The following is a 57,338-nucleotide window of genomic DNA, read 5'->3' on the forward strand; positions in this document are numbered from 1 at the left end:
GCAGCAGCCGCGACGGCACAATTGTCTAATTATTGAGAAAACCGTGGGCATTCCTGCCGCGGCGCGGGCATTTGATAAAATCCGCTTCCATGAAAAAACGAGCAACAGCACGCGGCGACGCCCCGGTAAAGCAGGGCCAGTCCCAAGGTGGAACCACCAAGCCGGAAGGGCAATGGCACCATGGCGACCTGCGCGCTTCGCTGATCGCGTGGGGCACCCATCTGCTCGATACCGAGGGGATCGCGGGCATGAGCATGCGCACGGCAGCCAAGCTGGCTGGCGTCTCGCCGGGCGCGCCGGCCTATCACTTCAAGGACAGGAACGGGCTGCTCGCTGCCATTGCGGCGCAGGCGTTTCGCGACCTGGTGGCGTATCGCCGCCAGAGCGTGGAGAACATCGACCCTGCCGATGCGGAAGGCCGGCTGCGGGCGATCATGCTCGCCTACGTGGAGTTCGCCCAGGCGCATCCCGCGCGGTTTCACCTGATGTTCGGGCCGGAGATCGCGGACCGGGAGCAGTATCCGGATCTGGAGGAGGCGGGCGCTGCCTCGTTCCAGGTGCTGCGCAGCGCCATTGGGCCAGTACTGCAAGCGCCAGGCGTCGGCGAACTCAGCGAAGAACAACTGGCGTTCTCCGTGTGGGCCGCCACCCACGGCCTGGCCACACTGACCATCGACCGCCGCCGCCTGCCGGTCGCCTCCACGCACAGGCCCACGTCCGAGCAGATGGCCGATGTTGTCGTGCAGTTCTGCCTGGCGGCGTTGCGGGGATCGGCAACGCCGCGCTAGGCCAGGGGCCTGGCCCGGTCAGCCCACCAGCACCTTGAGCTGCGTGAATTCCGCCAGGCCTTGCTCGCCCAGTTCTGCGCCGATGCCGGACTGGCGCGCGCCGCCAAAGGGGATGTCGGGCGATACCACGAAATGCGTGTTTACCCAGACGCTGCCCGCATCGATGCGGCCGGCGATGGCAAGCGCCGCCTCCCGGTCGCCGGACCAGACCGATGCGCCGAGTCCGTACTCGGACGCATTGACGCGCTCGACCACGGCGTCGACATCCGTGTAGCGGATCACCGGCAGCACCGGCCCAAACTGCTCTTCATCGACGATGCGGTCGCCGTCCTTCACCTCGCACACGATCGCCGGCCGGATGAAATATCCCGGGCCCTCCGGACTCTCGCCGCCCGTAACGATGCGGCCATGCGCGCGCGTGTCGGCCAGCAGCCCGCGCACGTAGTCGAACTGGCGCCGGTTTTGCAGCGGGCCCAGCTTTACGCCCGGCTGCAGTCCTTCGCCTACCTGCGTGTCTTGCGCCAGCGCGGCGAGCGCGCCGACCAGGCGGTCGTGCAGGCTCTCGTGCACGTAGATGCGCTTGATCGCCGCGCACGTCTGCCCGTTGTTCATGAAGGCACTGCGAAACAGCTGCGGCGCGATCTGGTCAATGTCGGCGTCGGGCAGCACGATGGCGGGATCGTTGCCGCCCAGTTCCAGCGTCAGCCGCTTGAGCGTGTCGGCGGCGCTGCGCATCACCGCGCGGCCCGTGACGGTGGACCCGGTGAAGGAGATCTTGCGGATGTCGGGATGGCTGGTGAGCATGGGGCCAAGCTCGCCCGCGTCACCCAGCACGTTGATCACGCCGGGCGGGAATGCGTCTTTCACCAGCGCGGCCCAGCGCAGCGTGGCCAGCGGCGTGGTGGGGGCCGGCTTGAGTACCACGGTATTGCCGGTCAGCAACGCCGCCGGCAGCTTGAAACCCATCAGCACGATGGGATAGTTCCACGGCACGATGGTGCCGACAACGCCAAGCGGCTCGCGCCGGAGTTGCGCCCGGCCCGATGCCGGCGCGGTGGGCGTCAGCACGGTCGGCGGCAGTGCTGCGTGGTAGTCGAAGAGCCCCGCGCACAGTGCGATTTCACCTTGCGCGTCGGAGAGTGGCTTGCCTTGTTCCTGCGATAGCAGACGCGCGAGTTCCTGCGCATGGGCGCGGGTCAGCTCGGCGACGCGGGCGAGCGTCGCCTGGCGCTGTGCCAGCGGCATGGCGCGCCATGCCGGAAACGCGCGCCTGGCGGCCGCCACGGCCTGGTCGAGCTGCGCGCGCGAGGCGGCGCTCGCCGTGGCGATGACCTGCTCGGTGGCGGGGTTGATCACGTCCAGGGCGAGTTCGCCGGCCACAAGCTGGCCATCGATAAGAAGGGAGAAATCCATGAGGCGTGTGTCCTTGCGGGAAGGGTTTGATCAGCGGGTCAGCCAATGCGCCGGCGCAGGCAGCCACGCCGGCGGCATGCATCCGCCTCAGTCGGCGGGACGCCAGTTGCCATGGAAGCCGGCGGGCACGCGATGCGACAGGTGCACCAGCGCCACCGGCCCCTGCGCCAGCGCCTGCGCGTTGAAGATGGCCATATCGCTGCGGTTCTCCGCGGCGCGCCAGATCACGGACAGCAGCCAGCCGTCGCCCTCGTCGGCATCGGCATGGCGCGGGACAAATACGGGTTCGCCGCATTTGTCGGCGGCTGGCGGCTGGTACTGCGCGACCTGCCCGGTGGCCAGGTCGATATGCGCCAGGCCGCTGCGCAGGCTGTCGCCCTTGGTGGAGGCGGAGATATCGCCGCTGCAGTAGTAGCCGTGCCGATAGGGCAGCATGGCAAAGCGCTCGTCCAGGCGCGGAAACTCGCCCGGCGTATCGCATAGCGGCTGCTCGCGGTACGAGCCGGATTTCCCCGCCAGGTCGAACGTCCAGCGCACCAGGCTGGCCACGGGCGCGCCGTTGGAGAGCGGGCGTCCGTCCGGCCCGGGGAACAGCGGCGGCACGTCGTACTTCATCATGTCGCAGACGATGCCGCCGTGCGGCGCGTCGAAGGCGTTCATCGGATGGAAGACGTAGCACGAATCGCCGGTAAACCAGCGCACGTCCGCCGCGGTGCCGTCGCGCGGCAGGATGCCGATGTGCGTGCCTTTGTCCGGTTCCCACGCATAGGCCGGCTGGCCGTTGGCGGCGCGCTCCATCGATCCCGTCAGCGGAAAGATGGGAAACAGGATGTGGGTGCGTGTCACTACGAAGTCATGGACCATGCTCGGGAACGGCGCGACGATATGCACGGAGCGCAGCAGCTTGCCCTGGCTGTCTGCCACATGCAGCATCAGGTCCGGCGTGAACGGGCCGCGGGCCCCATAGCCGAAGAAGACCATTTCACCGTTGACCGGGTCGATCTTGGGGTGCGCGGTCATGGGCCCGGAGAGCTTTTCATCGAAGGTCTGGTAGCCGCGCGGCGCCAGCGATACCGGGTCGACTTCAAACGGCGCGTGCGCTTCTTCCAGCGCCAGCAGGCGCCCGCCATGCCAGACCACGTTGGTATTGGCCACGGTGGAGTTCAGCTCAAGCAGCCTGGGGTCCGTCAGGTGCCGGCTTGCCAGCGAGCCCGACAAGCCTTCGCCGTTCTCGTTTTCCATGACCCATTTCGGCGTGCGGATCCAGCGGTTGCGGTAGGACACGCGGCCCTTCTCGAAATGAAACGCGTGCAGCATGCCATCGCCCGAGAACCAATGATATTTGCCGCGCGGCGCGAACTGCGGATTTGGCCCGTTGCGGTAATAGGTGCCGCGCAGCCCGGCCGGCACTTCGCCCGTGACCGGCAGGTTGGGCGCGTCGCACTCGGCATGCAGCGGCGCGAAGTAGCCGGACAAATAGGGCTCGTTGGTGGGGAAGGCGATGGCCATGGTTGCTGTCTCCGATCGGTTGGTTTTGCTTGTTGTTTTTACTGGCTTGTTATCGTCACGATGCTGGTGGGAACGGATTAAGTCAGGCGTCAGGCGTCAGGCGTCAGGGATCAGGTGGCCTAAGTCAGATGGCGCGCGCCTGGTCCTGCCAGTGCGGCTCGCGCAGCTTGCGCTTGAAGATCTTGCCGGTGTCTTCCCGTGGCAGCATCGCGTGGATCTCGACGATGCGCGGCACCTTGTAGTTGGCAATGCGTTCGCGCAGGAACGCTTGCACCTGCGCGCCTTCCAGGCTGTGCCCCGGGCTTGGCTGGACCGCGGCGGCCAGGCCTTCGCCGAACTCCGCATCGGGAATGCCGAAGACCGCGCAGTCCGCAACGCCCGGCATGGTCTGCAACACCGACTCGATCTCCGCCGGATAGATGTTCACGCCGCCCGAGATGACCATATCGGCCTTGCGGTCGCAGATGTGCAGGAACCCGTCCTCATCCAGGTAGCCCATGTCGCCCAGCGTGATCAGCCCGTCGCGCTCCACGGCCGCGCGGGCTTCGGGCCGGTTGATGTAGGTGAAGTCGGGCAGGGCGCGCTGGCGCACATAAATCAGGCCGATTTCCCGCGCCGGCAACGCGTTACCGTCCTCGTCCAGGATGCGGATTTCGGCATCGGGAAGCGGGCTGCCCGCCGAGCCCGGATGGCGCAACCAGTTCGCCGAGTCGGCGAACGTGGTGTAGCCCGCCTCGCTCGATCCGTAGGCCTCCGTGATGATGGGCCCGAACCACGCGATCATGGCTTGCTTGATGGGAACGGGGCAGGGCGAGCCGGTCGACGCCACCTGGCGCAGCGCGGACAAGTCATGCCCCGTGCGCGCTTCAGGCGGCAAGGCCAGCAGGCGCTGGTACATGGTCGGCACCAGGTAGGCATGCGTGACCTTGTGGCGCGCGAGCAGCGCAAGCGTGCGCTGCGCATCGAAGCGCGGCTCCAGCACCAGCGTGGCGCCCAGGTTGCAGAAGTGCGAGAGGTAGGCCATGGCCGCGCTGTGGTAGATCGGCGCGGACAGGTAGGCGGTCACGTCCGCACCGGTGCCGTAGACGATGTCGGTGACCCGCTGCAGCCGCTGCTCCATGGCAGCGCGGGCTTCGGGCGCGCCGGGAATGCGGCGCACGCCTTTGGGCTTGCCGGTGGTGCCGGAGGTATAGGCGATGGCCCCGTGCGAGGTGCCGGTGCGCGGCGGCATGGCCGGCAGGCCCGCCCCGAAATCCGCCCAGTGATGCGCCTGCGGGCTGGACGGCGGCGCTGCGCCGCGCGAGACCAGGATGACGCCCACGCCCGTGGGGATGCCTTCGCGCACCTGGTCGAGCAGGTCCGCATCGGCAACCAGCACGCGGGCGCCGCTGTCGGTCAGGATATGGTTGGCTTCGAGCGCCTTGAAGTGCCAGTTGATCGATGCCAGGTACAGCCCCGCCTGGCGGCAGGCCAGCACAAGCGCCACGTACTCCGGGCTGTTGCGCAGCATGGCGGCGATGGTGTCGCCCTCCTTGCATTGCAGATCGTGCAGGCCAGCGAGAATGCGCTGGATCTCCCCCTTCATCCAGTCGGCCGAGTACGCTCGCCCGTCAAACCATAGTGCCGGAACCATCGTGTCTCCTGTCGTTGGTCGTCGCGCCTGCCAGGCGGCGCGATCGATTCTTCTTTAACTATGCAGTGATCAGTTGTGGACTCTAGCAGGCGAATCATGACGTTGCAAGGAGGTTTTACGCGGGTGGCGGGGGACGGCAGATGGCGGCACGCGGGGCTGGGAGCAGAGGGGGGGAAGGGGGGCGGCCCAGCTTTTTCGCCACGGCGGAGATGCGGCCCGACGGTGTCCTGGGCACGTTGTTGAACAGGGCGGGCGAGACTTCGCGCAGGTTCCAGCAACGCAGCGGCAACGGACTGCACCTAGCGCCAAAGTTCGGCCCAGGTCATGGTGCGCCTTGCCCGTCGCGTTCGCGAAAGGCGGCGTTGGCGTTTGGGCCCGAACACCATGCGACATCCCCTGCCGGGGCTGGTCACAGTTCTTTGCGGCGCCGGCAAAGATGGTTACTGAACGCGCGGTGGGACTCCCGACCTCGTATGCTGTGCCGATTCCCGCACGTGTCATCGCGGGGAAGGCGCAGCGAAGCGTCAGAGTGCCGCTCATGCGGTGGGCGGTGAGCCGCCTGGGCTGGCATGGTCTGAATCTGCCTCAGAATTTAACGTCTGACGTTTAATCCTTGACGTTAAACGTACTGCGTTATAGCATGGAAAAACATGATTCGAACCTTCGCGAACAAAGCGACCGCAGCCGTGTTTGCCAGCAAGTTCGTCAACGGCCTCCCGCACGAGATCCAGCGGGCTGCGTTGCGCAGGCTCCGGGCGCTCGATGCCGCGGTGGCGGTTGAAGATCTGCGCGCTCCGCCGTCCAATCGTCTGGACGCTCTCAAGGGCGATCGAAAAGGCCAATGGAGCATCCGGATCAATGACCAGTGGAGAGTCTGTTTCCACTTCGACAACGGCGATGCCTATGACGTGGAAATTGCCGACTATCACTGACCATCGAGGCCACCATGACGATCAAACGTGAAGACCTGAACAAGGTCGATTTCTCGGATGTGGCGACCGGGGAGGCGATCGAGCCGATCCACCCGGGAGAAATCCTGCGCGAGGACTTTCTCGATCCCTTGAATATGTCTGCGCATGCGCTCGCGATGGCCCTGCACGTGCCGGCACCGCGCATCAACGACATCGTGCGCTGCCGCCGTGCCATTTCGGCAGATACCGCGCTGCGCCTGGCGCGGTTTTTCGGAACGACGCCGGAGTTCTGGGCGAACCTGCAAGCGGCTTACGATTTGCGCGTAGCCTGGGCTGCCGCAGGCGACGTTATCGCTCGCGAGATTGAACCGCTGGCGGCGTGACAGCAGGCTAGCCTAGGCATCCAGCTCCAGCGCTAGCTCCAGATCCCGAACCCTGGCCACCGCCTCATCCCGGCTAGTCACTTCCAGCTTCCGGAGGATGTTCGAGAGCCGGCTGGGTTACCGCCAGCGCCAGGAAACCTGGCGAGGCATACGCAAGGTACAGCGCTCTATACGCCCCAACGAGGTCATCGAGGCTGAACGAGCGGTTCAATCCGCTCGGATTCGGAAGGATCCACGCTGTCGACCCGCCGAACATAGCGTTCTGGCGTCCCCATAAGACGTGCCGCTGACCTGAAATGGCCGCGTACGCGGTCTTCCCCAGGAAGGCGATACAGGTGGGGCGATGAAGTTCAATTTTCTTCAGTAACGCCGAAGCCGATGCGTGGAATTCATGCGGTGAAAGCTGATCGGCCCGTGCGGTAGGCCGGCCAACGGCCGTAGTCAATCCGCACCGATGGGTGAGCAGGTCCCGGTCGTTTTCGGGGCGCATCAGCGCCGGCGTGAAACCGGCCAGATGTAAGACTCGCCAGAAGCGGTTGCCATTGCCTTCGAAGTGGTGGCCAGTTGCCGCCGCTCTCATGCCGGGGTTGATTCCACAAAAGACGACTGCCAAACCTTCCGATATCACGTCCGGTAGCGGCGGCGATGGTGCGCCGCCTGCCGGGTCGGAGAATACGCGCAGCTTCTGAACTTCGGTCATGTCGTTCGCCGTTTCAACCGCCGAGCAGCTTACCGTTAAGGAGAATGTGCAGCGTTTTGACAAAGAGCACCGCAATCGCGATGGTCAGCATGGCGAGCAGGATGATGGCAATCGCCTTCACGGGCCAAGCCTGGACGAACGTCGCGTATTTCAGCGAGGCAATCGCCAGCGCTGCCATCGGAAAGCTGATCGCCCACCAACCGGAAGCGAACGGAATTCCCCTGCGAAACACCTTGGGTGCCAGTGTGATGAATATGAAAAGACCGAAGTAGAACAGCAACCCGGAGAAGGTGTCGACCTGCTGCGTAAAGTTGGTGTAGGCAAGAAAGCCCACTTCGAACGGCGCCATCAGGATCAGCAGCGAAGGGACCATGCCGGCGGGCAGCGGCTCGTGGTGAATCATTCGCGACATGATCATCGTAAAGAACAAGAGGGCAATCATCGTTCCCACGGCCAGCGCGAACAGGTTGACTTCATGCGCCCACGGCATTGGCATGGTCCCGCCGGCAACGGCGATATCCAACGTGGCCACACCCGGGATAAACCAGGCGGGAACGGCGTGCGCAGCGTCAATCTTTCCCCGCAGCAGCCGGCCCGCAATCGCGAAACAGAGCGCAAGCGTGAAAATGGTACCCACCGTCCACATGACTTCGGCGAGCGTCTGGCTCCGTTGCGCAACGACCGAGGAAAGCAGCAGGATGGCGATCGTGATCGTGCCGAAGAAATTGCCGGCGACGGGATGTCGGTACTCGGCGACGACCGCCTCAGGATGTTTGACCGCCTTGACGAGATAGCCTGCGCCCAGCACGACGAAGACCACCAGGGCAAGGATACCGGCGGCTTCGGAGATCAGCGGGCTTGCCCCAAATTCGTGGCTGGCCTGGCGCCACGCAATGGACAGTCCGGCAAGGCCCATTACCGACGCAAACAGGTTGACGGGCAGATTTCTGATGGAAGCGGTTGTTCGCAAGGACTGCGGATGGGGGCTCGAAAGCGTTGACACAGCACATTCTCCAGATTTTTGGGGACCTGAGACGTGGCGGCCCAGGGCAGCCCATCGAGAAGCCTCAAATCGCTCGCCGCCGCGTTTGTCGGGGAGGTGCCGGCGATAGTATTCTCTTCCACGCATAAAGAGAATCTGCCATTATTGGAAATCATCCTCCCAAAAACTGAGAACATGGCTGATCGCTTCGAATCCATGTCGATCCTGGTGGCTGTGGTCGAAGCAGGCAGTTTTTCTGCCGCGGCGCGCCAGCTCAAGATTCCGCTCGCAACGGTGAGCCGCAAGGTCGCAGACCTGGAGTCGCACCTGAAAACCCGACTCCTGCACCGCTCCACCCGACAGCTTGCCCTCACCGAAGCCGGGCAAGCGTATGTCGCCGCATGCCGGCGCATTCTCGAGGAAGTGGGAGAAGCGGAGCGCGCGGCGTCGGGGGAATATGCGGCGCCCAAAGGCGAGATCGTCATCACCGCACCCCTGGTCTTCGGGCGCCTGCATGTTTTGCCCGTGGTCGCGGACTTCCTCAAGACCTATCCGGACATCGATGTGCGGATGGTGCTGACCGACCGCGTGGTGCCACTTCTTGAAGAGCACGTCGATGTCGCATTGCGGGTTGCCGAACTGCCCGACAGCAGCTTCGTCGCGGCGCGGATCGGCACAGTGCGCCGGGTGGTGTGCGCAAGCCCAGCCTACTTCGCTGAACACGGCATGCCGACGAGCCCCCTCGAGCTCACCGCGCATGCATGCATTACGTTCGAACGGATGACATCCAGGCAGGTTTGGACCTTCATGTCGGGCAAGTCGGAGATCGCGGTGCCCGTCCGTTCGCGGCTTGCCGTCAGCACGGCCGAAGCCGCGGTCGATGCGGCGGTGGCCGGCGTCGGGATCACGCGCGTGGTGTCCTATCAGATGGCGAGCGCGTTGCGCGCCGGCGCGCTCAAGATCGTGCTAGCACCATTCGAGCCGGCGCCGTGGCCCATCAGCCTTGTTCACACCGGACAGGGCATCCTGCCGCTGAAGTTGCGCGCTTTCCTTGATTTCGCCGCGCCGCGCTTGAAGGCTCGGGTGGTGGAGGTGGAAGTCTGACGTTTGCATGTCGAGGGTGCGAACGTCGCTAGTGGGTGGTGGATTCAACCGATGGATCGGACGGATGAAACCGCAGCCAACACCGGCCACTAGAGGTCGCGGCAGAAATCCACGACAATCAGCCGAGATTCGAATACAGGGAGCGTCGAACATGTTGATTGCCTTCGGAGGACTACCGGGCACCGGAAAGACAACGGTAGCGCAAACACTTGCGCGCAAGCTCGCCGCCGTATATCTGCGTATTGATACGTTGGAATGGGCATTTATTGCAGGCGGGAGCGACGGGGCCGATATCGGACCTGCTGGCTATCTGGCCGGATATGCCGTTGCAAAAGACAATTTGCGCCTTGGGATGACCGTCGTCGCGGACTCGGTCAATTCGTTGCATGTGACGCGTAGCTCCTGGAGAAACGTGGCGCTCGAAGCAGGTGTGCGCATCTTCGAGATTGAGCTGATTTGTTCTGATACAGCGGTGCACCGTCTGAGGGTCGAAGGGCGACATGCAGATATCCCAGGCCACAAGCTGCCGACATGGCAGAGCGTGCTTGAACGTCAATACGACGCATGGGAATCAGATCATCTGGTAGTCGACACAGCTAACGTTTCAGTTGAACAGGCCGTTGAAACTATCACTCATCGTCTTTCGATGTTGCTTCCAAAGAGTCGATTGCTCTAGCGTTCGGGAAAATTCGTTTCTTTGGGTGGCATTGCAAAGTCTGCCATCTTGCCGTCCCAAGTCAGAATCGGTTACCCGTAGAATCGATAGTATGTGTTCGCAAAAAATTCGTTTGAAAAATGGAGGATATGGATGGCTAGTTTTCTGAAGAAGCTGTTTGGCGGTGGTGATAAAGGCCCTGGGAGGGACAGTAACGGTGACCACGGCGACGCCGCGACGCTTCCCGAACCGGACCTCACCATTGCGCGCGCGAGTAACGAAATGCGGATGCGCACGCAAGCCGCGATCGACATGTGGGGCCTCGACACCGCCTCGTGGAATGCCGATCTCGACGCTGGGACGATCATCTTCACCAATGCCGAAAAAGGGCTGGTGGTGACCTCGCCGGTGCAGGTGGTTGGCACCTACGATACCGAAGACGGCACCTGGCTATGGGGCTGGGACCACCCCTCGGTACCCGAGGCGCTCGGCGAGCACGCCCGACGCGTGCGGGACTTCGGTCAGCAATACGGGCTGGAGAGGCTAACCACCCGCAAGATCGCCGCGTCGATGGACGATGCCTGGGAATTCACCGCGCTCGCCTGCCACCTCGGCGGTGGGCAGGGCGGCTATAGCGGCCCGGATGGCTCGGCGCGGGTGTTCATGACTTATGGCACCGTGACGATCAGCAAGTGAGGCTAAGTGTTCACGAAAATTGCTCAGGAACCTGGCGCCATCACTGGCAGAGAACTTGTCACGCTTGCAGCAATGACCGCAATCAAGTCCGTACACGTTACGCAAACGCGATCACATCAACTCCAGCTATTCGCAGATGACTTCCAGTTCTATCTGCAAGATGAGACCGCGGCGGGCGATCTATCAGTAGCTTGGGACGCAACAGCCGTGCAACGCATGTTTGCCGTCGCCAACGGCGTGATTGGGCTTGGCACTGTTCGAAACATGGACGTACCAGTGACGCTGGGTCGGGAAGAACTGCTGCGTGCGCACGTTGGATCACCTCATCGTCGCTGGCGGCGTGTTGAACAGGTTGGAAAGTCTGAAGGCTCGGTTCTGCGCGCTCTCGCCGGTTCGGGGTCAACTACAGAAGTTTCGGGGCCGAGTCGGGGCGATCGAGCGTTGGCCGGCGACGAGCTTGCGGGTTCGGCCAAGTACAGCCGGTCGACATCGATGCCTGGATCGTTGACAATCGTTTCCCTCGCGTAAGCAAACAGGAGCCCGCTTTGCCTTCAACGAATCTGCGTCTCTACGTCGACGCTCAATTCGCAAGTCCATATGCGATGTCGGCCTTCGTGGCCCTTCACGAAAAGGGATTGTCGTTTGAGCTTGTAACCATCGACCTGGCCAACAATGCGAACCTCGAACCTGGGTATGCAGAGCGCTCACTCACGCAGCGTGTACCTGCGCTGATACACGGCAGTTTCGCTTTGTCCGAGTCGTCAGCAATAACTGAATATCTCGACGAGGTTTTTCCGGGCATCTCTTTATACCCAAAAGATGCGATCAGTCGCGCTCGGGCACGCCAGGTCCAAGCGTGGCTGCGAAGCGATCTCATGCCCATCCGGCAGGAGCGCCCCACTGAGGTGGTATTTTACGGCGCTCCCGCGGCGCCCCTATCTGCTGCAGCACGTACGGCCGCAGGAAAACTGTTTTCTGCTTGCGAGGTGTTGCTTACCGACCATTCACCGAACCTCTTTGGCGAGTGGTGCATCGCGGACGTCGACCTTGCTCTAATGCTGAACCGGCTCGTCCTCAACGGTGATACGGTGCCGGGAAGGTTGGCTGACTACGCTGCGCATCAGTGGCAAAGGCCGTCTGTTCAGCGTTGGGTCGCCCTGAATCGCCCCCCGCTGTGAAACCCTCGAACTTTCCGCAGGGGCTTCCTTGTTTCTGTTCATGCTGGCGTTTCCCGACGCCTCACATCAATCGCCAGGACGATCGGCCATAACCGGACAGATGGAGGTCACACGGGAAAAGAGGCGTTTGTCATGAAGTATTCATGAAATTCGACGACATTGCTGGCGAAGCATCCACCCCGCTTTTCCCAAAAACTCCGGCGACTCATGCGTTTGAAATGACAGGCAACTCGGCATCGGTCAGCGTGCTTGCGCTGACAGGATTCTTGAGTGGCTTGGGGCTCCTGATTGCGACTGGGGTGGCGTGCGCGCAGTCGACGGGTACGCCGGGCGGGCCATCACGGTCGGACATGCCTCTGCATGGACCGGGCACCGCTGCCACATTGCCGTTGACGGATGCGCCGGCCATCAGCCTCACGGCCGGGAGAAATGAAAGGTTTTTCGACTTCGATATCCCCGCGCTACCCTTGGATTCCGCACTTGACCGCTATGCGGCGCAGTCCAGACGGCCGGTGCTTTTTCGAAGCGAACTCGTGACCGGGCGCATGTCGTCAGCTGTGCAGGGGCGTTTCTTGCCTGAAGCCGCGCTGAACCAGCTGCTCAAGGGGACCGGCCTCGTCGCAGAACGAGACAATGCAGGGGGAGGCGGCAGTGCCTTTGTCTTGATGGAAGCCGATGAGCACGCCGCACCGGCACCCTATGCCGGGATCGACAATCTGGTCAGTGACCGACGGTATCCTGGCCAGGTGCAATCCCGCATTTGGCAGGCACTCTGTAGCGCCCCACGGACCGCCCCCGGGAATTACCGCGCGCTCATGCGCTTTCAATTGAGCGCCGATGGCCGCATCCAAGGGGTGCGCTTGCTTGGTTCGACGGGGGAGCCCCAACGTGACGTGGCGCTGATGGATACCTTGAGAACGATTCAGGTCCCTCCGCCACCGCTGGATATGGTGCAACAACCGCTAACCATGTTGATTGTCCCCGGGGATCACAATGGCAGGCTTCGCTGCGACAGGGAGGCGTCCTAGCTATGTCCGACGACGCGCAGCCGGCCTTGCTGGAACATTTGGCCAATCGCTACGCCAACCTCAAGCGAAGCCTCGTGCGGGTGCTGGGCAGCGATGACCTGGCTGGCGATGCTTTGCACGATACCTATCTGAGGTTGCAGCGCCAGGAGAACCGCGGGCCGATCCTGAGCCCGAGTGCCTATCTGCTGCGCATGGCGGTCAATATCGCCGTCGATATTCAGCGCAGGCAGAGCCGCAATTTGTCGACAGACGACGTTGAGGCGCTCATGGACCTGTCCGATCCCGCACCCGGTCCGGCGCAGGTGGTCGAAGACCGTGCCGAGCTCGAGGCCTTGAGCAGAATCATGGCGCGCCTGCCGGCACGCCGGCGGCAAATCTTGCTGCTGGTCCGCTGGGAAGGATTGTCGCAGAAGGAAGTGGCCGAGCGACTGGGGGTTTCGATACGCACGGTCGAGAACGAATTGAAGCGCGCGCACGATTTCTGTGCCCAAATGTCGAGCAGACAAAAATAGTTGAGGGATTTGAGCATTGTCATTCGTCTTTACTCGTGAAACGCAATCCGCGCCGAAGTTGCGTGCGGCCCGACGACGCCATCCAGAGCGTGTCTTCATGGTGGCTTGATTCGATATCGTGAAGAAACCCATCGACCAACATGCCGTCTCCAACGACGTGCTCCAGGAGGAAGCGCGGGCTTGGGTGCGCTTGCTCACCTCGCGCGAAGTCAATGCATGGGATGCGCAAGGATTTCAACGCTGGCTGCAGAGCAGCCCGGCCAACAGGGAAGCGTTCAACGAAGCCAAGCGGCTCTGGACTGCGATGAAGCCGGCGGCGGGGGAATTGCTGCGTGCCAATCCGGGGATCGCCGCCGCACACAGCCATGCATCACGCCCCGTGCAGTTGGGGCGTCGTGCATTCATGGGCGCAGCGGTGAGTGCTGCGGCCGTAGCGGCCGTAGCCGTGGTGTACCCACCTCTTGGGGTCTGGCCAGCGATCACGGAGTGGGGGGCGGACTACCGTACCGCCGCCGGCGAGCGGCAGGAAATCGGGCGAGCCGGCAGTGTTCTGGTTACGCTCAACACGCGGACCAGCGTTCGACGACAGATGGACGATGGCGAAATGGTCGGCCTGGAACTCATCAATGGGCAGGCCGCCGTCGACCTGTCCCGGGACGGCCGGCGCTTCGTCGTGACGGCGGGAGTCGGCCGAAGCGTAGCCGAATCGGGGCGCCTCGACGTGAAGTTTCTCAACGGCAAGGTCTGTGTAACCTGTCTTGAAGGTGCCGCGCGCGTGGAGCATCCCTCGGGGATTCGCGCACTCCTGGCTCGGCAGCAAGCCATCTACGACGATCGTATCGTCAGCTCCGTCGCCGGCGCTGATCCGCAGGAAGTGTCGGCTTGGCGTACCGGAGAAATGGTGTTCCGCAATACGCCGCTTGCCGAGGTGGTCGAAGAAATCAATCGTTATCGACCCGGCCGTGTCGTGCTGGTGAACACCGCCGTTCGCGCCCATCTGGTGAGTGGTCGATTCCTGATTACATCTCTCGATGCGGTGTTATGGCAAATCGAGCATACCTACAAGCTGGAAGCCACGTCCTTGCCAGGGGGATTGCTGGTCCTGAGTTGAGCTGTCCGGCACGAGGGCTGGCCTTTGCACTGCGCAACATGCATCGGGTGTGGAATGCCCACCGCCGCACGAGGTTCGCCGCTGTAGCCCGGCGAGAAAGTGCAAAGTCAAAAAAATAGTTGAGGGATCTGGCGGTAGCCATTCGTCTTGTCTCAGCGAGTTCCTGTTGCCGCTTACTGCGAAGCGGAACCAAACAAAACTCGAAGGACGTGGCAGCCCGGCACCGGGCGGGCTGCCGTAGCGGAATCGACTCAACTATTGGGCAGGACTTCAGATGAGCACACGCGGGCGCAAGTGCGCAATAGCGAAACCACGACACCTGGCACCGGCGGCATGGCCATTGCGCATGGCGCCGCTGACCCGGGCCGTTGCCATGCTGCTTGCCACTGGCGGGGTCTGGGGTACGGCGCAGGCGCAGCAGGCATTCAGCAGTGCGTGGTTTGCGGCCAAGGGCGCGGCGCAGAGCGCGGCGCAGCAGACTGGGCGCCTGCCCAACGGCATGCCGGTGTCGGCGCTGACGAGCCCCTCGGCCCAGCAGCAACAGGCCAATGCCGAGTTGCAGCGCTCGCTGGCCAACCTGGGTGCGGCCGCGCAGGGCATCGCGGCGATGCAGGCCGCGCAGGCCAGCGCGCGTGCGGCCGCCGCGGCGGCGAACGCCACGGTGCCGGACGGGCTGGCCGAGGGCGGCCTGAAGATCGACACCAACAGCCTTACGCAGGGCTGGGTCAACGCCAACGCGCCGGCGCAGACGGTGGCCGACGGCAAGACGACGGTGGCGATCAAACAGACCGCGGACCGCGCGGTGCTGAACTGGGAGACCTTCAACGTCGGGCGCAACACCACGGTGGATTTCAAGCAGCAGGCGGACTGGGCGGTGTTGAACCGCGTCAACGACCCGCAGGCGCGGCCGAGCCAGATCCAGGGGCAGATCCGGGGCGACGGCACGGTGATGATCGTCAACCGCAACGGGGTGATCTTCAGCGGCACCAGCCAGGTGGATACGCGCAACCTGGTCGCGGCGGCAGCCAGGATCAGCGACGGCCAGTTCAGCAGCAACGGCATCTACGGGTTCAACGGCACGGCGCCGAGCTTTACCGATGCGCTGGGCAAGGTGGAGGTGCAGGCCGGCGCGCGGATCGCCACGCGCACGCCGGCCACGGTGACGCAGGGCGGGGGCTATGTGCTGCTGCTGGGCGGGGAGGTCAGCAATGCGGGCACGATCGCCACGCCGCGCGGACAGGCGGCGCTGGCCGCGGGCGACAGCTTCGTGATCCGGCGCGGGGTGGGCACCGACGGCAACACCACGTCGACCACGCGCGGCAACGAGATCTCGCCGCAGTTCGTGGCCGGCGGCAGCGCGGGCAAGGTGGCCAACAGCGGGCTGATCCTGGCCACGGAGGGCGACGTGACGATGGCCGGGCGCGACGTGCAGCAGCTCGGGGTGGCGGTGGCGACGACCACGGTCAACACGCGCGGCACGGTGCACCTGCTGAACTCGGCGGCGGACACGCAGGGGCGGGTGACGCTGGGACCGGGCGCGGTGACGGCGGTGCTGATCAACGACGACGGCAAGACCACGGCGCTGGACAGCCAGCGCGATGCGCTGATCCAGGACTCGGCGGCGCAGGACCTGCTGCGCGCGGGGGCGGCGATGGGGGTGTTCGACAACCTGTCGAGGCTCTCGGACCGGCGCGACCAGTCGCGCGTGGAGATCGTCAGCGGGGGCGACGTGCTGTTCCATGGCGGCTCGCTGACGCTGGCCACGGGCGGGCAGCTCGCCGTGAGCGCGACGGGTCGCAGCTTCGTGGCCAACCGGGCGCAGCTGGATGTGTCGGGGGCGGTGGGCGTGGCGCTGGCGATGGACACGAACAACGTCAAGGTCAATGTGCAGGGCAACGAGCAGCGCGACGCGCCGGGCAACCGCGACAGCGGGAACCTGCTCAATGCGAATGTGTGGATCGACCGGCGCCGGCTGGTGTATGTGCCGGCGGGCGTGGGCGGCTACGCGACCGAGCGCTGGTACACGGGGGGCGGGCTGCTGGAGGTGGGCGGCTACCTGGGCAACCAGGGACACCGGATCGGCGAGTGGGCGGCGCAGGGCGGCACGGTGACGCTGGGCGGCAAGGAGGTGGTGACGCAGGCGGGCTCGTCGATCAACCTGTCGGGCGGCAGCCTGGACGTGCAGACGGGGTACCTGAGGCAGACGTGGTTCAAGGGGGCGGACGGGACGCTCCACAACGCCGATAACGCGCCGGCGGGGGTGTTGTACACGGGGCTCTACACGGGCTTCAACGACGAACACCCGCGCTGGGGCAAGACGGCGACGCAGTTGTATGCGAGCCCGCTGATCGCGCCGCAGCAGGTGCTGCAGAACGGCTACACGGTGGGCCGCGACGCGGGCCGCCTGCAGGTGAGCGCGCCGACGGCGGTGCTCGAAGGCGAGGTGGTGGCCAAGGTGTTCAACGGCGCGCAGCAGACGCAGGCGCGCGCGGCCGGCCTGGCCGACGGCTACAAGCAGGGGCAGTACGCAGTGGCGCAGGCGGGCGGGCTGGCGCTGGGGCAGTACACGGGGCCGGGGCGCACGGGGGTGTTCACCAGCGAGGTGAGGATCGGCACGGAGGCGGGCGTGACGCCGGGCATGGGGGCAGCGGACGCGCTCGACCCGCAGCGGCAGAACACGGTGTGGCTGAACGCGGGCATGTTGAACGGCTTCCAGCTCGGCGCGCTGGACCTGGCCAGCGGAGGCCGCATCGTGGTGAGCCAGCCGCTGGTGCTGGCCGACGGCGGCCAGCTGAGCCTGGTGGCGCCCAACGTCGACGTCAATGCCAACATCACGGCGCGCGGCGGCACGGTGAACGTATCGAACCTGTTCACGCGCGCAGGTGACCGCTATCCCGGCGCGCTGATGACGGCCGATGGCGCATCGCAACTGACGCTCGAGGCCGGCAGGACGATCGACGTGCGCGGCGTGTGGACCAATGCGCGCATCGATCCGGCCAGGCTTGCCGGGCTTGCCTATGTCAATGGCGGCAACGTCACCATCGACGGCTCGCAAGACGTGACCATCGCCGGCGGCAGCGTGATCGACGTCTCGTCCGGCGCGGCCATCCTGGCCAGCGGCAAGACCATGGGCGGCAAGGGCGGCAATGTCACGCTGATTGCCGGCGACGTGTCCGGCGGCGTCAGCGCTGTCACCGGCAATATGGTGCTGGACGGTGTGATCCGCGCAGCCGGCGTCAACGGCTGCGGCACGCTGACCTTGTCCTCGCCCAACAATGTGCTGGTCGGCGACAACGCCTCGCTGGCCGGCGGCGTGCTGGCCGCCGGCACGGCGGCGCCGTTGCGGATGCAGCTCACGCGGCCGCTGACCATTGCCGCCGGGCAGCCCTTGCCCTTCACGCTGACGGAGGCGCACAACACGCTGCCGCTCGATGTTCCCGTTCCCATCGACATCTCGCTCTCGGGCGGGTCGGGCATACCGACCGCGGCGGACTGGGTCGTCGCGAACGGGATGAGCGCTTTGTATGCCAGAGGCGCCGATGGCAACCTCATCTACTATGGCCCCGGTCAGGTGGTGCCGGCCGGGACATTGATCATCGGCGCGTCCGGGTCCGGCACGATCCCGGCCGGGACCGTCATCCCCTCGCGCGTTTTCCCGCAGGGCCTGCAGATCAACCCTTACCGTCTCGTCTATGCCGCCGGCTCGGTGCAGGCGCAGGATATGACCTACCAGGCCGGCACGGTGATTCCACCGGGCACGGCCCTGCCACAGACGGTGTCGGTGGCGCCGGCCCCGGCGCTCAGCCCCGCGTTCTTCCGCGCGGGCTTCTCCAACTACGACATCAATGCCGGGCTGGGCATGCTGGTGGCCGGTTCCGCCATCGCGCCGGCCATGCCCGTGTACCGGATCACCGCCGGCAGTCTGGTGGCGCCCTCGGGCAGCGATCCCTCCGCGGCGATGTCCTTGTGGTTGCCACCGCTGTATGCCGAGCACCCGCAGAGCGCGACGCTCACGCAGCGCGGCGGCGCCAGCCTGACGCTGCGCTCGCAGACCCGCAGCCAGAACGGCCTCCTGATGGGCGGCGGGTCGATCATCATGCAGAAGGACGCCTCCATCACCGTCGATCCTGGGCAGAGCATCAAGATCGACGCCACCGGCCAGATCGATATCGAGGGCACGCTGACGGCACACGGCGGCAGCATCAGCCTGATCAACGAAGCGGACGGCTCCATCGACACCCCGCGCAATTTCGATGCGGCCGGCGTCGGCCGCGGCGTGTCGGTGTGGGTCGGCCCGAGCGCCAGGCTCGATGTCTCGGGCCAGGGCTACGCGGCGGTGGATGCCCAGGGGCGCAGCTATGGCACGGTCATGGATGGCGGCACCATCAAGCTCAGCGGCGGCACCGCGTTCGTGGTGGTGCGCCCGGGCGCCGAGCTGGACGCCAACGGCGCCCGCGTCGTGGTCGATGCGGGCACGGTGGACGCGCGGGCCGCGGCGGGCGGCGCCCTCACGCTGGCGAGCAATGGTGGCGCCATCTCGCTCGATTCGCTGAGCGGGCTCTACCTGGACGGCACTCTGCACGCCGCCAGCGGCGGTGCCGGGGCCAGCGGCGGCAGCCTGTCGATTGCGCTGCTCACGCCCTATTTCTCCAACCTGGGCGGAGCGCTGCCGGCCAACGTCCTGGTGCCGAGCATCATGACCGTGGCGCAGGCGCAGCCGTCGCCGTCGCTGCCCGCGGATCTCGCTGCGGGCACGAACGCCGCCGCGCTGGCCTTCGGCCGGGCCGCCGTCAGCGCGGACGCGGTCAAGGCCGGCGGCTTCGACGCGCTCGCGCTGCGGTCCGGCGACTACATGCAGTTCTCGGGTGACGTCGCGCTGGCGCTCGGCAAGAGCGTGTCGCTGACGGCGGGGGCGTTCACGTCGGGGCCCGTGCTGGCGGGGTCTCCCGATGCCTCCACGCCGCCGGCCAGGGGCAGCGTGCGGATTGCCGCGCCGTACGTCCTGCTCAGCGGGGTGCCGGTCATCGTGCCGGACGGCAACAGCAGCGGCACGATCTACAACCCGCGCAGCACGGGGGCACCGACCGTCGCGACCTTCGAGGTCGATGCGAAGCAGATCGATATCCAAGGGCTGCTCGCTTTCTCGGCGGAGACCCGGCGCTACGATTCGTCCATCTACGACTGGGTCTATACACCGGCTCCGGGTTTCCGCACGACCCGGCTGGTCAGCCAGGGCGGCATCCGCTTCCTGCCCACCACCGTCGACCAGGGGACGACGCTAGCCAGCGCCTGGGACATCGACCTGCAGGCCGCCCAGGTGTACCCAGCCACCAATGCGAGGGCCACCGTCATCGCGGGGCAGAACAATCCGGGCTACGTGGCGAAGCTGACGATCGGGCGCACCACGCCAGACCTGCCGGACGCCCCCCTGTCCGTGTTCGGCAGCCTGAGCTTCCAGGCGGCCATCATCGAGCAGGGCGGCATCGTGCGCGCCCCCTTCGGCGCCATCACGCTGGGCACCAACTACCCGGCGACGCAGCGGGTCGACCTGTTGCCCGGCAGCCTGACCTCCGTCTCGATGGCAGGCCTGACCATGCCCTATGGCGGCACCGTCGACGGCGTGACCTACACCTACGGCGGTGCCAGCGTGCGGCCCCTGGACCTCACCGGCTTCACCGGCAACAGCATCCTGCGGTCCGGGGCCGGTATCACGCTGGACGCGCAGGCGGTCAACGTCCAGGGCGGCGCGACGCTGGACCTCTCCGGCGGCGGCACGCTGACCGGCGCGGGCTTCGTTTCGGGCCGCGGCGGCTCGGTCAACATCCTCACCACGCCGCTGGTCAACGCCAACCCGGCCACGCCGCTGAGCAAGGCGAGCGACAAGGTCTACGCCATCCTGCCGGGCTATGCCTCCGGCTACGCGCCGGTGGCGCCGGAGAACGGCGCCGGCGACCCGGCCATCGGCCAGCAGATCGCCGTGGGCGCGGGCGTGCCCGGCCTGCCGGCGGGCACCTACACGCTGCTGCCCTCCAACTACGCGCTGCTGCCCGGCGCCTACCGGGTGGAGCTCGGCGCGGGCGGCGGCAAGCCGCTCGGCGGCGTTGCCTCGGTCGGCAACGGCACCTATGCCACCGCGGTCCAGACCGGCACCGCCAACACCGGTTTCCGCGGCGCCTTGCCGCTGACGGCGCTGATCACGCCGGGGACGGCCGTGCGCCGCTATGCGCAGTACAACGAGCAAGGCTACGCCGACTTCTTCACCGCCGGGGCGGCGCAGTTCGGCGGCCTGCGCCCGCTGCTGCCGGGCGACGGCAAGATCCTGCAGATCAAGTTCGAGCAGCCCGGCACGCCGCCGGGCACCTCGGCGCTGAGTTTCGCGGGGACCGCGCGACTGCGGGGCGACGCGGGCGGGATCGACGGCTCCGTGGCCCTGTCGAACGTGGGCGAGATCGTCGCGGACGCCGCCACGCCGGGGTTCGGCGGCACCTCGGTCCGCGCCGCGGACCTGAATGCCATCGCATCCCCGCGACTGCTGATCAACGGCACGGTGGGCGTGATCAACGGCACGCTGATGTTCCAGGGCGGGCAGGACCTCGCCATCCGCGACGGCGTCACGCTCCGGGCCGGCGAACTGGTGCTGATCGGCGGGAACATCGGCGTCGGCAACAACGTGACCTTGAGCACCATCGGCCAGGGCGGGACGCCGTTCGACTCGGCCTCCACCGGCATGGGCTACACCACCGGCTACGGTACTTCGGTGCTGGCGTTGTCCAACGGCAAACTGGACTTCCTCGGCTCGCAGGGCACCGGCGCCATCACCATCGGCGCAGGGTCGCAGCTGTACTCCGAGGGCACGCTGGCGTTTGCCACCAACGGCGGGGTCAACATGGACTCAGGCGCCCGCTTTGGTTCGCGCAATATTGCACTGGCCATGAACACCATCAACGTCGGCAGCAGCGGCGACATTGCCGCAGCGGGTGCCCCGGCCGGGCTGCTGTTCGACCAGGCGCTGTTCAACCGGCTGGTCAGTGGCGATTTGCCGCAGGGCGTGCCGGCACTGCAGACGATCGCGCTGGGTGCGTCCAGCGCGATCAACCTGTTCGGCAGCGCCGGCCTGGACGCCGCCGGCGCCGGCATCAACCTGGTGCTGAACACGCCCGCGATCTATGGCTGGGGTGGGGCCGGCGATCATGCCACCATCGCGGCGGGCAAGATCACTTGGAACGGCATCGCCGGTGCCACGCCGCCGGCGATCGTGGGCAATGGCCCGGGAACGGGCCTGGGCACGCTGGACCTGGTGGCCAGGGAGATCGACCTCGGCCAGTTCGTGTCGCTGGACAATAGCAAGGCCAGCCGCACGGCCTATGGCTTCGGCAACGTCAACTTGAGGGCCAGCGAGAAGATCGTGTCGGCCGGCAACGGCTCGCTCTTCGTCTACCAGGCGGCCAGCGCGGACCCTGGCGCGGTGTTCGGCCAGAGCGGCACGGGCGGCAACCTGACGCTGGCAACGCCGCTGCTGACCGGCATGCAGAAGTCGATCATGGCCTATACGGCGGGCGGGGCGCTGAACGTGGTGGCGCCGCAAGGCCAGGCGCCGAGCCAGGCAGGCTCGACCATCGCGGGCGCGGAGATCGACCTGGGCGGCGACAGCGTCGCCATCGGCAGCACCATCCTGCTGCCAAGCGGCAAGCTGGTGGTGAATGCCACCCACGACATCGCGCTGGACGCCGGCAGCCGCATCGACCTGAGCGGCCAGCCGTCGACCATCCAGCGGGCCACGGTCTATGGCTTCGGCGGCACGGCCAGCTTCAACAGCGCGCAGGGCGGCGTGGCGCAGGCAGCCGGCGCGGTGATCGACGTCTCGGCGATCCATGCGATTGCCGGCGAGATCACGATCGATGCGGGCAACGGGCGGGTCGCGCTGAACGGAACGCTGAATGGCGGCGCGACCGATGGCCAGGCCAGCGGCGGCTTCAGTGCCAGGGCGGCTAGCTTCGCCGACTTCGCGGGGTTGAACGCCGCGCTGACCCGGGGCGGCTTCTTCGATGCCCGCAGCTTCACCGCCAGGCAGGGCGACCTCGTGGTTGGCGATGGTGTGAAGGCGCACAAGGTGTCGATCGCAACGGACGGCGGGCAGCTGACCGTGACCGGCACCATCGATGCATCGGGCGCGGCCCCTGGCACGATCCGCCTGTCGGCCGCCAACGGGCTGACGCTGGCATCGGGTGCCGTGCTCGATGCGCATGGCACCGTGCTGCAGGCCGATAGCTACGGGCTGCCGATCGAGGCCAGGAACCGCGGCCACGTGGAGCTGAGTGCGGCCCATGGGGTGCTGATGCTGTTGCCTGGCGCGACCATCGACCTGTCGACGCCGGGCAGCGTGGCCTATGGCGATGTCGTATTGAATGCGCAGCGCGTCGGCGCGACCGCGGCGAGTGCGACCGGCATGGGGGCTCCGGCCAATGCGACCGGCAGCGATGTCGCCATCTCGGCAGCCGGACCGCTCATCATCCGCGGAGCGCGCAGCATCCAGCTCAACGGTTTTGCCACCTATGCGAACGCGCCGGCCGATCCGGGCGATCCCGTCGGCCAGGTCATCACGCAGGGCTGGCTCGATCTCGTCGATCGGGACAGCCAGGCCTTCATGGCCGGCGCGCTCGCCAATGCCGGCCTGCAGAGCCGCATGGCGGGGCTGTCCGCCTATGGCAACGCCCTGCACCTGCGCCCCGGCGTGGAGGTGGTGAGCGCCACCCCGCAGGGCAACCTGACGGTATCCGGCGATATCGACCTGGCCGGGTACCGCTATGGTCCCGGCGCCGACCGCGATGCCACGTCCGCCAGCTACGGCGCGGGCGAGCCGCTGGCCCTGGTGATCCGGGCCGGCGGCAACCTCGCGGTCAAGGGAAGCATCTCCGACGGCTTCCGGGCGGTCGCGGGCAAGCCGGCGGTCTATGACGGCATCCTGGACATCACCAATAGTCCCGAGTTCTCGCTCCAGGATGGCTACTGGGGCACGCCGGGTGCCAGCTATGTCGCGTCGAAGGATGTCTACCTGATGACGAGCTGGACGGTGCCGAATGACGATTTCTACAACTACCTCGGCGGCCTCATCGGGTCGGATGGAACCATCTACTACGTCGGCGACACGATCCCCGCGGGCACGAAGCTGTCCGCCTCGGACGGCCTGCTGTTCGAGGCCGGGATCCGTCTGCCGGGTGTCGCGACGACGCTGGTCAGCAAGGGGGCTCCTGGCGCGGGCGCCGCGTCGGCCGCGGCGGCGATGCTGGCGGCCGGTGCGCCATCCGCGTCGCTGCGCCTGGTTGCCGGTGCCGACCTGGCCGGCGCGGACCAACGCGCCTTGCAGACCGTGCGCGCGCTCAATGGAGGCGGCAATCTCACCCTCAGCGATCCGAGCTACAACGCCTCCTTGAACGGCACCTTCTTCAGCGTGCTGCGCACCGGCACCGGCAATCTCGAATTGCTGGCCGGTGGCAGCTTCAGCGAGGCGACCCCGTACGGCGTCTACACCGCGGGCACGCAATCGGCGCCGATCCTGGCAGCGGACGGCAGCAATCCCTACGACATCATCGCCACGCGGGGCGGCGGCCTGCATGCCTGGTACCCGGAGCATGGCGGCGACCTGCTTCTCATGGCCCAGCAGGACGTGACGGGCAGCGTGCAGATCGCCAACAACAATTCCCGCTATGTCGATTCGGACCTGACCGGCAACTGGCTCTGGCGCCAGGGCGGCGGCGTGTCCGCCGATCCCACGGCATGGTGGATCAATTTCGGCACCTTGACGCGGACCTCCGGCTGGAAGGTGGATAGCTCCATGACCGGCTTCCAGGGGATCGGCACCCTGGGCGGCGGCAACCTGAGCGTGATTGCCGGCCGCAATGCCGGCGTGACCGGCAGTGGCCCGACCGGGCTCGACCTCGCGGTGGCCTCGACCGGGCGCGTGCTGGCCGACGGCACGGTGGTCGCGACCGGCGGCGGCGATCTCACGCTGAAGATCGGCGACGGGCTCAATGCGGTATTTCCGACCGCCATTCAGGTGCCTGACTACTATGGCGCGATCACGAACCTGCGCGGCGACATCAACGTGAATGCCGGCTCCATCGGCGCGCTCGCGGTCGCGCAAGGCGGCACCCTGTTCACGTCGTTCGATCCGCGCGCGGTCGAAGCCAACGTCTTCAAGCGCTCGGCGAAGACGCCCGGTCCCACGGTGACGCCAGGCGACGGTGTCGTCAACATCGCCACGCGCGGCGACCTGGTGATCGCGGGTGCCGCCGATGCCGGCATGGGCACGCCGGTCGATCAGGCCGGCATTCCCTATCTGCTGCGCAACGCGGACGGGAGCACGACATTCGTCCCGAATGGCGGTACCTCCGCATTCAGCCTCTGGACGCCGGGATCGGCGATCCGGCTGTATTCCGCCGGTGGCGATGTGGCGCCGTTGCCGGGCGGGACCGCCGGCAACAGCGTGCAGAACAGCAACGGTTTCTATCCGGGCACGCTGATCGTCGCGGCTGCCAACGGCGATATCCGTTTCGCCGAGCCGTTGCCGGGCCTCTCGTATCCGGTGCTCGAGCTGGTGCCGTCGCCGCGCGGCCAGCTCGAACTGCTGGCGGCGGGCTCCATCTATGGGTCGAGCCAGGTGGTGGCCATGTCCGGCGCTGACATGAGCACGCTGGCGACGCCATTGCGCCCGGTCTTCGAAACGGCGGTCGGTGGCGGAGGCACGAACAATGCGAGTCCGACGTCGGCCTATCTGGGCTTTACGCGCAGCAGTCCGATCGCGTTCGGGCCGGACACGCCGCTGGGAAATCTCCATGCGGCCGACGATCGGCCGGCCCTCGTTTATGCCGGCAAGGATATCGTCGACCTGACGCTCGGCCAGGTACAGAATCCGTCGCCAGGGTTCGGCCCGGGCTCCTTCCAGCCGTTCCCGACGACCTGGTACGCCGCCGCCAAGCCGTTCCAGGTCATCGCCGGGCGCGATATCGTCGGCACGGGCACGACGCCGAGTGCCTTCCTGAACCTGGATGCGGGCGACATCACGCTGATACAGGCCGGCCGCGACATCTTCCGCCAGTCGGTGACGATCGCCGGGCCGGGCCTGCTCCAGCTGCAGGCCGGGCGCAACCTGTACCAGGGCTATGACGGCGCGCTGACGAGCGCGGGCGATGTCGTCAACCCGTCGAACAAGTCGGGCGGGGCCGGCATCACGGTGCTGGCCGGTGTCGGCGCGAACGGCCCCGACTACACGGGCTTCGCCAAACTGTACTTCGATGCGGCGAACCAGTTGAACGCCGGCACGCCGCTGGCGGGCAGCGGCAAGGTGGCGCATGCCTACGACGGAGAACTGCTGGCCTGGCTGCGGCAGCGCTTCGGCTACAAGGGAGCGGCGGCCGATGCGCTAGCGTATTTCCTGGCGCTGCCTGGCGAGCAGCAGGGCGTCTTCGCGCGGCAGGTCTACTTCCAGGAGTTGCTGCTCGGTGGACGCGAGTACAACGACCCGGCGAGTTCGCGCTACGGCAGCTACCTGCGCGGGCGCGAGGCGATTGCGATGCTGTTCCCGAGCGCTGACGCGCAGGGCAGGGCGATCGGCTACCAGGGCGACATCACGATGTTCAGCAGCATCACGGGCTCCAGGACGGTGAACGGCCAGGCAGTACCCGTGACGACGGACGCCGGCATCCGCACCAACTTCGGCGGCGACATCCAGATGCTCAACCCGGGCGGCAGGACCCTCATCGGCGTGGAGGGCGTGCCGGCGGGGACCGGCGCGGGCCTGATCACGCAAGGGGCGGGCGATATCGCCCTCTACTCGAAGGGTTCGATCCTGCTGGGCCTGTCGCGCATCATGACCACCTTCGGCGGCAGCATCCAGGGCTGGTCGTCGGAAGGCGACATCAACGCCGGCCGGGGTGCCAAGACGACCGTGCTGTACACCCCGCCCAAGCGGGTCTACGACGGGCTGGGCAATGTCACGGTCTCGCCAAACGTGCCGTCCTCGGGCGCGGGCATCGCCACGCTGAGCCCGATTCCGGAGGTGCCGCCCGGGGACGTGGACTTGGTGGCGCCGCTGGGCACCATCGATGCCGGCGAGGCGGGCATCCGGGTCTCGGGCAATGTCAACTTCGCGGCGCTGCAGGTGGTAAACGCGGCCAACGTGCAGGTTCAGGGGAAATCGACTGGGCTGCCGGTGGTCGCCGCCGTGAATGTGGGGGCGATGGCCAATGCCAGTTCGACGGCGTCGCAAGCTGCCGCCGCTGCGCAGGATGCGATGACGCGTGATCGCGCAGCGCAGCGGCAGAACCTGCCTTCGATCTTCACGGTGCGCATGCTCGACGCTGGCACGGAGTCGTCGTCGCCCGCTGATGGCGAGAGCAAGAAGGCGCCTGCTGGCGGCCTCCAATCCAGCGTGCCATACGATCCGGCGAGTCCCGTGCAGTTCGTCGGCCTGGGCGGGCGCTTCAATCCTGCCCAGCTGGAACGACTGACCGACGACGAGCGCCGCAATCTGAAACAGATCCGGTAGCAGCTAATCCAGCGGCATCCGCGCCTATCGTGGCATCGCCTTCTCCAACGCCTCACAGCGTTCGGCATGACGGCGTCGAGGCGGGAGTGTTGGCGCTGGAATCACCCGTGCGGTTAAGGACTTCGTAGTGGAACACGGAGATGGACGTCTCATGGATACGAGCATTCCGCATTGCATCAAGGCTCCCGGGACAACTGGCGGCGCGGCCGGTGCGGCCTCCCATGCTGGTGAGTCCGGGGTCGTCCTGCGCGACTTCCTGGTATCGAACTATGACCAGCTCCGCCGACGCCTGACGCGCCATATTGGTTGCCCGGACATGGCGTGCGACAGCTTGCAGGAGGCGTGGCTGCGCCTGGGGAGCGCGACACTCCCTGACGCGGTACGTAGCGCCGAGGCTTACGTGTATCGCGTCGCTTGCAACCTCGCGACGGATCAGTTGCGTGACCGTCGTATTTGGCCATCGCTGGCCGATGCGGACACCGTGTTCGAGCATCTTGCCGACCATGGACCGGGGCCGGAAGCCGTCGTGGAAGCGCGCTCGGATCTGGCGGCGCTCGATCGTGCGCTGGAGAACGTTCCGGGCCGTCACCGGCGCGTGCTGGTGGGCCTGCGCCTGGAAGAACTGACCCGCGAGGAAGTGGCTGCACGCCATGGCATTTCGCTGCGCAGCGTGGATACGGTGCTGCGTCAGACCCTGGACTACTGCGCGACGCAGACCGGGCGGCGCGCCGTCGGGGGCGTCAACACGCCGCGGCGCGCGTTACCGCACGAGAGAAAGAGGGACTGCGGTGCCTATGCATCGGAAGAGGAGGCGCCAACCGGGGCGTACTCCGCGCTTGTGGATACCGCCCATTCCTTATGCACGGTCGAATAAAGGGCGACGAGGCGCGCGCCGCGCCGCGGTACGAGGTCGACTTCCCGCCTCACCGCGACCGAACGGGGACGAGACCGCGCCAAAGCGGACACGGGACCCATTTATAATCGGGAAGAACCAGAATCGGTTGGAATGACGAGGATTGCATGCTTACGGTATGGGGCAGACGTAGTTCATTCAATGTGCAAAAGGTGTTGTGGCTTATTGGCGAGCTAGGCATTCCGTACAAGCACATACTACGCCTAGCCATTTGGGTATTCCTGAGCGATCAAGTTCGCGCGCAAAGTCGCGAACTGATTGGTCATATCGCTAAGCAGGTAGAGATCGCGGCGACGGTTCGTGGGCTGTGACGCCTGGGAATCGTAGTCGACAGGCAGTGTAATCTCCTGCGCAGCATAAGCGTTCATACCTTGTGCCCTGGAAATTTGTATAGCCCGCTTGGCTTGATCCCGATGTGTGACGATCGCCACCGTACCCATTGCCGCCGCTGTTCCTTTAAGCGCAATAACGGCTGCCGCCACGTTATCGAGGGTTGGATAGGTGATCGTGCCGTTGCTTGCGACGACGGGTGGCTTGACCGATTGAAGGTTCGTACTGTTCATCTGGTACTTGGACGCGAGCACGCTCGCCACTTCCCATTGTGCAAATACCATGACGGGCTTCAATTGATAGAGCTGGTGCACGGCATCTGCAATCTTCTCATTGATGGGGCCCGGTGCGGGCAGCGTGGACTGAGTCGTTCCGCTGCCGATTGCCGCATTGGGTCGGTCGCCAAAGCTATAGGCGACAATGGCACTGACCTGAGCCGCGTTGATTGAAGGAAGGTCCCAGGTGAAGAAGATGTCCTGCAGATAGGCTACTTCGGAGTTGGCGGTCGTCGAGTCGTTCAGCTCTAGGATCAGTTTGCCGATCATCTGTCGCTTGAGCTCGGCGTCGGAAACGAGAGTGTCGGCTGCCATGGCATTCCCGCTGACACTCAGTGCTGTCGCCATGACGGGTAGCGTTGCGACTGTCGATGCGGAAAGAAGAAATTTGCGGCGTGTTGACATGATTTGAATGGATGTGCTTGGGGGATAGTCGCCGCGATTTAGCCGTGGGGGTAAGCCTGAGCGATCATGGTTCCGGTCTTGACGGCCAACTGGGCATACATGTCGTGCGCGAGGTAGAGATCGCGGCGACGCGTCCAGGGCTGCCCTGACAGTGGATCGTAGTTAACGGGCAGCGCGACCTCCTTGACAGCGTACGCATTCATGCCGCGCGCCGTGGAAGTGTTTATGCAACGTTTCGCGTGGTCGCGATGGCCAACGACGGCGACCGCACCCAGCGCTGCAGCAGTGCCTTCAAGGGCGACGATCGCGGCTGCCACGCCATCGGTGCTCAGGTAGGTGATCGTGCCGTCGCTCGCCACAATCGGCTCGATCGATTGAAGGTTGGCACTGCTCATCTGGTATTTGGACACGAGAAAGCGCGCAATTTCCCATTGCGCGAATACCTTGACCGGCTTTAGTTGATAAATCCGGTGCACCACGTCCGCGAGTTCTTCATTGATGGGTCCCGGGTCGGGTAGGGCGACTTGATTTGCCCCGGTGCTGGACGTATTGCCACTTGCGGTGTTGGGCCGGTTGCCAAAGCCGTACGCGACGATGGTATTGACCTGTGCTGCGGGAATCAAAGGAAGGTCCCAGGTGAAGCCAACATCCATCAGGAATGGTTCAATGACATTGGCAGTCGATGCGTCGTTCAGCTCTGCGCTCAGTTTTCCGATCATCTGCGCCCGGAGTTCGGCATCGGAGATTGGCACCTCTACCGAATTATCGTTTCCACCGCATGCACTCAGTGTTGCTGTCAGTAGGGGAACCGTCGCGGCGGCGGCTGTGGAGAGAAGAAATTTACGGCGAGTTGACATGCGCGTGGATATTGCCCAGTTGGTATGTGAAGTGCAATCTTCTACATCATCTCCGTTACTTGCTCATGACATTGCCAGTAGGAGCCAACGCACGGTGCTCATATGAGCATCGGCAGTGCCGATTTGATAGTGACTCGCTCGTCGCTGTGATGGCGCCTTGCTGTTTCAGTGAAGTCGCCCCGGGGTCACGAACTTGTTGAAGCCCCAGTCATGTCCACGCCAGCTGGCCGGTCGTTGCCTGTGGTTTGGCAATAGTTCGTGCGATTTCGCACAGAGCAAAATATGGCGAGTCACTAGTCTGGATCATCAGAACACGCCGTTGCTTCGAACGGTGTGCGCCGGTCTCAGTGGAGAATCGGATGGATCGCTTTTGCCCGTTCGACGCGTCGTTCTGCCCCATCGCGACCGTGGGACGCGTACCCATTTATAGCAGCACGCCCCAGTGCGCCGCAGCGTCGCAAATGACGGCATTCACCACTGCCCTGCAGGCATATACCGGCCAAGTCTTCAATGACTACGATACGCTGCACGACTTCTCGGTACGGGAGTACCGGACGTTCTGGCAATGCTTCGTGCAGTGGTCGCAGGGGCTCGAGTGGTCCGGCAGCACTGAGCCGGTCTGCGTCGGCGACGAGTGCGAGCATGCCCGCTTCTTCCCGCAGCTTCAACTGAACTACGCGGACAACCTGCTTGGCCTGGCGGTAGCGGCACCCGACACCCCCGCGCTGACCGCATGTCACGCAGATGGCCGACGTGTACGACTGACTCGCGGCGAACTGCGCGATCGAGTAGCTTGTCTCGCGCATGCGCTCTCGGAGTTGGGGCTGCGCGATGGGGACCGCGTGGTTGGTGTGATGCGCAACGACGCAGACGCGGTCGTTGCCGCGCTGGCCGTCACCGCGCTCGGTGCAACGCTGTCGACCGCTGCGGCCGAGATGAGCGTCGAGACGATCCTCGATCGCTTCGCGCCGCTAGCGCCACGGCTGCTGTTCGCGCACGCCGCGGAGCGGGCGTTCGACACGGGCATGTCGCTGGCGGATAACATCGCCGATCTGGCTGCTGCGTTGCCGTCGCTGCAGGGTGTCGTCCGGCTCGACGACGGAACCTTGCCCGGCACCGTCAAGCAGCGGATCTATTCGCTTGGTGAACTGATCGACAGCGGCGATGCCGGGAGGTTCGTGTGGCGGCGCTTCCCGTTTGACCATCCGCTTTTCATCATGTTCTCGTCGGGCACTACCGGCAAGCCGAAGTGCATTGTGCACGGCGCCGGCGGCAGCTTGCTCGAGCATCTGAAGGAGCATCGGCTGCACTGCGACCTGCGGCCCGGCGATCGATTGTACTTTCACACCACCTGCGCGTGGATGATGTGGAACTGGCAGTTGTCGGCGCTCGCGTCCGGGGCCGAGATCGTTACGTATGACGGTCCGATCTCGACGGTCGATGCGTTGTGGCGTCTCGTCGCCGACGAGCGCGTCACCGTGTTCGGCACAAGTCCCGCTTACCTGAAGATGTGCGAGGACGCGGGCCTGGTGCCAGGGCAGCAATTTGATCTCGGCGCACTACGCGCGATGATGTCGACGGGTGCGGTGCTGTTCGACGCGCAGTTCGAATGGGTGCGCGATCACGTGAAGCCGCTGCCCCTGCAGTCGATCTCGGGCGGCACGGATATTCTCGGCTGCTTTGTGCTAGGGAATCCGAACCTGCCGATCTATGCGGGGGAAGCCCAATGCAAGAGCCTCGCGCTCGATGTTCAGGCGTGGGAACAGGGTGCCCGCACCAGCCGGATCGGCGAGCTGGTCTGCGCGAATCCGTTTCCTTCACGTCCGCTCGGTTTTTTTGGCGACACGGACGGCAAGGGGTTTCACGCTGCCTATTTCACCAGCAACAAAGGTGTCTGGACGCACGGCGATCGCATCGAATTTTCGCCGGAAGGCACCGCGCGGCTGCACGGCCGTTCCGATGGAGTCCTGAATGTGCGCGGCGTCAACGTCGGTCCGGGCGAAATCTATCGTGTGCTGAGTGATATCCGGGACATTCGCGACGCGCTGGTGGTCGAGCAGCGGTCACGCGTCACGCCGCCTGACCGCACGCACGCGGAAAGGTACGACCAGCGCATCGTGCTGCTGCTGGTCTTGCACGATGGCGTCGCGCTGACTGGCGCGCTGGCCGCCCGAGTGCGCCGCGACCTCGCACGTCGTGCCTCGCGATCGCACGTGCCGGACCGGATCATCGCCGTCGATGCGTTGCCGGTCACTTATAACGGCAAGCTGTCCGAAGCAGCCGCGCGCAATGCGGTCAACGGCTTGCCGGTCGGCAATGCCGCGGCGCTACGCAATCCTGGATGCCTCGACGCGATCCGGAACCATCCGGCACTGAACCTTGCGGCGCGCGAATTGCCAGCCGTCGGCGAGTCGCGCGAACAACTGGAACGGCATTTGCAGGTGTTGTGGGAGAAGCTGTTCGACTTCGCACCGATCGGTCGCGACGACAACTTCTTCGACCTGGGTGGTCATTCGCTGCTCGCAGCGCGGTTGCTCGCCGACGTGCATCAGTCGACCGGGCGCACGATTCCACTCGCGACGCTGCTGATCGCGCCGACGATCGCGCGCCTCGCCGCGGCGATCGACGAGGGCGCACCGCAGCCGCCGTCGCCGATCCTCGTGCCCGTGCGCGCCGGCACCGGGACGCCGCTATTCCTCGTGCATGGCTTGAGCGGCTCGGTGATGGAATGCTGGGGGCTGGTCTGCGCGCTGCGTAGTCCGCGTCCGGTCTATGGACTGCAGGCACGAGGCCTTGATGGCGAGCAGCCGACACAGCGGTGCGTCGAAGACATGGCGGCCAGCTACATCGAACAGATGCGCACCGTGCAGCCCGACGGACCGTACGCGCTGGCCGGCTACTCGTTCGGCGGACTGGTCGCCCTTGAGATTGCGCAACAGCTGATGCGCGCTGGCGAGCACATCGATTTCCTGTGCCTGCTCGATACCTATGTGCACGAGCATTTCCTGCCATGGCGTGCTTGGATGCGGTACTGCTGCAGCAATTCGAGCTACCAGTGGCGCAGGCTGCGCGCGGTGCCTGCGTCGCAGCTTTTCGGTTACCTGACGTACATGCTTGGGAAGGCGGCCAATCGCGTGGGAATGAGCCTCGGGCGCATGACGCGCCGGCCGGACGCCTACACCGAATCGTTCCCGCCTGCGCTTTGGCGCGTGCGCGAAGCGATGAGACAAGCAACGACGACCTACCGGCCGCAGCCGTATCACGCGGGGCCGATTGTCTATGTGCGCGCGGCGATTCGACATCAGGATTGGGGTGATCCGATATCGCTATGGCGGCGTGTCGCGCGCGGCGGCTTGATGATTGCAGAAGTGCCTAGCGACCATGCCGATATGCTCGTCGAACCGAATTTGCAGGTCATCGCGGCGCTACTGGACGAGGGGTTGGCAAACGCATGACGCGGCAGGTGTGTTTCATGAGGCGCCGCAAGGCGTGAGTGGGGATCGAACGGCATGCAGCACGATCTTGTCACCGCACGCAACGCGGGGCGTACCGCGTCGCCTTTATTGCCTGATCCGAGCCACCTCTCGTTGCCGGATAGCGCCGTGCATGTGTGGGTGCTGAATGACGATCTTATCGAACCAGCATGTTCGACGCTCGCCCACACGCTTTCGCCGGATGAGCGACAGCGTGCCCGAGCCTACAGACATGAAAGGAATCGCAACGCCTTCATTGCCCGTCGAAGCCTTCTCCGCTGGCTGATCGGCGGCTATCTGACCTGCAGACCCGAATCCCTGCGCTTTTGTGTTACGCCGTTCGGCAAGCCCGTCTTGCAGTGGCCGCACGCCGCAAAGCTCGCATTCAGTGTTTCCCACACTGACGGGATGACGCTGCTCGCTTTCGCATGGGATTGCCGCGTCGGCGTGGATGTGGAGCGATGGATTGACGGCCTGGACGTTGCGGGCATTGGACGCGGGATTTTCTCTCCGATCGAGGAGGAGGCGCTTGCGCCGGCGCGCCCCGATTCGGCCGCCACCGTGCTCAGTATCTGGACCCGCAAGGAAGCTCTGCTGAAGGCGCTCGGCATGGGTCTCTCCGGCGAGCCGAATGCCTATACGACAGAAGACGATTTGCAAATCGGCGAGGGCCGCTGGCGTGCTTCGCATCACGGCACAGCCATTTCCGGCTGGACGTGTCTTGATCTCGTCCTCGAGCCGGAAGTCCGCGCAGCGCTAGCCGTGTCGCTAGAAGCTGCAAGCGTCACCTTCCATCGTTGCTCGTTATCGACTCGGGCAATCAGCTGACCAATTCGACGGCCATGCTGCACCGGCTAAGACAAGCGCGCGATCTCCTCCAGCAGTGCCGCCTCCATCGCCTCGATCGGCGCGCGTGCGCAGCCGGTGTAGAACTCGACCTGGGCGCAGGCCTGGTGCAGCATCATGCGCGTGCCGTCGATGGTGCGGCAGCCAAGCGCGGCGGCATCCCGGATCAGCTTGCTTCTGACCGGGATAAAGGCGGCGTCCATGACGATCAGGTGGGCGGCGAGCTGCCCGGCCACGGGGTTGACATCGGGCGCGCGAAAGCCGGCGGCCGTTGCGTTGGCGAGCATGTCGAAGTCTGCCGCCTGGAAGTCGGACAACGCGCCGCCAAAGCGCAGGCCAAGCGACGCGGCCAGTTCCTCGCCGCGCGCCGCGGTGCGGTTGAATACGGTCACGGCGGCGCCGGCCTCGCGCAATCCATAGGCCATGGCCCTTGCCGCGCCACCCGCGCCCAGCAGCGCGATGCGCTTGCCCGGCAGTTCGGTCACCTCCTGGAAGGCACGGACAGCGCCGATGCAATCGGTGTTGTAGCCGGTCAGCACCCCATCGACATTGTTGATGGTATTGACGGCGCCGATGGCGCGCGCGGTCTCGTCGAGGTGGTCGAGGTGAGGGATCACGGCCTGCTTGTGCGGCATCGACACATTCATGCCGCGCACGCCCAGCGCGCGGATCGATTGCACGGCGCCGGGCACGTCCTGCACGCCGAAGCAGACGAAGGTGTAGTCGATCTCCAGCGCCCGGTAAGCCGCATTGTGGATGCGCACATTGAAGGTGAAAGGCTCGCCCATGATCGAGCCGCACAGCGTGGGAATGGAACGGGGCATTGCGGATGGTCCTTGCGGGAAAGTTTGGACAGCGGTTTAAGCAGCTTATGCGGTTTAAGCCACCTAGGCGGCCATGGCTGTCAGGTCGAAGCGCGCGGCGGGTGGCCGGCCCGCCAGCGCATCCAGCAGATTGCGCGTGGCCAGTTCCGCCATGGCGCGGCGGGTTTCATGCGTGGCTGAGCCGATATGGGGCAGGGCGGTCACCCGCGGATGGCAGCGCAGTGGTGAATCCTGCGGCAGCGGCTCGGTGGCAAAGACATCGAGCCCGGCCGCGCGCAGGTGGCCGCTGTCGAGCGCCGCGAGCAGCGCGTCTTCCTGCACGATCTGGCCGCGGGCGCCGTTGACAAAGATGGCCCCCGCTTTCATCAGCGCGAACTCGCGCTGCCCCATCAAGCCACGCGTGTTCTCGGTCAGCGGCAGCGTGACGGCGACGATATCGGCGCGCCGCAAGGCGTCGTCGAGTTCCGTGCGCGTGGCGCGCCCCACGAGATCGGGTGGCTCGGCGGCAGTCTCGTTGACGTAAAGCACCTCCATGCCGAAGCCAAGCGCCGCGCGGCGTGCCACCGCCTGGCCGATACGCCCGAAACCGAGGATCGCCAGCGTCTTGCCGTGGACGTCCCAGCCGAACAGGCTTTCACCGATATTGGCGGTCCAGCGGCCTTCGCGCACATGGGCGGCGAGCTCGACCAGGCGGCGGCTGGCCGCCATGATGAGCGCGAAGACGGTGTCGGCGGTGGTTTCGGTGAGTACGCCGGGCGTATGGCACAGCGCGATGCCACGCTGGCGCAGGCAGGCGAGGTCATAGTTGTCGACCCCCACCGAAATGCTCGAGATCACTTCCAGCTGGCCGGCTTCCGCCAGCTCGGCCGCGCCTAGCTTGACGCTGGAGCCAATCAGGCCGTGGGCGTTTGCCAGCGCGGCGCGAAAGGCCGGCCGTTGCGCCGGCTGGCGCGGGTCGGCGACGATCACGTCATGCTCCGATTCGATCCGGGCGAGCAGGTCGGACGGAATGGGACGAAACACCAGTACATTCTTGCGCATGGGAGATCCTTGCTGTGACTTCACAGGTTGCTGGCCGCCAGCAGGGCATGGGTCGGCAGGCCTTCGGTGTCGCCGCGCACTTGCACCGCCCGCGCGCCGATCCATGCGCCGCGCCGGACGGCGTCGGCCACCGGCCGGCCTTCCAGCAGCGCGCTGATGACGCCCACGGCAAAGCCGTCTCCCGCGCCGACGGTGTCGACGACACGCTCGACGCCGAAGGCCGGCACATGGCCGGTGCCGGCTTCGCCATCGAAGTAGGCGCCTTCAGCGCCCAGCTTCACGACTACCAGCCTGGCGCCGCGCTCACGGTAAAAGGCGGCGATGCGTTCGGGCTCGGCATGGCCGGTCAGGAAGCGGCCTTCCTCGATGCCGGGCAGCACCCAGTCGCACTGTTGGGCCAGGCCGTTCAGCGTCTCGCGCATCAACTCGGGCGTGGCCCACAACGCGGGGCGCAGATTGGGATCGAACGAGATCGTGCGGCCGGCAGCCCGCATGGTGGAGATGGCCTGGCGCGTGGCGGCCTGCGTGCCTTCGGCCAGAGCGGGGAATACGCCGGTGACGTGCAGGTGGCGTGCACGCCGTAGCCACCGCTCGTCCAGATGCCCCGGGTTCATGCGGCTTGCGGCCGATCCGCGGCGATGATATTCCACGGGCGGATCGCTGCCGTCGTCGACCCGTCCCTTGAACTGAAAGCCGGTGCGCTCGCCCGGCTCGCACACCACCTGGCTGCAGTCCACGCCTTCGCGCCGCATTTCACCGAGCAGGTAGCGCGCCATCGAATCATCGCCGAGGCGGCTGGCCCATCCGACCTTCAGGCCCAGGCGCGACAGGCCGATGGCCACATTGGTCTCGGCGCCCGCAGTGCGTTTGTGGAAGGTCTGCACGCCTTCGAGCGGCCCGGCTTCACCGGCCACCAGCATCAGCATGGCCTCGCCCAGCGTCACCACATCCAGATCGGGGCTCATGCGGGAACCTCCACCGAACGCAGCAGGTCGACATGGTCGCGCGTGACCTGCACCAGGTCTTCCCCTTGCAGCGGGAACTCGATGGCGCGCGCAACGTCAGCGGGCAGGCGGCGCAATACGCTGCGCCATGGCGCAGCCGATTGATCCAGCGGTACCGCAATCCACTTGGCGGGCGTGCGCAGCACGCCTTTGCAGTGCACGTAGCCCACCTGGGCGGTGAAGACCTGCGCGGCGTCGAGCGGATCTTCGCCCGACCAGTGCCAGTTGCCCATATCGAAGGTCATCGGCACCGTCTTGCCGAGTGCCGTGGCACGCGCGAAGAAGTCGCGCAGTGGCGGTACCGTGCCGGCACTGGCGGTCTGGTCGTTCTCCACGACGAGTTCGATGCCGCCGTGCCGCAGCCACGGGAGCAATCCTTCAAGCGCAGTGCCTTCGCGGTAGCCACCCAGCGACATCTTGACCCGTCCGGCACCGAGTGCCAGCGCGGTCGTGAAGGCGCGGTCGAGCGCGGCGAGGTCGAGGCTGCCGGTTTCGCTCCAGAGCCCCTCCGGGCTGGACCAGACCACGGCCAGCCCATGCTGTTCGGCGACTTCGCGCTGCTCCCGGACTTCATCCTTGTGTCCGCGCTGGAGTTCGCCGCGGTATTCCACGCCGTCGGCGCCTGCCGCCGCGGCAATCCGCGCCAGCGCCGCCTGCCCGTCGCGCTGGGCCAGGTCCGCGCCATAGGCGGTGAGGGAGATCAGCACTGGCGGCCGGGAAGCCCCATCTTGTTGCCGCTGGGTCATTTCAGGGCTCCCGCGCTGAGGAATTGCTGTAGTTCCGGTGTCCGTGGCTGCGCGAACAGCGCCTTGGACGGGCCCGCCTCGTGCACCTTGCCTTGGTGCATGAAGATGGTGGTATGTGCCATGCGGCGCGCGAACTCCATCTCATGCGTCACCAGCACCATGGTCATGCCGGAAGCGGCCAGGTTTTCCATGACGCGCAGCACCTCCGCCGTCAGTTCCGGATCGAGCGCGGAGGTGACTTCGTCGAACAGCATCACCTTGGGTTCCATCGCCAGCGAACGGGCGATGGCCACGCGCTGCTGCTGCCCGCCCGAGAGCTGCTCGGGATAGCAGTCCTTCTTGTCCAGCAGGCCGACCTGGGCCAGCACCTGGTCGACGATGCCGTCGATCTTGCCCGTGGCCATCTTCTTGACGATGGAAGGCGCCAGTGCAATGTTCTCGCCCACCGTCAGGTGCGGAAAGAGGTTGTAGCTCTGGAACACCATGCCCACGTCGCGGCGCAGGTCGAGCAGCCGCTTGCGGTCGTGATCCAGCTTGTGCCCGGCGACCGTGATATTGCCGGCATTAATGGTCTCCAGGCCGTTCAGGCAGCGCAGCATGGTGCTCTTGCCGGAGCCGCTGCGGCCGATGATGGCGACCACCTGGCCCGGCTCGATGGCAAACGACACGCCCTTCAGGACTTCGACGGGGCCATAGGATTTGTGCACGCCTTGTGCTTCAACGATGGGCATGGAGCCTCCTTTCCATGCGCCTGGCTGCCGAAGAAAGCGGGAAGCAAAGCGCGAAGTAGATAAGTGCGACGACGACGAAGACCGCGAAGGGCTGGAAGGTCGCGTTGTTGATCAGCTGGCCGGCGCGGGTGAGTTCGATGACGCCGATGATGGAAGTGATCGAGGTGTTCTTGACCAGCTGGACCGAGAAGCCCACCGTGGGCGGCAGGGCCAGCCGCACGGCCTGCGGCAGCACGACATGGCGCAGTTGCTGCCAGCGGGTGAGGGCGAGCGCCTCGCTGGCCTCCCACTGCCCTTGCGGCACGGCCTCGATGCAGCCCCGCCAGATCTCGCCAAGATAAGCGCTGGCGTAGATCGACATCGCCAGCATGGCCGCCACCATCGGCGACAGCTTGAGCCCAAGCACGGAGAGGCCGTAGTAGCTCAGGAACAGCACGATCAGCACCGGCGTACCTTGCACGATCTGGATATAGACCGTGCTGGCGAGGCGCAGCAGGGCGTTTCTGGAGGTCCGCCCCAGCGCCACCACGAAGCCGGCCAGCGTGCCGCCGACAAAGGCCAGCAAGGTCACCCACAGCGTCCAGCGTGCCGCCAGGAGCAGGATTTCAAGATGATTCCAGGAGAACTCGGTGATCATTTCGCGCTCCCTGCCACCGCTGGCGTCAGCGCCGCATGCGCCAGGGGCGCAACGCGGGCCGTGCGCGCGGCACGCCTGGCGCGCGCCACCACGCGGCGCCGCCTGAACACCAGGTTGCCGATCAGGGCAAACATGGCGCGCAGCAGCAGTGCCAGCCCGATGTAGATGAACATGACAAGGATGTAGCTCTCGAAGGTGCGGAAGGTCTGCGAATCGATCTGGCTGGCGACCGCCGTCAGCTCTTCCACCGAGATTGCCGACACCACGCTCGAAGTCAGCATCATCAGCGTGAACTGGCTGGTCAGCGCCGGATAGACTTTCTCGAAGGCCGGCACCAGGGCGACGTGGCGGATCAGCTGCCAGCGCGTCATGCCCAGCGCGGCGGCGGCTTCGAGCTGCGAACGGTGCACTGCCTGCAAGCCGGCCCGGATGATCTCGGTCGAGTAGGCGCCGAGGTTGACCGTCATGGCAATCACCGCGGCGGTGATGGCATCGATCTGCAGGCCGATGGTAGGCAAGCCGAAGAAGATGATGAAGAGCTGGATCAGGAAGGGCGTGTTGCGGATGGCCTCGACGTATGCCCTGGCGGCGCGCTGGAGCCAGGGCCCGCCAAACGCTGCCGCGACGGCGCCGGCGGTACCGACCAGGGTGCCAAGCAGGATCGAGCCGAAGCTGAGCGCCAGCGTCATGGCCGCACCCTCCGCAAAGCGATCCAGCTGCGACAGCACCGGGTTCCATTCGAATTGATAGTTCATGCGGGTCTCCTGGCGCGCCGGCTGGCGCTGGCGCGCAACGTCGGACTTGCCGGGGTCAGAACGTTTGCAGCGTGGGCAGCGCCTTGCCGGTCCACTTCTGCGCAATGGCGTCGAGTTCGCCATTGAGCTTGACGTAGGCGATGGTGGTGTTGAGCCACTGGCGCAGCTCGAAGGCGTCCTTGCGCACGGCCATCGAGTTCGGTTGTACCGAGAACGCGAACTTGGCGTCGAACTTGCCGGCACCGCGTGCCTTCATGATCTCGTTGCCGGTGGTGCTGGGCAGGGCAATGGCTTCGACCTGGTTGCTGATCAGCGCCTGCGCGCAGGTGGCGTCGTCCTCGAAGCGCACGATGCTCATGCCGGGCACCGCCAGGCGGGTCAGTGCCGAGTCTTGCGTGGTGCCGCGCGTCACGCCAACCTTCTTCTTTGCAAGCTCACCCAGCTTGGCGTACTTGGCCGCGACCGGCGCGAAGATGGTCAGCTCGAACGCGCTGTAGGGTGAGCTGAACATGATGGCGCGCGCCCGCTCGGGCGTCGGCGCCAGGGTGGCGACCAGGAAATCGACCTTGCCGGCTTCCAGCGCCGGAATGCGGCTGGGAGAGGTGAGCGGCACGATATCGACTGGCACGCCGAGGTACTTGCCCAACAGGTTGGCCACGTCGACATCGTAGCCGGCGGGCTTGCCGGTGGCGTCCGTGGTGCCGAAGGGCGGCGCGCCGGTCACCACGCCGATGGTGACCTTGCCCTTCTTGACGATCTCGGCGACGGTCTGTGCCTGGACGCCGGCCGAAGCGCTGGCCAGGACCAGCAGCGTGAGCACGGGCGCGGCAACCTGGCGCAACAAGCGGTGGATATTCATCAATGTCTCCTGCACGTTCTGTGGAATGTGTCGCTGGCGTCGCAGCGATCGGCAAGTACGGTTCTGAAACCGGTTTCAGAATTATAGGAAACCGGTTTCAGAACTCCAGCAGTGGAAACCCTTACGGATGAAACTGGGGGATGAGCGGGGGAGGGGGAGTAACAGCCGTCGCCATCGCGATCGGCTTTGGCGTACCGGCCGGCTCCGTCCAAAGTCGCTGGTTGGCGCCCCTCTCCCGCGTGCGGGAGAGGGGACGGGAGAGAGGGTGGGCGCTCGTTACGCCGTTGCCTTGCCAGGAACCACTTGCGGGTTCCTGTCAGGTTCGGCGCGTCGACCCGCGCTTGACCAGGGTACCGGGCAGCAGGACCTGGCGCGGCGCGAGCTGCGCGCCTTGCAGGCGCTCGATCAGGCAGTTGGTGGCGGCGCGCCCGATGTCGTCGGTTGGCTGGGAAATCGTGCTGAGGCCGGGGCCGATCAGGGCAGCCCACTCCGGATCGTCGAACCCGATCAGGCCCAGGTCGGTGCCGAGCTGCCACCCCAGCCTGGCGGCGGCGGCAGCCACGCGCAGCGAGATCACCGCATTGGCCGCCAGCACGGCGATAGGCGCTTTGCCGGCGCCCTGGCGCAGGGCGCGCAGCGCTTCGTCCAGGGCGTCGTCGTCACCGGCACGGGCTTCGAAAACGCTGCCACCAAGCGAGTCCGCATGCTCCGCGATGAAGTTCTGGAAGGCCCGGGCCCGCTCGTTGCGCGAGCTGATGGCCTTGATCGGCTCGCTGATGAACAGCAGGCGCCGGTAGCCGGCTTCGAGCAGGTGGCCGGCAGCCTCATGGACCGCGGAAAGGTTATCCAGGGCCACCAGGTCGACTTCCGCGTCGCCGACCTTGCGGTCGACCAGCACGACTGGCTTGCCCAGTTGCGCGGCATCGGCAAGGGCGCCGGCGTCGTGGCCCAGCGTGTGCAGGATGAAGCCCTCGACCCGGTATGCCGACAGCGAGCGAATGGCTTCGCGCTCCAGTTGCTCGTCATTGCCCAGGTTGAACAGCATCACCATATAGCCCGCGTCGCGGCAGGCCTTCTCCACGCCACGCAGCACGGCCACCGAGAACGAGTTGGAAACGTCCGCCACCACCAGCCCGATCAGGCGCGACTTGCCGCGCTTGAGCGCTTGCGCCATGGGACTCGGGCTATAGCCCAGCGCGCGCACCGCCGCGGCCACGCGTGTCTCCACGTCGGCGGACAACTGCTCGCCGCCCCGGTTCAGGTAGCGCGACACCGTGGCTTTCGAGACGCCCGCATAGTCGGCAACGTCCTGGATGGTGAGTTTCTCTGCGGGCTTCAGGTTGGACTTGGCTTGTGTCACAGGGCGTGGCATGGGAAGTCGGTCTCGGTGAAACCAGTTTCAGGATTATGCATCGTGCGTCCCCGACTTGCCAGCACCCCCGGGGGCCGGGCCCGAATGCGGCCAGGCCATCGCGCAGATCCGCCAGCTCGTGACGGGCATGCCGACGCGCATTGTGGACGAGGACCAGACCGCGCCTGCGCGATAATGGCGGCCTTGCACGATCTGATTACCTGATTCTTCGTCAAAGTCAAACGGAGTGAGGCAATATGGGCAATGGAAGACCATCGCTGGACATGCGCCTTGCGCATCTGCTGGCGGACAAATCCGTCACCGGCGCCTGCCTGGCGCACGTGCGCCAGGACTCGGTCGAGGTGGCCGCCGCTGGGGTGAGGAACCAGGACACCGCCGAGCCGGTGGAGGCCAGCACCGTGTTTGGCGCGGCCTCGCTCACCAAGCCGATCGTCTCGTACGCCTTGCTGCAGCTTGTCGACGCCGGCGTGCTGGATCTTGACGAGCCGCTGTCGCGCGCGGCCCAGCCGATCGTGCCGGACGATGCGGCCTCGGCGCGCATCACCATGCGCCACGTGCTCACGCATACCTGTGGCCTGCAGAACCTGCGCGACAAGAATCCGCTGCGGCTGCACTTTCCTCCTGGCGCATGGTTCAGCTATTCCAGCCTGGGGTTCATTTTTCTGCAGTCCGCTGTTGAGGCAAAAACAGGGGAAACCCTGGAAGCGATCCTGCGGCGCCTGGTGTTCGAGCCACTTGGGATGCGCTCATCGAGCCTGGAGTGGCAGGATCGGTTTCTCGCGAATGCGGCCAACCCGCATGAGGCGGCGCAGCGGCTCGACGTGCATCGCCCGCCAGCGGCGAGCGCCTCCTATTCGCTGCAAACCACGGCAGGCGATTACGGTGCCTTTGTTGCCGCCGTGCTCCGGGGCGACGGGCTCCGTGCATCGACCTGGCAACAATGGCTGACGGCGAGCGTCATGGTGCCGAAGGGCGAGATTGTCTACCTCGATGGCGCGCCGGCTGCCACGGAGCCTGACATTGGCTGGGGGCTGGGGTGGGGCGTCGAGCCCAGCCGGGGCACGTTCTTCCAGTGGGGCAAGATGCAAGGCGTGAGAGCATTCGTGATGGGCAGCACCGAGCTGCGCTCGGGCGTCGTGTTGCTCACCAACAGCAACACCGGCCTGCGGCTGATGGAGGATGCCACCCGCGCGGCACTGCCCGGAGAACACCCTGCGATTCGTTGGCTTGCGCAGGGGGTCAGCGAGTAGACGCAGGCGGTGGCGAGCCGCAATGGCGCCGGCGCAGGTTCTCCGTGGTCTCGCCAGTGCCGTCCGCGCGCCAGCCGGGCGGCAGCATCACGTAACGGATGGCGGTCCATGCGTTGCCCGCCGACGCGATATCCCGCGCGAGGCTGACCCAGTGCTCGAACTGATTGACGAGCGGGTTGCGCGTGCGCGTCGGTGTCACCAAGCCGTAACGGCACGGTTCGTCCGCGCGTTCCTCGACGTAGGTGCCGAACAGGCGATCGAACACGATCAGCACGCCGCCGTAGTTGGCATCCAGGTAATCGGCATTCGACGCGTGGTGCACGCGATGCGCCGACGGCGTGTTGAACACGTATTCGAGCCAGCCTAGCTTGGGCATCCACGTGTTGTGCAGCCAGAACTGATACAGCAGGTTGAACATCAGCGTGGCGAGCACGACCTCGGGGCGCACGCCAAGCCAGACGAGCGGCGCGAAGAACATCGCCGAGCCACTCAGCTTGCTGGTCCAGCCAAGCCGATAGGCAGACGACAGCGTCAACTGGTTCGGCGAGTGATGGACCGCATGCGTGGCCCAGAAAAAGCGGATGCGATGCGACGCGCGGTGGTACCAGTAGTAGCAGAACTCCTGGCCGGCAAACAGCAGCAGCACCATCAGCGCGCTGTTGATCGTGACGGTAAAGAGGCGGTGATCCCAGGCGAAGGCGAAGATCGGCGTTGCCAGCGAGAGCGGCAGCAGGGCGAACAGCTTGCCACCGGCCAGGTCGGCCAGCGACAGCCATGTTTCATTCCAGTCGAACGGCGCGGCGCCGTTGCGCAGCTTTCGGGTGAGCACGAAAGCCTCGACCAGCGAGACGGCGACGATGAACGACGTGGCTAACGCGATATAGAGCGCGATGTTTCCAGTGGTATGCATGATGGGCGCGGAACAGGTTGGGGTGGGACGCGTCGTCTGCGGCAGTGACCGCCGTGGCGTCGGGTGAGGCCACTGTAGTGGGCGGCCGCGACCAGAACCAGACGGAAAATATGTCGCCCGATGTCAGTGGATCCGTGTGCCCGGGCCGTGTAACACCGCGACATGTTTTCGATGGCGAATGTTTCGCGCCCTAGTCCTATAGTTCGTCCCGTTGCCACGCCGCAGTGCGTGGCCTGACCCGAACCCGAACCCGAAGGACATCCCATGAAACGCCATCACGTTGTCACAGCGGCTGCGTCGCTGATCCTCCTCGCCAGCACCCCGGCCTTCGCTGGCTGGTCTGGCCACGGCACGGCCTACACGCCGCGCGGTGTCTACAACGGCGCGCATGCCGGTTCATGCGCAGGCGCAAGCTGTTCGCACGCTGGTGTCGTCGCCGGCCCCTACGGCGGGATCGCGACCAATACCGGCACGGTGACCCGTACCGCGCCGGGGCAGTTCTCCAACTCGGGCACGGCGACCGGGCCCAACGGCCGCTCGGTTCAGCACGCTGGCGACACCAGTTGCGCTGGCGGCACGTGTTCGCACACGGGCAACCTCACCGGGCCAAACGGCCAGACTGCCTCCACGGCGGGGAGCGTGACGCGCGACGCGCCGGGCCAGTACTCGTCGTCGGGCACGATCACCGGCTCGAACGGTAATACCGTCAGCCACGCGGCGTCGACCACTTGCGCCGGCGCTACGTGCGCCCGTTCGGGGACGGTGACCGGCGCGGACGGCGGCACCGTCGCCCACTCGGGCACCGCGACGCGCGTGGCGCCGGGTGTCGTGACGACGGGCGGCGGCACGACGGTGGTGCATGGCGGCACGGTGACGACCGCCGGCACAGTCGCTACCGGCGGCGCGGTGGCCACCGCAGGCGCCACCGTGGCGGTCGGCACCGCGCCAGTGGTCGTCACGCCCGCGCCAGTGGCTTATGTGCCGCCGCCTCCGTTGGCCTATGTGCAGCCCACGCCGGTCTACCTGCCGCCCGCGCAGCCCCCGAAAGCGGTCTACGTAGCCCCGCCGGCGCCCAAGATGGTGGTGGTTGCGCCGCCGCCCCCGCCGCGGGTTGTGTATGTCGCGCCGCGTGCGGTCTACGTGGCACGGGCGCCGCATGCAGCGGTCATGGTGCCCGGACACTGGATCGGCCGCGTCTGGGTGCCCGCGCACTGGGCCTGATGGCCATCGGCCCTATCGGATCGATTGGATCGATTACCGCGGCCGGCCTCGAATGTCGGCTACACCACGGAGAACACCATGAAGCAGATGATCGCGGTTTTGATTTTGTGTATTGTTTCTGCAGGCGCATCCGCGCAGAGCGTCGCGTCACCAGCGGGTGGCGGCGCGCGGGTTGAGCGTGCGATGCAGCAATTGCAGATGCGTTTCGCCAATGCCAACACAACGCGCGACGGCAAGCTGACCCGGGAACAAGCGGCGGCGGGCATGCCGATGGTCGCCAGCCATTTCGACGAGATCGACACGCAGCAGGCCGGATACGTCACGCTGGCGCAGATCGAGGGGTTCATGAGACAGAAGGCAATGGCCCGCTGATCGCCGCCCATCGCCGCCCATCGCTGACCGCAGGCGAATCGCGATCCTTGCCGGAGACGCACCATGGAGCAGGTGAACAGGATTATCGTGCTCGATGATGAAGCCGAGTTGCGCAACATGCTGCAACGGTTCCTGACCGGGCACGGCTTCCAGGTGCGCGCGGTCGCCGATGGCAAGCGGCTTGACCGCTACCTGCAGCGCGAACCGTACGACCTGCTCGTGCTGGACCTGATGATGGAGCCGGAAGACGGCCTGGCCATCTGTCGCCGGCTGCGCGCCGAAGGGCAGACGCTGCCGATCCTGATGCTGACCGCGAAGGGCGATCCGGTCGACAGGGTGGTCGGGCTTGAGACCGGTGCCGACGACTATCTCGCCAAGCCATTCCTCCCGGACGAACTGGTGGCGCGGATCCGCGCGCTGCTGCGCCGGCAGAAGATGGCGGCCGGCGATCCGACCGTGACCTCGCAGACCTTGCACTTCGGCGATTTCGCGTTCGATGTCGGCAAGCAGACGCTGCAGCGCGGCGGCGAGCCGGTCGAAGTGCATTCCGCGCAGATGCTGCTGCTGCATGCGCTCGGGTCGTCGCCAAACCGGCCGGTGAGCCGCGAGAACCTGCTGGCGCGAGCCCGCGGCCGCGGCCATGACGCCCTTGACCGCAGCATCGACGTGCAGATCCTGCGGCTGCGCCAGATCGTCGAAGACGATCCGTCCAAGCCGCGCTTCATCAAGACCGTGTGGGGCGTTGGCTACATGCTGGTCGCCGGCATCGGGCCGTGATGCGGCTCGGGCTGCCCCGCTCGCTGCTCGCGCGCAACATCGCCCTGCTGGTGGCGCTCGTGGCGCTGACCCAGGTCAGCTCGCTTACCGTGTTGCTGCATTTCGTGCAGCGCCCGCACATTGAGCGTGCGGCGATCATTTTTTCCGACTACGTGAAGACGCTCGACCGCGTCTTTGCCGCCATGCCGCCCGAGGAGGGCCGCGCGGCGGCGGCACGGCTCGGGGGGCGGGCGCAGCCGCCGGAGCAAGGCGTGGAGCCCCCGCATGCCAGTCCGCTTCACTTCTTTCGCACGTACCAGCGCGACGTCTTCATGGAGGCATTGCAGCGCTACCTGCCGCCGGACATGGCGGCGCGATGGCAGACAGGGCAGACGGGGCAGGGTGACGGAGCGGGGGAGCAACTATGGATTCGCGTGCACGTGGCTGGCGCGCCCCACTGGATCGCCTTGCCGATGACCGACGACGCGCAAGCGAGCGGCGTCACCACCGCGCTGGTGCTGTCGGCAGCCTTCGCGTTGCTCGCGGCGCTCACGGGCTACCTGATCCAGTTGCACATCAACCGTCCGCTGCAGGATCTGGCGCGCGCGGCACGCCGCGTCAGCGCCGGCGAAGCCCCCGTGCCGCTGCCTACCGTCGGGCCGACAGAAATCGCCCAGGTAAGCACGGCGTTCAACCAGATGACGCAGGCGTTGCAGCAGGCAGAGGCGACACGCGCGCTGATGCTGGCCGGCGTGTCGCACGACATCCGCACGCCGCTCACCAAGCTGCGCCTGGCGATGGCCATGGCGATGCCGCGCGGTGCCGCCGATCAGTTCGTGGCATCGGCGGAAGGCTATCTCGATCAGATCGACACGATCCTCCAGCAGTTCATGGACTACGCGGGCAGCGGCGAACGCGAGGTGCCACAGCCTGGCGACCTCAATGCGCTCGTCAGCCAGCTCGCCGCGGATTTTGCCGGGCTTGGGCACGAGTTCGCGCTATCGCTCGGTGCCGTGCCGGCGCTTTCGTTCCGGCCGGTGAGCCTGATGCGGCTGCTGATGAACCTGATGCAGAACGCGGTCGTCTACGGACGCACCGGCTTGTTCGTGCGCACCTGGGCCGAGGGCAATATGGCCTACGCCGCCGTGTGCGACCGGGGCAGCGGCATCAGCGCGCAGGAGCTGGAGCAGCTCAAGGCGCCCTTTAGCCGCGGCAGCAACGCACGCGGCCATTCGGGCGGCACCGGCCTGGGCCTGGCGATCGTGGAGCGCATTGCGCGCCTGCACGGCGGCTCCTTGCAGTTCCGCGCCCGCGAGGGCGGGGGGCTGGAAGCGGTTGTGGCCTTGCCGCTGCACCGGCCATCGGCGTAAAGCGCAGGCGCGCATTCCCTGCGCCCGGGGTCGACGCAAGGGTGACATCGCGCGACATATTTCCTGCCTGGCGCGCGGAGTTGCTTCCTCCCATACTTGCGTCTGCGGGTTGCGGCTCACACCGATGGCAGATGCGCCGCACGCAAGCAGGCGTGATCTCCGATGGTTCCTGATCCTGTGGATCGCATGATTGTCGGCGACATCTTTTCGGCAATTCTTTGGCAATCGGCGGCAATCGGCGGCACGATGGTGCCGATGACAGGAACAACATGCGGACTTCATACCAACCCATCAAGCACAACGCCACGCGTCTGGCGACGGCAGCATTGGCGGCGGGATCGCTCTGGATGGCGGGCTGCGCCTGGGGCGTCACCGGCGTAACTCAGGCCAGCTTCCAGCCGCAGGTGCAAGTGCAGGCTGACATCATCTATGTGCAAGCCTTCGATGCCAGCCCGGATCAGGTGAAACTGGATAGCGGCATGGCTCAGAAGCTCAAGACGATGGTCGCCGGCGGGTCGGCCGCCAGCGAGCAGCGCCAGGCGGCGCGCGAAGCGAGCGAGCAGGTGTCCGATGAAATCGTGCGCCAGCTGCAGTCCCAGGGGCTGCGCGCGGCACGCGCGGACGGCCCCGCGCCCGCGCACAGCAATGCGCTGATCGTCGAGGGACGCTTACTCAAGATCGATGAGGGCAAGCGTCGGCGCCGCTTGCTGATCGGCCTTGGCGCGGGCAAGAGCGAGGTTGGCGCGTTGGTCCGGATCCTGTACAAGCCGGCCGACGGTGCGCCCATGCCGCTGCAAAGCTTCGCGGCCGAGGCCAACAGCGGGCACATGCCGGGCGTGGCGGAAACCGCCGGCGTCGGCGCCGCCGCCGGCCATCTCGCGATGTCCGCCGCGGCCGGGGCGGGTTTGCATGGCATGTCCGAGGCCAAGCGCGACAGCATCGCCGCGGATGCCAGGCGCCTGGGCGATTCGATCGCAAAACAGGTCGTGGCGGCAAACGCCAAAAACGGGTGGATGCCGGCGCCGCCGGTGGAGTGAGGGGGCGTGCGCGGCGGTGCCTTGCACGGGATCCGCGGGATCCCTATCTGAATCCGAGCTACCCGAATCCCGCCGCGCGCCAGGGGGCATGGCGCTGGAGCCTTGCCTGTTCGCGCTGTAGCAGCGACGCATAGCCATGCAATTCCTGCGGCGCGATGTCGTAGGCGCGGCGGAATGCGCGCGTAAAGCTCGATGCATTGTTGAACCCGAGCCCGGAGGCAATGTCCTGCACCGCCATATTGGGAAAGCGCACCAGTTCATCGGCCGCCACCCGCAGCCTGCGGCTGCGGATATAAGCGGCCAGGCCACCTTCATGCAGGAATAGACGGTACACGCTGGCGCGCGACAAATGCAGCGATTGCAACACGCTCTCAGGGGTCAGGCCGGGGTCATGCAGATTGGCCTCGACATAGCGCCGCACCTGTCCGTACACGGCGGCCCGCACCGCTGCGCGGGCGTTGCCGGAAAGCCCCGCTTGCCGGCTGAACACCGCGGCCAGCAGTTCGATCGCGGTGCGAAAGGATCGGTCGGCTTCCTCTTTGCTCAGGCCCACGATTTGTCGATTCAGTGCCACCAGATGCGAGATCAGCACGCGCATCAGCGGTGTGGTGGCCTGAACCAGGCGCCCATGCAGCGAGGCGGCGTCGGGGAAGGCCATCTCCACCAAGGCACGCGGCACAAAGAACAGCAGCATGCGGCCTTGAAAACTCCGGATGGTGCACGGCTGGTCCATGTCCAGGGCGAGGATGCTTGGCAAGCCGGGCCGCTGCGGCGCGCAGAGTCCCGGCTTGCCGCCCAGGAATTGGGCGGGCGCGCCTTCCAGGAACACGCTGAAGGTAATGTCGCGAATGTTCTCCGTCGACACGCGTCCCAACGAGCGCTCAGCCACATTGGGGCCGGTGCGGAAGTCGAAGAAGCTCAGGTCGTCGATGGTGTAGCGAGACAGCGAGGCCTCGAACGTCTGCTCGCCATGCGCCGTGGCAGGCCGGATGTCGTAGACCGGGCTCATCCGCTCCTGCCAGGCCAGCAAGCTCTGGCTGGCGTCGCCTTGCACGCTGAAAGTGCTGTGCGCGATGCCCGGCGCGAGCATCGGTGGCTGCGGCGGCAACAACAACCGTCTTAGCGGCATGCGCGCGGGCAAGAGTTTGTGCGTGCGGGGGTACGCAAGGCTGATTTCCGTCCAGATCCAGATGTGCCTGCCCGGTGCCGGAGGATTGTCGATTGAGCGCTAGCTCACCCCGTGTGGGCTATTAGGCGGCCAAGAGCATAACTTGTCCGGGCCGCCCAGACTAGGGGGGGTGCCGCTGGGGAAAACCCGGATGCGCGAACCTGGCCAGAACCGGGCCCGCCCGCTGCCACCTTGCCTACCAGGCCCGCACCCGGCCCGTATCCGCATGCACGAACTGCTCCTGCGGATAAAAGCCCACGCCACCGGCGTGCAGCGAGAGCGCGGCGTCGCGCAGGTCGGACAGCGCAACGCCGGGCAGGCGGATATCGATGGCTTTGCCGTCCATATGCAGGCTATGGCTGGCCACGCCGCCACCGCGCGTCTGGCGCAGCCGCGCGTTGGTGGCGGGGCTGCGATAGCCGGAGATGACCTGGAAGGGGGCCGCGCAGCACAGCGTTTGCCTCAGGCGGTAAAGCAGCGCGAACAGTTGCGGATCGATCACGCCGACCTGTCCCGAGTAGTGATCGCGCAGGAAGCGATTGAGCGCGGCCAGCGACTCGGGCATGAACTGATCGCCGACGGCGTAGACCACGGCGATGCGCTCGCCGGTGTGGGTGTGCTCGAAGGACAAGCTGCGGGCATCGGGCAGGCTTGCCAGCGCGGCTTGGGCGGCCTGGGCCGGCAACGGCAGCAGCGCGCCAGCCAGGACCAGCCCGCCGGTGTGCCGCAGGAACAGGCGGCGAGGATCGCTGGGCGGTGTAGACATCAAAAGCACTCCCCTTTGGCGCAATCGCCCTAGCTTGCCTGCATGCCGGTCCAGGCGGAAGTCCGCAAGCGGGCGGACCGTCGCCGCAGCGCCTCGTCAAGCACGCTGTCCAGCCCATAGATGTCCGGGAAGAAGTAGACGCGAGCGTCAGCCTTGACGATGGCCGTGCCGTAGGCCAGCACCACCGGCAAGGGCTGGCGCAGTCGCAGCGTGCTGGATTCTCCCTTCTCCATGGCCTCGCGGATGCGCGCCTCGGTCCAGCCGGGCGTGTCTTGCAGCACGAAGCCAGCTAGCGCCACCGGCGCCTCGACACGGATGCAGCCGTGGCTCAGGTCGCGCCGGTCCCGCGCGAACAGTTGCGGGGTGGGCGTGTGATGCAGGTAGATGTTCTCGTTGTTGGGGAAGACGAACTTGATGTCGCCAAGCGCATTCATCGGCCCGGGGCGTTGCCGTATGCGCAGCCGGCCGCGCTGGACGGCATCCAGGCTGGCGGGCGACAGGGTGGTGATCACCTTGCCGTCGCCACTGACGAACTCGAAGCCTTGCCGCTCGAAATAGCCGGGATCGCGGCGCAGCCGGGGCACGGTTTCGGCGCGCGCGATGGACGGCGGCACATTCCAGTAAGGGCTGAACTCGATGAAACGCATGTCCTCCTTGAACAGCGGCGTGCGCGTATCGAGCGCCTTGCCCACGATCACCTTCATTTCCGCCTTGACCTGGATGGCCCCGTCGCGGACTTCGTAAGCGCGCAGCACGAACTCCGGCACGTTGACCACGATCATGCGCGGGCCTTCCAGCAGGGGCGTCCAGCGCAGGCGCTCCAGCGTCAGTTCGATCTGCCGTACGCGGCCGGCGAGCGGCGCATTCAGTTGCGCGAACGTGCCCGCCCCGATGGCGCCATCCGCTTCCAGCCCGTGGCGGACCTGGAACGCCTTGATGCCATCCACCAGTTCGCCTTGGTAGCGATCCGGGACTGGCGTGGCGGCGGGCAAGTCGCCTAGCGCGATCAGGCGCTGCGCCAGCACCGGCAGCCCGGCGTAGGCCTGCCCGGGCACCAGCTTCCTGCCGGGCAACTGCGACAGCGGTGCCTGCCAGGCGGGGTGGCCCGCCAGCGCGCGATAGCGCGAAAGCGCCTCGCGCAGGCTTGCGTAGAGCGGGAATGACGGCGCCGCCTGCCGGACCGCTTCGGGCAGGTCCTGCCCAGCGACGGCTGCGCGCAGGTGGCGCGACGGATCGAACTGCCGGTCCGGCGCCGGGGCAAATTTCTCGTGGATCGTGCCGGGATCGACCCGGCCGCCGTGCAGGTCGGCGAGATAGCGCTGCATCGCCGCGGTCAGCCTCTCGTCAAGCGAGGCGGCGGCTTCGGGCGCCAGTGGCTGCCCGTTGGCGGCCTGGCCCAGCGCGCGGCGCAGGCCGTCGGCATCATAGTCGCGGGGTTCCAGGCCGTCTGCCGCGGCGCCGTCCAGGATGCCGGCGGCCTGCCAGGCCTGCGCATTGGGACGGCCCTGCGAAAACCAGAGCGCGGCCGGCGCGGCCTGCGTGAGCCCATGGCAACTCAAGGCCCACGCGGCCAGCAGGCCGGCGAGGACCCGGGGCGCGGCCACGCCGTTGCGACGGATCCGGGCAGTGCCTCGCATCAACCTGCCCGCCGCCGGCATGAAGCCCGTCGTTCAGCCCGTTGTTCTCGGGGTGCCCTCATTCCTCGATCTCGCTGCGCACCATCAGCACCGGTTTGTTGCTCTTGTGCACCACGCCTTCGGACACGCTGCCCATGACCAGGCGCCGCAAGCCGCTGCGGCCATGCGTGCCGACAACGATCAGGTCCGCATTCCAGCGGTCGGCTTGCTCCACGATCGTGGTGGAGATCTGTCCGGGGGAAACGGGCTTCTCGAGGAGCAGCGTGGTATGCGGGATGCCGGCATCCGCCAGGCGCGTGGCGGCCGCTGCCAGTGCATCGCGTCCCGCGGCGAGGATGCCTTCCATCAGTTTGCGCGGGTCGTAGCTGCCCGCGGTGAAGAAGACATCGTTGTCGTCCGCCACGAAGAGCACCTTTACCTCGCTGCCGGTCGCCTTGGCCACCGTGATGGCCTGGCTCAGGGCAAGGTCCGAAGAGCGGCTGCCGTCCACCGCGAGCAATATTCTCTGGTACATGGTCCCTGCCTCCTGGCTGGATGTCGCAATGTTGCAATGTTGCAAGGAAAGCGCGCATGGGCGCGCCTTCCATCTGCAGCATAGAGGGCTGGGCACGGGGCGTATTGATGCACGTCAAGCGGCCTGGGCGATGCGCGCAAGGCGCAGAAACGGCCCGTTGCCCGGGAAAGCAGCGAATGCCATGATCTACATCAACACCGCGCTTGCCCGGGCGTACAAACTGGAAGCGTCGGCTGCAAGCTGCGGCGCCTGTCTTTTAAGCAGGAGGTACAAGATGTACAGCAAGATCCTGGTTGCCGTGGATGGCAGCGAGTCCTCCGATCGGGCGCTGGAGGAGGCCCTGCGCCTGGCCGCCGCGATGCGCTCGGCACTCACCGTGGTGCATGTGATCGATAACAGCTACCTCAGGTACGAGGTCGGCTACATCGACCTGACAGACCTGCACGCCGGCCTGCTCGAAGGCGGGCAGATCCTGCTGGACGAAGCCAAGGCCAAGGCGGCGGCTGCGCAGGTGACATGCAAGACGCTGATGGTGGATGAAGCACTGGCGCTGGGCGACGTTGCCAACGCGATCGAGCAGGTGGCGCAGCAGACCGGGGCGGAGCTGCTGGTGCTGGGCACGCACGGCCGGCGCGGCGTGCGGCGCCTGCTGATGGGCAGCGTAGCCGAGGCACTGGTCCGGCAATGCCACCGGCCGGTACTGCTGGTGCACGCGCCCCAGGCTGAGGCGAATGCCGGCACAAAGCCCGCATCAGGCTCCCCGGGCACCAGCCCCGGCTCGGCGGTGGGGCCATGACGCGCACGTTGCGCGCTCGCCGGCGGCGCGGTGGCGGGCGCGGGGCATCGGTGCCAGCGCAGATAGCAATACCGTGCGGGGCGATATTGTGGGGTTCGTGCTGACCAACGGCGGCATCATGATCAGCCTGTCGCTGGTCGGCGCGCGGATAACCCGGATCGAGAGCTGAGGAGCCATCGATGGAAAAGATCCTGATCGTTTACTACTCGCGCACCGGAACGGCGCGCCAGGCCGCCGAAGCGCTGGCGGCGCAATCCGGCTGGCCGCTGGCGGAAGTCGGCGACCAGGCCAGCCGCGCCGGGTTGCTGGGCGATGCGCGCTGCGTACTGGATATCTTGTTGCAGCGGCATGTAGGCTACCGCTACGCCGGCCCGGCGCTGGACAACTGCCAGCGGCTTGTCATCGTCGCGCCCATCTGGGTCGGCCACCTGGCCGCGCCCATGCGCAGCTTCCTGCGCGACCACATGCCACTGGCCTGCAAGACGTCGGTGATCTGCGTGATGGCCCGGCAAGGTGCTTTCAGGGCGGCAGAGGAAATCGCCCGCCTGGCCACCGAGCCGCCGTTGCCGGTACTGGCGCTGCGCCAGGCCGATGTGGCCAGCGGGGCGGCGCTGCCGGCCCTGCACGCTTTTGCCGAGCAGGTGGAAGCCGCCAACGGCCAGACCGGCGCCGCGCAGCGGACAGCATGGCTATCGCCTAAGGAAGCCTGAGCGGGCAAGTCTCCACGGCAACCACGCGCCTATATTGAAGCGGAACGAGGGTTCGGCGCGGCAGGCCACGGGCGTGACAAGGCGGGGCCGCAGCGCCAGCTACTGGAGGCGGCGATGAAGATGACAGTTCCCGATTCACGTGCCGCGGGCGGCGGCGCCCGCTGGCGCGGCCTTGCGGCTTGCCTGGCCGCCATGCTTTGCACCGGCTGCGCGCCGGGACCGCAGTGGTGGCGGCCGCCCAGGCCCAAGGCCAACGCTGTCGCGCCTGCCGCCTCGATGCCTGCATGCAATGCCCTGTGCCTGTCCGATCCGCTCGATCGGTTCGATTCGTTCGATCCGTTGCTGGCAACTGGTGTTGTTGCCATTGAGGCGCCGCGCCAGCCGGCGCACAGCCAGGCCTAGAGCGCGAAACGGAAATGACCGCTGTGCAGCACAATGTTGTGAGCCGCGGTCAATTCAAACAGCTGCCGCGCCACGCATTCGATATCCTCGCGGTGTCCTTCGAAGGCTTGGATGAGGTCTTCCGGCCGGTGCGAGCGCGCACCGAAGTGGTCTTCCAGTGCCTCCGCCGTGATCGCGTAGCTGGCCGGGATGCCGTTGACGCTGGCAGCGCACTCGAGGCAGAGATCAGCCGGGCAATAGGAGGGGATGGCTTTTGCGAAGACGATCTTGATGGTCATGGCATCGACCCCCGGGGACGGAAAAAGGAAGGCGCAATAAAGTGCAAGGCGGAGCACAGGAAAGGCGAGCGCCGCGGGTACGCCTGCGCAGCTTTCTGCCAGTCTAGGCACTACGGTTGCGGCGGCAAGCGGAACCGCGCGCGTTTCATGACCCGACGTCAAGCCAACCGCAAACCAACCGCAAACCAACCGCAAACCATCATCAAGCAGGCGCGCAAGATGATGCGCCGCGCACTCATTGCCCCCACAAGGCTGGCAGGGCAGGCTTGCGCAACGGCGCCCGCCTGGATGCTGTGCAGCGCGTCAAGATCCAGCAGGGTCGCGCCTTTGTCTTTGACCTCGATGAGGCTGTCGCGCTGGATGCGCGACAAGGCACGGTTGACGATCTCCAGCTTCATGCCCAGGTAGCTGTCGATTTTCAGGGGGGCATGGCAGCGGGGGCCGGCGGCATTCCCGCTGGCATCCCCGCCGGCAGCTCAGCCAGCATGGATGGCCCGCTTCTTCGTAGCGGCGCCGGTGCTGCCGGCGGTCCCGTTCAGCGTGGCCGCCGTCTGGCTGAATTTTTCGAACATCTCCTGCACTGGCGCGGGCAGCGAAGCGGTGCTCCCGGCCTGCTGCAGCGCCGCGGCCTGGCAGCGCTGCCAGGTCTCGCCGGCTTCCCGCAGTTGTTCCACCATGGCGGTCTGGTTGTGAATGGCAAGACTCATCCAGGCTTGCATCCGTTGTGCGTAATGCTCGGCCTGGTTGCGCACGAAGGTGGCCGGCAGGGTGGCGAGCGTGGCGAAGTCGCCGGCATTCGCCAGCTGCGCGCCTACGTCGTGCAAGGTCTTGATGTCCTTGCGCACCGCATCGAGCTGGAGCTCGAGAAAGCGCTGCCGGCTCTCCTGCATCAGGGTCAGCGCACGCAGGCCCGCCTCGCAATTGGCGGCGAAGCACGCGAGGGGGACATCGGTCTGGTCTGTCATGGTGAATCTCCTGGATGCGCGCGATAGTGCGGTAACGCGATAACGCGGCAATGCGCGTGGATTGCCGCTGCATCGCTCACTGTTGTCAACGGTCAGGGCGGGCCCGTCTCACCGGGCATGTCTCATCGGGCCTGCATCGCGCAAATCGTGCGGCGACGGCAAATCATGGTTTCGCCCATCTAATGCCCATCTAATGATTCTAGAACCGTGCCGCCGGCCCTTGTTGATCCGCATCAAGCTTGCGGCATATCAAGCCGGTTGCGCGCGCATGGTCCAGACTGGATGGGATGGCGTTGCCGGTACGCTCAGCCTTTCGCTCAACGTTTGCCAAGGAATAGCATGGATCACACGGCCGTGGCATTTTGCGTCGCGCTCGGGATCGGCCTTGCCATCGGGCTAGAGCGGGAACGCAGCCAGGCGGCAGAAGGCGGCGAGGCGCCGGCTGGCTTGCGCACGTTTGCCATTGCCAGCGTCAGCGGTGCGCTGGGCGCGTTCCTGCCCAACGCCGGCTTGTTGCCGGCCGTCCTGCTGGCGATAGCCGGCCTGGCAGCCCTGGGCTACCGCCACACCGCGGCCAGGGATCCCGGCATGACAACGGAGATTGCATTGCTGTGCACGGTCTTGCTCGGCGCACTGGCTGTCACGCATCCGGCGCTTGCCGCAGGCATTGCCACTGTTCTTGCGATTCTGCTGCACGGCAAGGCGACCCTGCACGGCCTGGTGCGCAACGCGCTGAGTCGGCAGGAGCTGAGCGATGCCTTGATGCTGGCGGTGGCGGCGCTGGTGATCTGGCCTTTGCTCCCCGACCGCTACATGGGCCCGTTCGACGCCTGGAACCCGCGCACGCTCTGGCTGGTGGCGATGCTGGTGATGCTGATGGGCGCTGCCGGGCATATCGCCACGCGGCTCTTCGGGCAGCAAGTAGGCCTGCCGGTGACCGGCCTGTTCGGTGGCTTTGTCTCCAGCGCGGC

General features: G+C 66.1%; 49 protein-coding genes (1 of these 49 only partly in view). 25 read left to right on the plus strand and 24 right to left on the minus strand.

All coding sequences use genetic code 11. The features are described 5' to 3' along the window. Window positions 1-89 precede the first annotated feature (89 nt). Complete coding sequence (locus ACX12D_RS08545) at window positions 90-788, plus strand: TetR/AcrR family transcriptional regulator (protein ID WP_459373650.1); 699 nt, start codon at window positions 90-92, stop codon at window positions 786-788. 18 nt (window positions 789-806) lie between these two features. Here ACX12D_RS08545 and ACX12D_RS08550 read toward each other — a convergent pair whose 3' ends face one another. The 3 genes from ACX12D_RS08550 to ACX12D_RS08560 all read right to left on the minus strand — a co-directional run bounded on the left by ACX12D_RS08550 (window position 807) and on the right by ACX12D_RS08560 (window position 5,343). After that, a complete protein-coding gene (locus ACX12D_RS08550) occupies window positions 807-2,201 on the minus strand; it encodes an aldehyde dehydrogenase family protein (protein ID WP_459373651.1) in 1,395 nt (464 codons plus the stop codon). 87 nt (window positions 2,202-2,288) lie between these two features. Beyond that, window positions 2,289-3,710, minus strand: a complete 1,422-nt coding sequence (locus ACX12D_RS08555) for a carotenoid oxygenase family protein (protein ID WP_459373652.1) — start codon at window positions 3,708-3,710, stop codon at window positions 2,289-2,291. Window positions 3,711-3,834: 124 nt separating this feature from the next. Beyond that, a complete protein-coding gene (locus tag ACX12D_RS08560; protein WP_459373653.1) occupies window positions 3,835-5,343 on the minus strand; it encodes an AMP-binding protein in 1,509 nt (502 codons plus the stop codon). A 650-nt stretch (window positions 5,344-5,993) separates the two neighbouring features. Here ACX12D_RS08560 and ACX12D_RS08565 point away from each other — a divergent pair. Together ACX12D_RS08565 and ACX12D_RS08570 are read left to right on the plus strand one after the other, a co-directional pair. Then, window positions 5,994-6,275 carry a type II toxin-antitoxin system RelE/ParE family toxin gene (locus tag ACX12D_RS08565; protein ID WP_459373654.1) on the plus strand — a complete coding sequence of 94 codons (282 nt, stop codon included), beginning with the start codon at window positions 5,994-5,996 and terminating at the stop codon, window positions 6,273-6,275. A gap of 14 nt (window positions 6,276-6,289) precedes the next feature. Then, entirely contained in the window at window positions 6,290-6,637 is a 348-nt protein-coding gene (locus tag ACX12D_RS08570; RefSeq protein WP_459373655.1) for a HigA family addiction module antitoxin, read from the plus strand. A 73-nt stretch (window positions 6,638-6,710) separates the two neighbouring features. Here the strand turns inward: ACX12D_RS08570 and mug are convergent, their stop codons facing one another. Together mug and ACX12D_RS08580 are read right to left on the minus strand one after the other, a co-directional pair. After that, a complete protein-coding gene (mug, locus tag ACX12D_RS08575) occupies window positions 6,711-7,337 on the minus strand; it encodes a G/U mismatch-specific DNA glycosylase (protein WP_459373656.1) in 627 nt (208 codons plus the stop codon). 13 nt (window positions 7,338-7,350) lie between these two features. Beyond that, the gene (locus ACX12D_RS08580) at window positions 7,351-8,340 is read right to left on the minus strand and encodes an SLAC1 anion channel family protein (protein WP_459373657.1); all 990 of its coding nucleotides are present in this window, start codon (window positions 8,338-8,340) and stop codon (window positions 7,351-7,353) included. 174 nt (window positions 8,341-8,514) lie between these two features. Here ACX12D_RS08580 and ACX12D_RS08585 point away from each other — a divergent pair, with 174 nt between their 5' ends. The 10 genes from ACX12D_RS08585 (at window position 8,515) to ACX12D_RS08630 (ending at window position 28,021) form a co-directional block, all read left to right on the plus strand. Then, a complete protein-coding gene (locus ACX12D_RS08585) occupies window positions 8,515-9,423 on the plus strand; it encodes a LysR substrate-binding domain-containing protein (RefSeq protein ID WP_459373973.1) in 909 nt (302 codons plus the stop codon). 151 nt (window positions 9,424-9,574) lie between these two features. Beyond that, complete coding sequence (locus tag ACX12D_RS08590) at window positions 9,575-10,099, plus strand: AAA family ATPase (protein WP_459373658.1); 525 nt, start codon at window positions 9,575-9,577, stop codon at window positions 10,097-10,099. A 132-nt stretch (window positions 10,100-10,231) separates the two neighbouring features. Continuing rightward, a complete protein-coding gene (locus tag ACX12D_RS08595) occupies window positions 10,232-10,774 on the plus strand; it encodes a DUF6882 domain-containing protein (RefSeq protein WP_459373659.1) in 543 nt (180 codons plus the stop codon). 6 nt (window positions 10,775-10,780) lie between these two features. Then, window positions 10,781-11,302 carry a hypothetical protein gene (locus ACX12D_RS08600; protein ID WP_459373660.1) on the plus strand — a complete coding sequence of 174 codons (522 nt, stop codon included), beginning with the start codon at window positions 10,781-10,783 and terminating at the stop codon, window positions 11,300-11,302. A gap of 17 nt (window positions 11,303-11,319) precedes the next feature. Continuing rightward, window positions 11,320-11,952, plus strand: coding sequence for a glutathione transferase (yfcF, locus tag ACX12D_RS08605; protein WP_459373661.1), 633 nt, complete (start codon window positions 11,320-11,322; stop codon window positions 11,950-11,952). A gap of 143 nt (window positions 11,953-12,095) precedes the next feature. Continuing rightward, window positions 12,096-12,980 (plus strand): secretin and TonB N-terminal domain-containing protein, encoded by an 885-nt coding sequence (locus ACX12D_RS08610; RefSeq protein ID WP_459373662.1) that lies wholly within the window; start codon window positions 12,096-12,098, stop codon window positions 12,978-12,980. Between the two features lie 2 nt (window positions 12,981-12,982). After that, window positions 12,983-13,492: an RNA polymerase sigma factor gene (locus tag ACX12D_RS08615; RefSeq protein ID WP_459373663.1), complete on the plus strand. Its 510-nt coding sequence runs from the start codon at window positions 12,983-12,985 to the stop codon at window positions 13,490-13,492. Between the two features lie 118 nt (window positions 13,493-13,610). Continuing rightward, entirely contained in the window at window positions 13,611-14,603 is a 993-nt protein-coding gene (locus ACX12D_RS08620; RefSeq protein WP_459373664.1) for a FecR family protein, read from the plus strand. A gap of 346 nt (window positions 14,604-14,949) precedes the next feature. Beyond that, entirely contained in the window at window positions 14,950-27,147 is a 12,198-nt protein-coding gene (locus tag ACX12D_RS08625) for a filamentous haemagglutinin family protein (protein WP_459373665.1), read from the plus strand. A gap of 151 nt (window positions 27,148-27,298) precedes the next feature. Further along, window positions 27,299-28,021 (plus strand): RNA polymerase sigma factor, encoded by a 723-nt coding sequence (locus ACX12D_RS08630; protein WP_459373666.1) that lies wholly within the window; start codon window positions 27,299-27,301, stop codon window positions 28,019-28,021. A 242-nt stretch (window positions 28,022-28,263) separates the two neighbouring features. On the opposite strand, the gene ACX12D_RS08635 is transcribed toward ACX12D_RS08630, so the two are convergent. Together ACX12D_RS08635 and ACX12D_RS08640 are read right to left on the minus strand one after the other, a co-directional pair. Further along, entirely contained in the window at window positions 28,264-29,070 is an 807-nt protein-coding gene (locus tag ACX12D_RS08635) for a hypothetical protein (RefSeq protein ID WP_459373667.1), read from the minus strand. A 38-nt stretch (window positions 29,071-29,108) separates the two neighbouring features. Further along, window positions 29,109-29,927 carry a hypothetical protein gene (locus ACX12D_RS08640; RefSeq protein WP_459373668.1) on the minus strand — a complete coding sequence of 273 codons (819 nt, stop codon included), beginning with the start codon at window positions 29,925-29,927 and terminating at the stop codon, window positions 29,109-29,111. Window positions 29,928-30,286: 359 nt separating this feature from the next. Between ACX12D_RS08640 and ACX12D_RS08645 the strand changes: the two genes are divergently transcribed. Both ACX12D_RS08645 and ACX12D_RS08650 read left to right on the plus strand, forming a co-directional pair. After that, the gene (locus tag ACX12D_RS08645; protein WP_459373669.1) at window positions 30,287-33,382 is read left to right on the plus strand and encodes an acetoacetate--CoA ligase; all 3,096 of its coding nucleotides are present in this window, start codon (window positions 30,287-30,289) and stop codon (window positions 33,380-33,382) included. 54 nt (window positions 33,383-33,436) lie between these two features. Beyond that, window positions 33,437-34,228, plus strand: coding sequence for a 4'-phosphopantetheinyl transferase family protein (locus ACX12D_RS08650; protein ID WP_459373670.1), 792 nt, complete (start codon window positions 33,437-33,439; stop codon window positions 34,226-34,228). Between the two features lie 26 nt (window positions 34,229-34,254). Here ACX12D_RS08650 and ACX12D_RS08655 read toward each other — a convergent pair whose 3' ends face one another. The 9 genes from ACX12D_RS08655 to ACX12D_RS08695 all read right to left on the minus strand — a co-directional run bounded on the left by ACX12D_RS08655 (window position 34,255) and on the right by ACX12D_RS08695 (window position 42,215). Then, complete coding sequence (locus tag ACX12D_RS08655) at window positions 34,255-35,070, minus strand: shikimate dehydrogenase family protein (RefSeq protein WP_459373671.1); 816 nt, start codon at window positions 35,068-35,070, stop codon at window positions 34,255-34,257. A 63-nt stretch (window positions 35,071-35,133) separates the two neighbouring features. Further along, window positions 35,134-36,111, minus strand: coding sequence for a 2-hydroxyacid dehydrogenase (locus tag ACX12D_RS08660; protein WP_459373672.1), 978 nt, complete (start codon window positions 36,109-36,111; stop codon window positions 35,134-35,136). Between the two features lie 20 nt (window positions 36,112-36,131). Further along, window positions 36,132-37,076, minus strand: coding sequence for a sugar kinase (locus tag ACX12D_RS08665; RefSeq protein ID WP_459373673.1), 945 nt, complete (start codon window positions 37,074-37,076; stop codon window positions 36,132-36,134). Then, window positions 37,073-37,861 carry a sugar phosphate isomerase/epimerase family protein gene (locus ACX12D_RS08670; protein WP_459373674.1) on the minus strand — a complete coding sequence of 263 codons (789 nt, stop codon included), beginning with the start codon at window positions 37,859-37,861 and terminating at the stop codon, window positions 37,073-37,075. Before ACX12D_RS08670 ends, ACX12D_RS08665 begins: the two co-directional genes overlap by 4 nt. Next, the gene (locus ACX12D_RS08675; protein WP_459373675.1) at window positions 37,858-38,592 is read right to left on the minus strand and encodes an amino acid ABC transporter ATP-binding protein; all 735 of its coding nucleotides are present in this window, start codon (window positions 38,590-38,592) and stop codon (window positions 37,858-37,860) included. Before ACX12D_RS08675 ends, ACX12D_RS08670 begins: the two co-directional genes overlap by 4 nt. Continuing rightward, window positions 38,579-39,229, minus strand: a complete 651-nt coding sequence (locus ACX12D_RS08680; protein ID WP_459373676.1) for an amino acid ABC transporter permease — start codon at window positions 39,227-39,229, stop codon at window positions 38,579-38,581. Before ACX12D_RS08680 ends, ACX12D_RS08675 begins: the two co-directional genes overlap by 14 nt. Continuing rightward, entirely contained in the window at window positions 39,226-39,984 is a 759-nt protein-coding gene (locus tag ACX12D_RS08685) for an amino acid ABC transporter permease (RefSeq protein WP_459373677.1), read from the minus strand. The genes ACX12D_RS08680 and ACX12D_RS08685 overlap by 4 nt, the downstream gene beginning before the upstream one ends. A 55-nt stretch (window positions 39,985-40,039) precedes the next feature. After that, window positions 40,040-40,843, minus strand: coding sequence for a transporter substrate-binding domain-containing protein (locus ACX12D_RS08690; RefSeq protein WP_459373678.1), 804 nt, complete (start codon window positions 40,841-40,843; stop codon window positions 40,040-40,042). A gap of 316 nt (window positions 40,844-41,159) precedes the next feature. Next, window positions 41,160-42,215, minus strand: a complete 1,056-nt coding sequence (locus ACX12D_RS08695; RefSeq protein WP_459373679.1) for a LacI family DNA-binding transcriptional regulator — start codon at window positions 42,213-42,215, stop codon at window positions 41,160-41,162. Window positions 42,216-42,451: 236 nt separating this feature from the next. Here ACX12D_RS08695 and ACX12D_RS08700 point away from each other — a divergent pair, with 236 nt between their 5' ends. Next, window positions 42,452-43,465: a serine hydrolase domain-containing protein gene (locus ACX12D_RS08700; RefSeq protein ID WP_459373680.1), complete on the plus strand. Its 1,014-nt coding sequence runs from the start codon at window positions 42,452-42,454 to the stop codon at window positions 43,463-43,465. Here the strand turns inward: ACX12D_RS08700 and ACX12D_RS08705 are convergent. Next, a complete protein-coding gene (locus ACX12D_RS08705; RefSeq protein WP_459373681.1) occupies window positions 43,455-44,375 on the minus strand; it encodes a sterol desaturase family protein in 921 nt (306 codons plus the stop codon). The genes ACX12D_RS08700 and ACX12D_RS08705 overlap by 11 nt on opposite strands. 264 nt (window positions 44,376-44,639) lie before the next feature. Between ACX12D_RS08705 and ACX12D_RS08710 the strand changes: the two genes are divergently transcribed. The 5 genes from ACX12D_RS08710 to ACX12D_RS08730 all read left to right on the plus strand — a co-directional run bounded on the left by ACX12D_RS08710 (window position 44,640) and on the right by ACX12D_RS08730 (window position 49,131). Further along, window positions 44,640-45,596, plus strand: a complete 957-nt coding sequence (locus ACX12D_RS08710; protein WP_459373682.1) for a hypothetical protein — start codon at window positions 44,640-44,642, stop codon at window positions 45,594-45,596. A gap of 78 nt (window positions 45,597-45,674) precedes the next feature. Beyond that, a complete protein-coding gene (locus ACX12D_RS08715) occupies window positions 45,675-45,968 on the plus strand; it encodes an EF-hand domain-containing protein (RefSeq protein WP_459373683.1) in 294 nt (97 codons plus the stop codon). A 63-nt stretch (window positions 45,969-46,031) separates the two neighbouring features. Next, complete coding sequence (locus ACX12D_RS08720) at window positions 46,032-46,745, plus strand: response regulator (RefSeq protein ID WP_459373684.1); 714 nt, start codon at window positions 46,032-46,034, stop codon at window positions 46,743-46,745. Further along, on the plus strand, window positions 46,745-48,094 hold the full coding sequence (locus tag ACX12D_RS08725; RefSeq protein ID WP_459373974.1) for an ATP-binding protein: 1,350 nt from the start codon (window positions 46,745-46,747) through the stop codon (window positions 48,092-48,094). The genes ACX12D_RS08720 and ACX12D_RS08725 overlap by 1 nt, the downstream gene beginning before the upstream one ends. Window positions 48,095-48,363: 269 nt before the next feature. After that, window positions 48,364-49,131 carry a DUF4410 domain-containing protein gene (locus tag ACX12D_RS08730; RefSeq protein WP_459373685.1) on the plus strand — a complete coding sequence of 256 codons (768 nt, stop codon included), beginning with the start codon at window positions 48,364-48,366 and terminating at the stop codon, window positions 49,129-49,131. Window positions 49,132-49,189: 58 nt separating this feature from the next. On the opposite strand, the gene ACX12D_RS08735 is transcribed toward ACX12D_RS08730, so the two are convergent. From ACX12D_RS08735 to ACX12D_RS08750, 4 genes are all read right to left on the minus strand, one after another. Then, complete coding sequence (locus ACX12D_RS08735) at window positions 49,190-50,221, minus strand: AraC family transcriptional regulator (protein ID WP_459373686.1); 1,032 nt, start codon at window positions 50,219-50,221, stop codon at window positions 49,190-49,192. A 274-nt stretch (window positions 50,222-50,495) separates the two neighbouring features. Beyond that, window positions 50,496-51,065 (minus strand): YcbK family protein, encoded by a 570-nt coding sequence (locus ACX12D_RS08740; RefSeq protein WP_459373687.1) that lies wholly within the window; start codon window positions 51,063-51,065, stop codon window positions 50,496-50,498. 29 nt (window positions 51,066-51,094) lie between these two features. Further along, the gene (locus ACX12D_RS08745; protein WP_459373688.1) at window positions 51,095-52,702 is read right to left on the minus strand and encodes a L,D-transpeptidase family protein; all 1,608 of its coding nucleotides are present in this window, start codon (window positions 52,700-52,702) and stop codon (window positions 51,095-51,097) included. Window positions 52,703-52,760: 58 nt separating this feature from the next. Then, the gene (locus ACX12D_RS08750; protein WP_459373689.1) at window positions 52,761-53,216 is read right to left on the minus strand and encodes a universal stress protein; all 456 of its coding nucleotides are present in this window, start codon (window positions 53,214-53,216) and stop codon (window positions 52,761-52,763) included. Between the two features lie 274 nt (window positions 53,217-53,490). On the opposite strand from ACX12D_RS08750, the gene ACX12D_RS08755 reads away from it, so the two are divergent. The 3 genes from ACX12D_RS08755 (at window position 53,491) to ACX12D_RS08765 (ending at window position 55,124) form a co-directional block, all read left to right on the plus strand. After that, on the plus strand, window positions 53,491-54,012 hold the full coding sequence (locus ACX12D_RS08755; protein WP_459373690.1) for a universal stress protein: 522 nt from the start codon (window positions 53,491-53,493) through the stop codon (window positions 54,010-54,012). A gap of 179 nt (window positions 54,013-54,191) precedes the next feature. Then, a complete protein-coding gene (locus ACX12D_RS08760) occupies window positions 54,192-54,722 on the plus strand; it encodes a flavodoxin family protein (RefSeq protein WP_459373691.1) in 531 nt (176 codons plus the stop codon). Between the two features lie 114 nt (window positions 54,723-54,836). Further along, window positions 54,837-55,124 (plus strand): hypothetical protein, encoded by a 288-nt coding sequence (locus ACX12D_RS08765; RefSeq protein WP_459373692.1) that lies wholly within the window; start codon window positions 54,837-54,839, stop codon window positions 55,122-55,124. Here the strand turns inward: ACX12D_RS08765 and ACX12D_RS08770 are convergent. From ACX12D_RS08770 to ACX12D_RS08780, 3 genes are all read right to left on the minus strand, one after another. Beyond that, the gene (locus ACX12D_RS08770) at window positions 55,121-55,402 is read right to left on the minus strand and encodes a DUF1488 family protein (protein WP_441632003.1); all 282 of its coding nucleotides are present in this window, start codon (window positions 55,400-55,402) and stop codon (window positions 55,121-55,123) included. The genes ACX12D_RS08765 and ACX12D_RS08770 overlap by 4 nt on opposite strands. 158 nt (window positions 55,403-55,560) lie before the next feature. Beyond that, window positions 55,561-55,800 (minus strand): hypothetical protein, encoded by a 240-nt coding sequence (locus tag ACX12D_RS08775; RefSeq protein WP_459373693.1) that lies wholly within the window; start codon window positions 55,798-55,800, stop codon window positions 55,561-55,563. A gap of 78 nt (window positions 55,801-55,878) precedes the next feature. After that, window positions 55,879-56,367 (minus strand): phasin family protein, encoded by a 489-nt coding sequence (locus ACX12D_RS08780; RefSeq protein WP_459373694.1) that lies wholly within the window; start codon window positions 56,365-56,367, stop codon window positions 55,879-55,881. 339 nt (window positions 56,368-56,706) lie between these two features. Here ACX12D_RS08780 and ACX12D_RS08785 point away from each other — a divergent pair, with 339 nt between their 5' ends. After that, window positions 56,707-57,338, plus strand: partial view of an MgtC/SapB family protein gene (locus ACX12D_RS08785; protein ID WP_459373695.1) — the 5' portion only. 616 nt of this gene lie beyond the right edge of the window; the window shows 632 of its 1,248 coding nt (coding positions 1-632); it begins with the start codon at window positions 56,707-56,709; its stop codon lies beyond the right edge, outside the window.

Source organism: Cupriavidus sp. PET2-C1 (assembly GCF_054515855.1).

Excerpts from the sequence above, each read along its gene's own strand:
- ACX12D_RS08545 (WP_459373650.1), top strand. The coding sequence starts at position 90 with ATGAAAAAACGAGCAACAGCACGCGGCGACGCCCCGGTAAAGCAGGGC.
- ACX12D_RS08550 (WP_459373651.1), bottom strand. The coding sequence starts at position 2,201 with ATGGATTTCTCCCTTCTTATCGATGGCCAGCTTGTGGCCGGCGAACTC.
- ACX12D_RS08555 (WP_459373652.1), bottom strand. The coding sequence starts at position 3,710 with ATGGCCATCGCCTTCCCCACCAACGAGCCCTATTTGTCCGGCTACTTC.
- ACX12D_RS08560 (WP_459373653.1), bottom strand. The coding sequence starts at position 5,343 with ATGGTTCCGGCACTATGGTTTGACGGGCGAGCGTACTCGGCCGACTGG.
- ACX12D_RS08565 (WP_459373654.1), top strand. The coding sequence starts at position 5,994 with ATGATTCGAACCTTCGCGAACAAAGCGACCGCAGCCGTGTTTGCCAGC.
- ACX12D_RS08570 (WP_459373655.1), top strand. The coding sequence starts at position 6,290 with ATGACGATCAAACGTGAAGACCTGAACAAGGTCGATTTCTCGGATGTG.
- mug (WP_459373656.1), bottom strand. The coding sequence starts at position 7,337 with ATGACCGAAGTTCAGAAGCTGCGCGTATTCTCCGACCCGGCAGGCGGC.
- ACX12D_RS08585 (WP_459373973.1), top strand. The coding sequence starts at position 8,515 with ATGGCTGATCGCTTCGAATCCATGTCGATCCTGGTGGCTGTGGTCGAA.
- ACX12D_RS08590 (WP_459373658.1), top strand. The coding sequence starts at position 9,575 with ATGTTGATTGCCTTCGGAGGACTACCGGGCACCGGAAAGACAACGGTA.
- ACX12D_RS08595 (WP_459373659.1), top strand. The coding sequence starts at position 10,232 with ATGGCTAGTTTTCTGAAGAAGCTGTTTGGCGGTGGTGATAAAGGCCCT.
- ACX12D_RS08610 (WP_459373662.1), top strand. The coding sequence starts at position 12,096 with ATGAAATTCGACGACATTGCTGGCGAAGCATCCACCCCGCTTTTCCCA.
- ACX12D_RS08615 (WP_459373663.1), top strand. The coding sequence starts at position 12,983 with ATGTCCGACGACGCGCAGCCGGCCTTGCTGGAACATTTGGCCAATCGC.
- ACX12D_RS08625 (WP_459373665.1), top strand. The coding sequence starts at position 14,950 with ATGGCGCCGCTGACCCGGGCCGTTGCCATGCTGCTTGCCACTGGCGGG.
- ACX12D_RS08630 (WP_459373666.1), top strand. The coding sequence starts at position 27,299 with ATGGATACGAGCATTCCGCATTGCATCAAGGCTCCCGGGACAACTGGC.
- ACX12D_RS08635 (WP_459373667.1), bottom strand. The coding sequence starts at position 29,070 with ATGTCAACACGCCGCAAATTTCTTCTTTCCGCATCGACAGTCGCAACG.
- ACX12D_RS08640 (WP_459373668.1), bottom strand. The coding sequence starts at position 29,927 with ATGTCAACTCGCCGTAAATTTCTTCTCTCCACAGCCGCCGCCGCGACG.
- ACX12D_RS08645 (WP_459373669.1), top strand. The coding sequence starts at position 30,287 with ATGGATCGCTTTTGCCCGTTCGACGCGTCGTTCTGCCCCATCGCGACC.
- ACX12D_RS08650 (WP_459373670.1), top strand. The coding sequence starts at position 33,437 with ATGCAGCACGATCTTGTCACCGCACGCAACGCGGGGCGTACCGCGTCG.
- ACX12D_RS08655 (WP_459373671.1), bottom strand. The coding sequence starts at position 35,070 with ATGCCCCGTTCCATTCCCACGCTGTGCGGCTCGATCATGGGCGAGCCT.
- ACX12D_RS08660 (WP_459373672.1), bottom strand. The coding sequence starts at position 36,111 with ATGCGCAAGAATGTACTGGTGTTTCGTCCCATTCCGTCCGACCTGCTC.
- ACX12D_RS08665 (WP_459373673.1), bottom strand. The coding sequence starts at position 37,076 with ATGAGCCCCGATCTGGATGTGGTGACGCTGGGCGAGGCCATGCTGATG.
- ACX12D_RS08670 (WP_459373674.1), bottom strand. The coding sequence starts at position 37,861 with ATGACCCAGCGGCAACAAGATGGGGCTTCCCGGCCGCCAGTGCTGATC.
- ACX12D_RS08675 (WP_459373675.1), bottom strand. The coding sequence starts at position 38,592 with ATGCCCATCGTTGAAGCACAAGGCGTGCACAAATCCTATGGCCCCGTC.
- ACX12D_RS08680 (WP_459373676.1), bottom strand. The coding sequence starts at position 39,229 with ATGATCACCGAGTTCTCCTGGAATCATCTTGAAATCCTGCTCCTGGCG.
- ACX12D_RS08685 (WP_459373677.1), bottom strand. The coding sequence starts at position 39,984 with ATGAACTATCAATTCGAATGGAACCCGGTGCTGTCGCAGCTGGATCGC.
- ACX12D_RS08690 (WP_459373678.1), bottom strand. The coding sequence starts at position 40,843 with ATGAATATCCACCGCTTGTTGCGCCAGGTTGCCGCGCCCGTGCTCACG.
- ACX12D_RS08695 (WP_459373679.1), bottom strand. The coding sequence starts at position 42,215 with ATGCCACGCCCTGTGACACAAGCCAAGTCCAACCTGAAGCCCGCAGAG.
- ACX12D_RS08700 (WP_459373680.1), top strand. The coding sequence starts at position 42,452 with ATGGGCAATGGAAGACCATCGCTGGACATGCGCCTTGCGCATCTGCTG.
- ACX12D_RS08705 (WP_459373681.1), bottom strand. The coding sequence starts at position 44,375 with ATGCATACCACTGGAAACATCGCGCTCTATATCGCGTTAGCCACGTCG.
- ACX12D_RS08710 (WP_459373682.1), top strand. The coding sequence starts at position 44,640 with ATGAAACGCCATCACGTTGTCACAGCGGCTGCGTCGCTGATCCTCCTC.
- ACX12D_RS08715 (WP_459373683.1), top strand. The coding sequence starts at position 45,675 with ATGAAGCAGATGATCGCGGTTTTGATTTTGTGTATTGTTTCTGCAGGC.
- ACX12D_RS08720 (WP_459373684.1), top strand. The coding sequence starts at position 46,032 with ATGGAGCAGGTGAACAGGATTATCGTGCTCGATGATGAAGCCGAGTTG.
- ACX12D_RS08725 (WP_459373974.1), top strand. The coding sequence starts at position 46,745 with ATGCGGCTCGGGCTGCCCCGCTCGCTGCTCGCGCGCAACATCGCCCTG.
- ACX12D_RS08730 (WP_459373685.1), top strand. The coding sequence starts at position 48,364 with ATGCGGACTTCATACCAACCCATCAAGCACAACGCCACGCGTCTGGCG.
- ACX12D_RS08735 (WP_459373686.1), bottom strand. The coding sequence starts at position 50,221 with ATGCTCGCGCCGGGCATCGCGCACAGCACTTTCAGCGTGCAAGGCGAC.
- ACX12D_RS08740 (WP_459373687.1), bottom strand. The coding sequence starts at position 51,065 with ATGTCTACACCGCCCAGCGATCCTCGCCGCCTGTTCCTGCGGCACACC.
- ACX12D_RS08745 (WP_459373688.1), bottom strand. The coding sequence starts at position 52,702 with ATGCGAGGCACTGCCCGGATCCGTCGCAACGGCGTGGCCGCGCCCCGG.
- ACX12D_RS08750 (WP_459373689.1), bottom strand. The coding sequence starts at position 53,216 with ATGTACCAGAGAATATTGCTCGCGGTGGACGGCAGCCGCTCTTCGGAC.
- ACX12D_RS08755 (WP_459373690.1), top strand. The coding sequence starts at position 53,491 with ATGTACAGCAAGATCCTGGTTGCCGTGGATGGCAGCGAGTCCTCCGAT.
- ACX12D_RS08760 (WP_459373691.1), top strand. The coding sequence starts at position 54,192 with ATGGAAAAGATCCTGATCGTTTACTACTCGCGCACCGGAACGGCGCGC.
- ACX12D_RS08765 (WP_459373692.1), top strand. The coding sequence starts at position 54,837 with ATGAAGATGACAGTTCCCGATTCACGTGCCGCGGGCGGCGGCGCCCGC.
- ACX12D_RS08770 (WP_441632003.1), bottom strand. The coding sequence starts at position 55,402 with ATGACCATCAAGATCGTCTTCGCAAAAGCCATCCCCTCCTATTGCCCG.
- ACX12D_RS08775 (WP_459373693.1), bottom strand. The coding sequence starts at position 55,800 with ATGAAGCTGGAGATCGTCAACCGTGCCTTGTCGCGCATCCAGCGCGAC.
- ACX12D_RS08780 (WP_459373694.1), bottom strand. The coding sequence starts at position 56,367 with ATGACAGACCAGACCGATGTCCCCCTCGCGTGCTTCGCCGCCAATTGC.